This window comes from Paenibacillus sp. GCM10027627 (genome assembly GCF_042675505.1).
Lineage (GTDB): Bacteria > Bacillota > Bacilli > Paenibacillales > Paenibacillaceae > Pristimantibacillus.
Window position 1 is genome coordinate 403,699 of sequence record NZ_JBHTHB010000004.1, and the last position, 57,671, is coordinate 461,369.

Annotated in this window: 40 protein-coding genes (2 of these 40 only partly in view); 7 read left to right on the forward strand and 33 right to left on the reverse strand. The window is 52.2% G+C overall.

The features are described 5' to 3' along the window. Positions 1-255, forward strand: partial view of a GTPase HflX gene (gene hflX, locus ACFQZE_RS16475; protein ID WP_379358915.1) — the 3' end only. The gene continues 1,032 nt to the left of window position 1, outside the view; the window shows 255 of its 1,287 coding nt (coding positions 1,033-1,287); its start codon lies off the left edge, out of view; its stop codon occupies positions 253-255. A 117-nt stretch (positions 256-372) separates the two neighbouring features. Here the strand turns inward: hflX and ACFQZE_RS16480 are convergent, their stop codons facing one another. Further along, positions 373-1,389 (reverse strand): RDD family protein, encoded by a 1,017-nt coding sequence (locus tag ACFQZE_RS16480; protein ID WP_379358917.1) that lies wholly within the window; start codon positions 1,387-1,389, stop codon positions 373-375. A 181-nt stretch (positions 1,390-1,570) separates the two neighbouring features. Between ACFQZE_RS16480 and ACFQZE_RS16485 the strand changes: the two genes are divergently transcribed. Then, positions 1,571-1,711: a hypothetical protein gene (locus ACFQZE_RS16485; protein WP_379358919.1), complete on the forward strand. Its 141-nt coding sequence runs from the start codon at positions 1,571-1,573 to the stop codon at positions 1,709-1,711. 66 nt (positions 1,712-1,777) lie between these two features. Here the strand turns inward: ACFQZE_RS16485 and ACFQZE_RS16490 are convergent, their stop codons facing one another. The 10 genes from ACFQZE_RS16490 to glpK form a co-directional block, all read right to left on the reverse strand. Further along, positions 1,778-1,909: a hypothetical protein gene (locus ACFQZE_RS16490; protein ID WP_379358921.1), complete on the reverse strand. Its 132-nt coding sequence runs from the start codon at positions 1,907-1,909 to the stop codon at positions 1,778-1,780. Between the two features lie 29 nt (positions 1,910-1,938). Continuing rightward, a complete protein-coding gene (locus ACFQZE_RS16495; protein ID WP_379358923.1) occupies positions 1,939-2,931 on the reverse strand; it encodes an ABC transporter permease in 993 nt (330 codons plus the stop codon). Continuing rightward, positions 2,928-4,418, reverse strand: coding sequence for a sugar ABC transporter ATP-binding protein (locus tag ACFQZE_RS16500; protein WP_379359287.1), 1,491 nt, complete (start codon positions 4,416-4,418; stop codon positions 2,928-2,930). Before ACFQZE_RS16500 ends, ACFQZE_RS16495 begins: the two co-directional genes overlap by 4 nt. Before the next feature lie 122 nt (positions 4,419-4,540). Then, positions 4,541-5,650 (reverse strand): sugar ABC transporter substrate-binding protein, encoded by a 1,110-nt coding sequence (locus ACFQZE_RS16505; protein WP_379358925.1) that lies wholly within the window; start codon positions 5,648-5,650, stop codon positions 4,541-4,543. A gap of 91 nt (positions 5,651-5,741) precedes the next feature. Then, the gene (locus ACFQZE_RS16510; protein ID WP_379358927.1) at positions 5,742-7,001 is read right to left on the reverse strand and encodes an ATP-binding protein; all 1,260 of its coding nucleotides are present in this window, start codon (positions 6,999-7,001) and stop codon (positions 5,742-5,744) included. A 280-nt stretch (positions 7,002-7,281) separates the two neighbouring features. Beyond that, positions 7,282-8,199 (reverse strand): aldo/keto reductase, encoded by a 918-nt coding sequence (locus tag ACFQZE_RS16515; RefSeq protein WP_379359289.1) that lies wholly within the window; start codon positions 8,197-8,199, stop codon positions 7,282-7,284. Between the two features lie 178 nt (positions 8,200-8,377). Next, entirely contained in the window at positions 8,378-9,067 is a 690-nt protein-coding gene (locus ACFQZE_RS16520) for an AIM24 family protein (RefSeq protein WP_379358929.1), read from the reverse strand. After that, positions 9,064-9,507, reverse strand: a complete 444-nt coding sequence (locus ACFQZE_RS16525) for a hypothetical protein (protein ID WP_379358931.1) — start codon at positions 9,505-9,507, stop codon at positions 9,064-9,066. The genes ACFQZE_RS16520 and ACFQZE_RS16525 overlap by 4 nt, the downstream gene beginning before the upstream one ends. A gap of 122 nt (positions 9,508-9,629) precedes the next feature. Further along, positions 9,630-11,315: a glycerol-3-phosphate dehydrogenase/oxidase gene (locus ACFQZE_RS16530; RefSeq protein ID WP_379358933.1), complete on the reverse strand. Its 1,686-nt coding sequence runs from the start codon at positions 11,313-11,315 to the stop codon at positions 9,630-9,632. A 146-nt stretch (positions 11,316-11,461) separates the two neighbouring features. Then, positions 11,462-12,946, reverse strand: coding sequence for a glycerol kinase GlpK (gene glpK, locus ACFQZE_RS16535; protein WP_379358935.1), 1,485 nt, complete (start codon positions 12,944-12,946; stop codon positions 11,462-11,464). A 257-nt stretch (positions 12,947-13,203) separates the two neighbouring features. On the opposite strand from glpK, the gene udk reads away from it, so the two are divergent. Further along, complete coding sequence (gene udk, locus ACFQZE_RS16540; RefSeq protein ID WP_379358937.1) at positions 13,204-13,839, forward strand: uridine kinase; 636 nt, start codon at positions 13,204-13,206, stop codon at positions 13,837-13,839. 1,100 nt (positions 13,840-14,939) lie between these two features. Here the strand turns inward: udk and ACFQZE_RS16545 are convergent. The 7 genes from ACFQZE_RS16545 to ACFQZE_RS16575 form a co-directional block, all read right to left on the reverse strand. After that, positions 14,940-15,443 carry a DsrE/DsrF/DrsH-like family protein gene (locus tag ACFQZE_RS16545; protein WP_379358939.1) on the reverse strand — a complete coding sequence of 168 codons (504 nt, stop codon included), beginning with the start codon at positions 15,441-15,443 and terminating at the stop codon, positions 14,940-14,942. A 267-nt stretch (positions 15,444-15,710) separates the two neighbouring features. Further along, complete coding sequence (locus ACFQZE_RS16550; protein WP_379359291.1) at positions 15,711-15,974, reverse strand: metal-sensitive transcriptional regulator; 264 nt, start codon at positions 15,972-15,974, stop codon at positions 15,711-15,713. Positions 15,975-16,062: 88 nt separating this feature from the next. Continuing rightward, the gene (locus ACFQZE_RS16555; protein ID WP_379358941.1) at positions 16,063-16,290 is read right to left on the reverse strand and encodes a sulfurtransferase TusA family protein; all 228 of its coding nucleotides are present in this window, start codon (positions 16,288-16,290) and stop codon (positions 16,063-16,065) included. A 28-nt stretch (positions 16,291-16,318) separates the two neighbouring features. Beyond that, positions 16,319-17,473, reverse strand: coding sequence for an MBL fold metallo-hydrolase (locus ACFQZE_RS16560; RefSeq protein WP_379358943.1), 1,155 nt, complete (start codon positions 17,471-17,473; stop codon positions 16,319-16,321). A 3-nt stretch (positions 17,474-17,476) separates the two neighbouring features. Further along, on the reverse strand, positions 17,477-18,067 hold the full coding sequence (locus ACFQZE_RS16565) for a sulfurtransferase TusA family protein (RefSeq protein WP_379358945.1): 591 nt from the start codon (positions 18,065-18,067) through the stop codon (positions 17,477-17,479). A gap of 339 nt (positions 18,068-18,406) precedes the next feature. Continuing rightward, on the reverse strand, positions 18,407-20,170 hold the full coding sequence (locus tag ACFQZE_RS16570) for a sensor histidine kinase (RefSeq protein WP_379358947.1): 1,764 nt from the start codon (positions 20,168-20,170) through the stop codon (positions 18,407-18,409). Then, positions 20,167-20,859, reverse strand: a complete 693-nt coding sequence (locus ACFQZE_RS16575) for a winged helix-turn-helix domain-containing protein (RefSeq protein ID WP_379359293.1) — start codon at positions 20,857-20,859, stop codon at positions 20,167-20,169. Before ACFQZE_RS16575 ends, ACFQZE_RS16570 begins: the two co-directional genes overlap by 4 nt. Positions 20,860-21,026: 167 nt before the next feature. On the opposite strand from ACFQZE_RS16575, the gene ACFQZE_RS16580 reads away from it, so the two are divergent. Together ACFQZE_RS16580 and ACFQZE_RS16585 are read left to right on the forward strand one after the other, a co-directional pair. Continuing rightward, a complete protein-coding gene (locus tag ACFQZE_RS16580; protein ID WP_379358949.1) occupies positions 21,027-22,235 on the forward strand; it encodes a DUF418 domain-containing protein in 1,209 nt (402 codons plus the stop codon). A gap of 250 nt (positions 22,236-22,485) precedes the next feature. Further along, positions 22,486-23,418 carry a phosphatase PAP2 family protein gene (locus ACFQZE_RS16585; RefSeq protein WP_379358951.1) on the forward strand — a complete coding sequence of 311 codons (933 nt, stop codon included), beginning with the start codon at positions 22,486-22,488 and terminating at the stop codon, positions 23,416-23,418. Between the two features lie 206 nt (positions 23,419-23,624). Here the strand turns inward: ACFQZE_RS16585 and ACFQZE_RS16590 are convergent, their stop codons facing one another. From ACFQZE_RS16590 to ACFQZE_RS16605, 4 genes are all read right to left on the reverse strand, one after another. Next, complete coding sequence (locus ACFQZE_RS16590; RefSeq protein ID WP_379358953.1) at positions 23,625-24,851, reverse strand: RtcB family protein; 1,227 nt, start codon at positions 24,849-24,851, stop codon at positions 23,625-23,627. Positions 24,852-24,914: 63 nt separating this feature from the next. Beyond that, positions 24,915-27,500: a metallophosphoesterase gene (locus ACFQZE_RS16595; RefSeq protein WP_379358955.1), complete on the reverse strand. Its 2,586-nt coding sequence runs from the start codon at positions 27,498-27,500 to the stop codon at positions 24,915-24,917. Between the two features lie 3 nt (positions 27,501-27,503). After that, positions 27,504-28,769, reverse strand: coding sequence for a class I SAM-dependent methyltransferase (locus tag ACFQZE_RS16600; protein ID WP_379358957.1), 1,266 nt, complete (start codon positions 28,767-28,769; stop codon positions 27,504-27,506). Between the two features lie 32 nt (positions 28,770-28,801). Beyond that, positions 28,802-29,593 carry a nucleotidyltransferase domain-containing protein gene (locus tag ACFQZE_RS16605; RefSeq protein ID WP_379358959.1) on the reverse strand — a complete coding sequence of 264 codons (792 nt, stop codon included), beginning with the start codon at positions 29,591-29,593 and terminating at the stop codon, positions 28,802-28,804. A 200-nt stretch (positions 29,594-29,793) separates the two neighbouring features. Between ACFQZE_RS16605 and ACFQZE_RS16610 the strand changes: the two genes are divergently transcribed. Together ACFQZE_RS16610 and ACFQZE_RS16615 are read left to right on the forward strand one after the other, a co-directional pair. Then, the gene (locus ACFQZE_RS16610) at positions 29,794-31,107 is read left to right on the forward strand and encodes a helix-turn-helix transcriptional regulator (RefSeq protein ID WP_379358961.1); all 1,314 of its coding nucleotides are present in this window, start codon (positions 29,794-29,796) and stop codon (positions 31,105-31,107) included. After that, complete coding sequence (locus ACFQZE_RS16615) at positions 31,094-31,948, forward strand: WYL domain-containing protein (RefSeq protein WP_379358963.1); 855 nt, start codon at positions 31,094-31,096, stop codon at positions 31,946-31,948. Before ACFQZE_RS16610 ends, ACFQZE_RS16615 begins: the two co-directional genes overlap by 14 nt. A 116-nt stretch (positions 31,949-32,064) precedes the next feature. Here the strand turns inward: ACFQZE_RS16615 and ACFQZE_RS16620 are convergent, their stop codons facing one another. The 11 genes from ACFQZE_RS16620 to ACFQZE_RS16670 form a co-directional block, all read right to left on the reverse strand. Then, entirely contained in the window at positions 32,065-32,775 is a 711-nt protein-coding gene (locus ACFQZE_RS16620; protein ID WP_379358965.1) for a 4'-phosphopantetheinyl transferase family protein, read from the reverse strand. Positions 32,776-32,834: 59 nt separating this feature from the next. After that, complete coding sequence (locus ACFQZE_RS16625; protein WP_379358967.1) at positions 32,835-34,208, reverse strand: M20/M25/M40 family metallo-hydrolase; 1,374 nt, start codon at positions 34,206-34,208, stop codon at positions 32,835-32,837. Next, positions 34,205-35,476: an ACP S-malonyltransferase gene (fabD, locus tag ACFQZE_RS16630; RefSeq protein WP_379358969.1), complete on the reverse strand. Its 1,272-nt coding sequence runs from the start codon at positions 35,474-35,476 to the stop codon at positions 34,205-34,207. The genes ACFQZE_RS16625 and fabD overlap by 4 nt, the downstream gene beginning before the upstream one ends. Then, complete coding sequence (locus tag ACFQZE_RS16635) at positions 35,469-37,964, reverse strand: non-ribosomal peptide synthetase (RefSeq protein WP_379358971.1); 2,496 nt, start codon at positions 37,962-37,964, stop codon at positions 35,469-35,471. The genes fabD and ACFQZE_RS16635 overlap by 8 nt, the downstream gene beginning before the upstream one ends. A gap of 27 nt (positions 37,965-37,991) precedes the next feature. Beyond that, positions 37,992-38,708 (reverse strand): thioesterase II family protein, encoded by a 717-nt coding sequence (locus ACFQZE_RS16640; protein WP_379358973.1) that lies wholly within the window; start codon positions 38,706-38,708, stop codon positions 37,992-37,994. Between the two features lie 83 nt (positions 38,709-38,791). After that, positions 38,792-39,763, reverse strand: a complete 972-nt coding sequence (locus ACFQZE_RS16645; protein WP_379358975.1) for a cysteine peptidase family C39 domain-containing protein — start codon at positions 39,761-39,763, stop codon at positions 38,792-38,794. A gap of 90 nt (positions 39,764-39,853) precedes the next feature. Further along, the gene (locus ACFQZE_RS16650; protein ID WP_379358977.1) at positions 39,854-49,939 is read right to left on the reverse strand and encodes an amino acid adenylation domain-containing protein; all 10,086 of its coding nucleotides are present in this window, start codon (positions 49,937-49,939) and stop codon (positions 39,854-39,856) included. Between the two features lie 54 nt (positions 49,940-49,993). After that, positions 49,994-50,803 carry a CPBP family intramembrane glutamic endopeptidase gene (locus ACFQZE_RS16655; RefSeq protein ID WP_379358979.1) on the reverse strand — a complete coding sequence of 270 codons (810 nt, stop codon included), beginning with the start codon at positions 50,801-50,803 and terminating at the stop codon, positions 49,994-49,996. Beyond that, positions 50,800-51,609 (reverse strand): CPBP family intramembrane glutamic endopeptidase, encoded by an 810-nt coding sequence (locus ACFQZE_RS16660; RefSeq protein WP_379358981.1) that lies wholly within the window; start codon positions 51,607-51,609, stop codon positions 50,800-50,802. Before ACFQZE_RS16660 ends, ACFQZE_RS16655 begins: the two co-directional genes overlap by 4 nt. Position 51,610: 1 nt before the next feature. After that, the gene (locus ACFQZE_RS16665) at positions 51,611-52,465 is read right to left on the reverse strand and encodes a CPBP family intramembrane glutamic endopeptidase (RefSeq protein ID WP_379358983.1); all 855 of its coding nucleotides are present in this window, start codon (positions 52,463-52,465) and stop codon (positions 51,611-51,613) included. Between the two features lie 34 nt (positions 52,466-52,499). Beyond that, a protein-coding gene (locus ACFQZE_RS16670) for an amino acid adenylation domain-containing protein (protein WP_379358985.1) crosses the window boundary here: on the reverse strand, positions 52,500-57,671 show its final stretch. It continues 6,930 nt past the right edge of the window; only the last 5,172 of its 12,102 coding nucleotides appear in the window; the start codon falls outside the window, past its right edge; its stop codon occupies positions 52,500-52,502.

A 57,671-nucleotide genomic window follows, 5' to 3' on the forward strand; every position in this document is an offset into this window, starting at 1 on the left:
GACAGCAGCATTTATATGTCTGTTAAAGAGCGGAAAGGATTGACCGAGCTGGTCGACTTGATCCGAGGCCGCATTTATGACGATTATGTCGTACGCGAAATTGTCATTCCTTACGATCAAGGACGGCTTGTCTCTTATTTTAACGAGCATGCTCATGTCATCTCCACCAGTTACGAGGAGGAAGGAACCCGGATGAAGCTGGAATGCAGCCTTGCCGTCTATGATCGGCACCGGGGCGACTTTACCGAGCTGTAAGAGCAAGGTACAGTGAGGCGGCGGCACATGCGCAGCCAAATAGTGCAAAAATGAAAAAACCTTCGGAACCGCATTTGTTGCGGAATCGAAGGTTTTTTCAATTGTTATTGTAGCCGTTTAAGGTGCGACTACTTGGAGAGAATTAGCCATATCCTTTAGCTCTTGCCGAGAACTATTTGAATCTGTTAGCGGCGTTAGGGCGTACAACTGGAGGAAATATTTATCCGTTTCAATTATGGTAGACAAATACCAATAGGTATCCCCTTCGGCAGTTGTAACGTTGAATTGATATTGGAAGCCATAGTGCCCGTTTATAGCCACATTTTCAAAGGAGTCCATAGTTACATCTTCATAATGGTCATAAACCGCAGATTCGGCAAAATCGGCAATGTCATTGAGGGTGAACGTTTCATCTTTAGGATGAGCAATAAGCATAGCGTACTCTCCGGTTGTTAAGTTTTCAATGGCAAGCTCAGGCCCTTCATAAATATCCGTTTGGGTCCAATCTGGTCCTGCCGACAATTCGAACTTCCCGCTGGAGCTCACAAAGCTCTCTTGAATATCCGGTCCGATCATGCCGCCTTTTACTTTTGAACCGACAGCAATATTTACGACAGCTCCGGCAAGTGTAACGACCAATAAAGCAACAGCGATCAATGTGTACAAAAGCGGTTTTTGACGTCCTGTATCCGGCAAATCTCTAGAATTGGCCACATAAGTATCCGCAGCCATATCGCCAACCCGTTGCTTTTTACTCGAAATCAATACGCTAATGCCAGCCGGCAAAGCCCCTAATAAAAATGGATTTGTATCAACAATCCTCAAGGAAGAGCGAATTAGCCCCTTTACAAAACCTGGCGCCTTCCCGTCGGCATTGATCGCACGAATTTGGAAAATGCGCTTGCCGACCGTATACCCCGTCAGCCCTTCCAACAGAACATAATAGAGAATTATATATAACAGGAAGATAGCAAGTCCGCCAAAAAACGCGTCTTCTTTTAACAGTAATAAGAAGCTTCCTGAGCAAGCTAGAAAGATAAAATCAATAACGGTTGCTCCCCAACGTTTGAAAAAGAGGGAGCTGCCGTACCTTTTCATCAAACTTTCCGCAAACTTCTCTTCTGTCATATTCATTTCCGCATATCCCTGTCGGGCGGAAAAATGTTGAGCCGCGCTAGGCGGAGCGTTCGGCGGTACATTTGACTGTTGGTATGGCGGCTGGTATGGCTGTTCGAATGGTGAGCCAAATGGCGGTACGCCCGATGTCGCGTTTGACGGTGCAATTGGCAGCACATTAGGTGGTACATTTTGCGATATGCTCAATGGAACATTTGGCGGGCCATACGCTGGTCCGTTTGATGGTACGTTTAGTGGTGCATTTGGCAGCGGTACGTTAACCGGCGCATTCGACGGCTCATTGGAAGATCCATATGAAGGTATTTTTGGCGGACCATAGGAAGGGCCGTTCGATGGTGCATTTGATGAACCATTTGGTGGTACATTCACTAGCCCGTTTGACGGATTATTTGTTGCCGATACATTCGTTGACCCGTTTGACGGCCCATTTGTTGGTACATTCGTTGACCCGTTTGATGGCCCATTTGGTGGTACATTCGGTGGCACATTTGGTGGTTGGTTCATCTCTAGCAGTCATCCTCCAGTTTATGTTTATCTAGTTAGCAGCTAGTGCTTACGCTTGTAATAGGTTATCGCCAGCGCAAGAGCGAGTACGGAGCCTTTTACAATATCCATCGCATAATATGGAACGGACATCATGATGAGGCCATTGGACAACAGCCCGATCAGCACCGCTCCAATAAACGTTCCAAACGCGTTCGGCTTGCCTGCACCGAGAACGGAATAGCCGATAAAAGCGGCCGCTACCGCATCCATTAAGTAAGGGGCACCGGAGCTCACTTCGGCATTCATCACGCGAGCGCCAAGCACAATGCCGCCTAGACAAGCAAACAATGCGGAAAGCACATAAGCGAGAAGTCTATATTTGCTGACCGCGATACCCGACAGCTTCGCCGCTTCGGCATTCCCGCCGATCATGTACATATAGCGGCCATGCTTCGTATAAGTAAGAAATAAATGAACGAGCAATACGGAAACGAGCATGATCACAATAATCCATGGCACTTTTCCGAGTTCGGAGAAAAGAGCAGGAATTTGCCCCGTGGCAAAATCGCCGCTTGGCATAATCATATTTTCCGAGACGGTAGCCCCTTTTGTATAGGTGAGCGCCACTCCCTGAAAAATGAACATCGTCGCCAACGTCATAAGCATATCTTGAATTTTAAAATTAATGACGAGAAAGGCGTTTACTAGTCCCACCGCAAGACAGAATAAAAGAGTGATCGCAATGCCGAGCCCTATATTTTGACCGTGCCAGACGAACATGGAAATGACTAAAGCGTTCGCCAAAGAAGCCGTGGAGCCAACGGACAAGTCAAACCCGCCGACGGACAACGATACGGTAAGGCCAATCGCAATAATAGTAACGATGGATATGGATCTGAGGATGTTAACAATATTAGCGGAAGTCAAAAAATTGTCCGTCATCGTCCCGAAAAAAATAATGAGCAGCAAGATCGTAATCAGCGTTCCATACTTGTACAAAAATTCAAATGCGCCTGTCCCTTTTTTGGTTGCGGCTATGGGGGTGCTATTCATCGTTGTATGCCTCCCGTGCTGTACAGCATCAATTGTTCTTCGTTCGTCCGAGCCGTCTCCAGCTCATGCGTAATCGCTCCGTCGTACATGACGTAGACGCGGTCCGTAATGCCCATCATTTCCGGCAATTCGCTGGATGCGTAAAGGATGCTTTTGCCCCGGCCCGCCAGCTCCGCAATCAACTCGTAAATGTCCCGTTTCGCTCCAACGTCGACGCCTTTGGTCGGCTCGTCGAAAATGTACACTTCCGCATCGGCGAGCAGCCATTTGCCGATGGCGATTTTTTGCTGATTGCCGCCGGACAAATTACCGGCCTTCGCATGTTCGTCCGGCGTTTTGATGCCGAGTCCGTCCACAATGCCCCTCGCCGCCACGCGCTCCTTGCCCCGGTCCAGCCATGCGAACGCGCGGGCATAGCGCTTCAAGCTTGCAGCCGATAAGTTGGCCGCCACCGACTCCTCTACAAAAATGCCTTCCTTCCGGCGTTCTTCAGGGACAAGCGCCAAGCCGCCTTTTACAGCCTGATGCGGGTTGTTCGCCCTCAGCTTGCTCCCGTTTAGCCACAGCTCCCCGGAAGAAAATTCAGAAGCGCCGAACAGCGCCCGGCACAGCTCTGTTTTGCCCGCTCCGACCAGTCCGGCTAGTCCGACGATTTCTCCTTTTTTCACAAAAAGGGACACATCGTTTATTTTGCCGCCATCGCAAATGCGCTTAGCTTCAAAGGCAATTCCGCCAATGGCGCCGATTCTTTTTGGAAACTGTCCTTCCAGCTTTGCGCCAAGCATATGCTCCACAACTTGATGAGGCTCAAGCTCCGCCATCTCATTTCGAGCAACTAATCGCCCGTCGCGCATAATCGTAATATCGTCGCAAATCTCGTAAAGCTCCGGAAGCCGATGAGAGATGAAAATAACGCCTACCCCTTCCGCTTTCAGCAAGCGAACGAGGGCAAAGAGCGCTTCCGTCTCGCTCCGGCTAAGCGGAGCGGTCGGCTCATCCAGCACAAGAAAACGGCATTGCATAGACACGGCTCTAGCAATAAGCACCATCTGCTTTTCGGCAAGTGTAAGCTCCTGCACAAGCTTGCCCGTAGGCACGCTAACCCGCAGCCTCTCCAGCACCCGCTTCGCCTCGCGATGCAGCTCTCCCCACTTGATGATATGTTTGCCGCGCATCCCGTGAACGGTATGCTCCATCATAATGTTTTCCCCAACGCTCAAATTGGGAATAAGCGCAATGTCCACTTCTTGATAGACAATTTGGATGCCAAGCTCTTTGGCATCTCTCGGACTTCGAATATGGACCTGCTTGCCATCCAGCCAAATTTCACCGCTATAGTGGCCGTATGCGCCCGACAGCACTTTCATCAGCGTCGATTTTCCCGCTCCGTTCGCTCCAATGAGCGCATGGCTTCTTCCGCTCTCTGTATGGAAATCTACTTCGGTCAGCGCCTGCACCCCGGGGAAGGCAATCGATATGCCTTTCATCTCCAGTCTGCCGCTACGTCGTTCCGCCAAGAGCCGCACCTTCCTCTCCAAACAGGATAGAGCGCCCCCATCCACTGGACAAGGGCGCTTGCAATTTGAAACTATTATAGCATCAAACGGGATTATTTGGCATTAGCTTCCTTAAGAGCTTTCATCCAATCTTCTTCAAAAGCGGTTGTCGTTCCCCAGCCTGGAACGATGTTCGCCAGCGTTGCCACATTTACAGGCTCGGAAGACTTTTTGAGATCCTCCTGAGTGATCAAAGCCGCATCCAGATCGTAGGTTGCAGGCGTTTCTTCTTGGGCCAGCTTTTTCGCAGCAATTCTTAAATTAACCGCTCCGATCATCTTCGCATCGACGGCCGCTGTAGCCGCCCAAGGGCTGTTCGCTTCTTGCATAGCTTGCAAATCGGCGTTGGAAACGTCAATGCCGTAAATTTTAATTTCCGTACGTCCCGCTTCTACCAAAGCGCGAGTCGCTCCAATAGCAAAGGCGTCCCACGTAGCGAAGATCGCGTCGATCTCCCCTTTTGGATATTTCGTCAGCATCGCCGCTACCGCATTTTGCGTTTCAACCGAAGTGTTTGCCGAAGCAACTCCGAAGCGGTCTACCTCTTTAATGCCAGGATACTTAGCAAGCACATCTTGATAAACATTGTTGCGGCGAACCATCGGCGGGAAGCCGTCTACCCACAAATAAACGATTTTTGCTTCCTGACCGTGCTTTTCTACCAGCTCATCCAAAGCGTATTGCGCCAATGCCTCGTCTTTTTGCGAGGTGAGCGTCACGCCTTCTACTGAAGTAAGCTCGCCTACGGAATCAAATGCGACAACCTCAATGCCTTTTTCCCTCAGTTTGCGAACCGCATTAACCGTTGCCGGATCATCGCCATGCGACAGTACAACCGCATCCGCATCGCTATTCGCCGCCTGCTCGATAGCATCTAGAAACTTGGCCGTATCGTTGTTAGCGGAAAAGGTGTCCACCTTAAAACCAAGCGCCTCTCCTTCTTGCTTGGCTCCCGCCAAAAATTGAGCGGTATGGTCGTCGCCGCCGATTTTGCGAATGACTTTAATGTTAATATCGCCCTTCTCTTTAAGGGCGGCAGGAAGATTTTCGACTTCTTTGAGAGCTCCCCCGGATTTGCCGGGATCCGCTCCACATCCCGTTGCCGCAATTACAATAGCCAGCAGCAGTACAAGCAGCACGCTTGTCCGATTTTTCTGTTTCATTCTGACTTCTCTCCTTATGTATGTAATAAACTGTTAATACAAGTAATCCTATCGGATAAAATTTGAAGCGTCAATACATTTCCAGAATATTTTAAATCTTGTATTGCCGGAAGGCTAGTGTAAAGGTAGTTCCTTTCCCTTCTTCGCTGCGAATATCGATTTTGCCTTCCATCTTCTTAATAATACTGAATGAAATCATAGTGCCAAGGCCCGTTCCCTTCTCCTTGGTTGAATAATAGGGTGTGCCTAGACGTCTGAGCTGCTCTTGCGACATCCCGTGTCCGGTATCTTGGATGCTGACCAATGCTTTGTCGCTTCGCATATCCGTCACAAGCTCCAAAATTCCCCCATCCGGCATCGCCTCTATCGCATTTTTCCCAATGTTGATCAGCGCCTGCCGAAACTTATTGCGGTCACCCATTATGCAAGGCTCAGTCCCTTTGGTCAGCATCACATTCAGCTGCACACGGTTCAAACGCGCGTAAGCCGACAAAATATTGGACAAATACTGGATTTCGGCATTCAAATCGAGCTTATCCATCGTCTCGGGATCGGTTTTGGTCAACGACAAATAGTCCGAAATAATATGCTCCGCACGCTCCAGCTCAGAGAAGCATATTTCTTTGTAAAACTTGCGCTTTTCGGCATTGAGGCCGGAAGTTCCAAGCAAATAGACAAAACCTCTAACCGACGTTAAAGGGTTGCGAATTTCGTGAGCTACTGAGGCGGCCATATCGCTGATCAGCCTCATTTTTTCACTTTTGACCACTTCCTCTTGCATCTCGTAATACCGATTGACGAACTCGATAAAATAGACGCTCAAGCCTATAATGACAGCTTGCATAGCATAGGTTAGCAAGGTTTGCAGCGGCTTGTTCGTAAACAGCTCAAGCTTGCCCTCAAGCGATAAATAAGCGGTAAACGTGATCAGTTTTACGAGTGTGCATGCCGCCATGGCCAGCAAAATTTTTTGACTCAGTGCAGCATGCTTATACCAACGAATAGCTGTCAGCACAATGAAGTAACTCGGCATAAACGACATGGCATAGATAACCGTGGCGGGGTAGCCAAGCCAAAAGCGGCCGGCCATGAGAGTGACAAACAGCATAAAAGAAACGGCTCCACCGCCGTACAACGAACCAAGCACGAGCGGCACGGAACGAAAGTCGTAGGTAAGTCCGTTGAAATAGACGGGAAAACACATCGTCACAATAATTGCGGTGGCACAAAGAAGATAGAGCAATACCCGAAACGGCACGTATTTGTTCTTTACCTTTCGAATATAGGGGTACAGCATAAACGGCGAAGAAATAATAAGCATATTCAGCAAAAAATCTTCCAGAAAGAGCACAGGATAAGCCCCCTTAATCCGTTATGCTTCTGTTCTTTATCGCGATCCAGCACTACAACATTCAATATAGCATAATTTGACTGGGTTTACTGAAAAAAATATAGGGAAACTATCGCCTCAATGCGGTCCCTTCAACAAAAAAACCAAAAATCGGCGAAAGAAACAATCGCAAATTTCTGGTTTAAATTAATCTCTTCTAGGTGATATCGCTCAGCTTAAAAAGCTTAAAGGGGAGCCTGTCGGCCCCCCTTTTTTTCGTTTGCGCTAAAGCACAAGCTGTTTATTGTACATCTTGTGGATGCGGCTCTGTTACCAGTTCAGCCGCTTTCGCGTTGGATTCCACTTGCGCCGGGTCTTTGCAGCCCGGAATAACCGAAGTTACAGCCGGATGCTTAAGGCACCAAGCGAGCGCCCAGCTTGCCATATCGACTCCTTGCGGAACTTCCTCGCGGCCAATGCGCTCTACTTCCGCAAGCTTCAGCTTAGTCGCTTCCGCGTCGTGGCGGTGGCGGACGTCATTGCCGGCGAATACGGCGCCCGGCTTGTACTTTCCGCTCAAATAGCCGCTCGCAAGCGGCACCCGCGCCAGTACGCCGAGGTCTTGCCGCTCGCAGGATGGAAATACGCGCTCTTCCGGCGTACGGTCCAGCCTGTTATAAACGACCTGGATCGTTCTGGAATTGACTTTGGACGAAGCATCCGTCTGATGCAAATTGTCGTTGCTGCCGATGGATGTGCCCAAAAAGCGGATTTTGCCCGCTTCGATTTGTTTATCGAGCGTGGTCCACAGCTCGTCGTTGTCGAAAGAAGCGTCGGGACCGGAATGGAACTGGTAAAGATCGATGTATTCCAATTTGAGCGACTGCAAGGAAGCGTCAAGCTGCTTCACAACACCTTCTGCATCAAAAACATCCGTTCTCGTGAACAGGTTGTGGAAATGATGGCCGAACTTCGTTGCGACGATCCAATCCTCGCGATTTCTGCGGCTGAGGTAATCCCCGATCAGCCTTTCGGACAAATGGTCGCCGTAACATTCTGCCGTATCGATCAAGTTGATGCCGAGCTCATGCCCTTTATCCAAAATGGCGTCCGCTTCCGCTTGAGTATATTCCCGTCCCCATTCTCCGCCAAACTGCCAAGTGCCGATGCCGACGACCGACACGTTCAGATCCGTGCTGCCTAACCGTCTGTACTTCATCATTCCATCTCCTCTCCGTTTATAAGCATTCGTCCTTATTATACTCCCTCTCGCCCTGCAATCAAAACGGCATGTCCGTAAAGCGAATCGTGAGCGGAGAAAGAGGCTTTAAACCCGTCCTCTGAGACGACGGCGAGACATACGGAAATAAAAAAAGAATGCTCCCAAAAGAGCACTCTTACTTAATATAAACGCTGCCGAACGGAAGCACCTCTCTAAGCAGCCGTTTGATCCAGCTTTCATCCATCAGCTTGTCCTGCAAATCTCTGTCGCGGGAGCCGGTTTGGATCAGCACGGGACCCTTGCCCCGCAGCTCCCACTGCACATTCATATGCTGGCTGGCCAGCGAGTTGCCGTAGACGGACAACCCAATGCTCGCGTCCTCGGGATAAGCGACAAGCGCGCTTTTGTCCACAAACAACGGGCGTTCGGGGTGGAGCTGAATCGAAGCGAGTTCTCCCGCCGTCAAAATACCGAGCGTGCCCGGCCCCGAAAATTTGATCCGCATCAATTCTTTCGTAATCCAGGCCGTTTTCCACTTTAATACTTTCGTTTTGAAGGTCATCCCTTCCGAAAATAAAGCTACATGGCGGAAATCGAACAACAGATTGCTTTCACCGGGGATATCGATAACCTCCAGCGAAAAGCCGGCCGGCAAGCCGAGAAGCAGCTCGGACGGGCCTTGCAGCCGGGAACGAATCCACTTCTTCTTGCGGTAGACGCCGCCCAAATCCATAAAACGGTCCTCGCGGCTTCGCGGAGCCCCTTGATAAGCGACGATCGATTGAGGATTGAGCACATGGAGCGCTTCACTATCCTCTAGCCTCACACGCACAAATCCGACTTGGGCGGGAGTCGTTATGTTCATGGCAGCGTTACTCCTTGCCTTTCTCTTCCTTGCTTGCGCCAAACGGCATAGCGCCAAATCCGAACGGACAGCGCATAGGCAGCCGCAAGCCCAATAATAATGCCCGCCGCCCACATCGCCTTGCGGTACAGCGACTTCCGGCTCGCCTCCGCTTGCTCCATCTTGGTGACAAGCGCCTCGTTCTCCGCCATGAGCGCTTCATTTTGCTCGCGGTACGTTTCGTTGCTTTCAATTAAAGCCTGAGTTTGCTGCCGGGACTGCTCAAGCTGAGCCTCCATCTGCTTCGCAGCGGCATCGTACTGCTCCTGCATTTCCTTCAACTTGTCGGGCGTTTCATAAATATCTTTGATGCGGTCGATCACATTCGCTTCGGCCGTATTAGCCGCAAACGGGAACAATAAAAGTAAAACGATGGCTGCCGCATATGCTTTCATTTTCATAGGGAGATCACCCACCTGCTTCTTGCAGAAACGGACACGCCGAATCCGCTAGGCTATTTCCCTTATTCTATCATATTTTTGTCGGTTGCTGTCGTATGAAAGATTGCCAGAAAAATAGATGTCTAAGCTTCAACAGGCTTTACCGCTTCCAGAAGCCGTCTCTCCAGTTCCTCCTCATGCCGAATCCGCTCATCCTTCGACCAGCCGAGCTGCTCCGCCATAATGGCGATCACCGCGCCCTTCCATCGCTTCGCCTCTTCCATCCGAAAAAACAGGCTGCCCGTTCGCCGGATCAAAAAATCGGCAGGAGTCGCAGCCATTTCCCGGTCCATCGCATAACGAAGCTGAACCGCCCAAGGGAGCGGCAAACGATGCCGCTGCACCCATTCCCGCACTTCTGGCTCATAGGCAAATATAGCGTCCACATTCGCTCCGTAACGCCGGGCCAGTTCAAGCGCTGCTTCCCGCCCGAAGCCGAGCTTCTGTCCGTTCTCCGCTTTTTGCACAGCATACGTTTCAAATGAAGCCGCTCCGCCAACTTCCCCGCCCGAAAGAGGAATGGATTCCGTCCGGCATTCCCCAAAGCGGCCTGGATGCCCTTCCTTTTTCAGCAAAGACGCCACTCGGTTCACGACCGATTCCGCCATCTTGCGGTAGCCGGTCAGCTTGCCCCCCGCTATGGAGACAAGTCCGGATGGAGACACAAAAATTTCGTCCCTCCGCGAAACTTCCGACGGTGCCTTTCCTTCCTGCTGAATAAGCGGCCTAAGCCCCGCCCAGCTCGACTCCACATCTTCCGCTTTCAAGCCCAGTCCGGGAAACATGTGGTTGGCCGCTCGAAGCAAATAAGTACGGTCTTCTGCGCTCATCGTTGGGCTCGCCGTATCACCCTTAAAGTTCGTATCGGTTGTGCCAAAATAAGTTTTGCCTTCGCGAGGAATGGCGAAAACCATGCGTCCGTCCGGCGTATCGAAATAAACCGCTTGCCGCAGCGGAAATCTTCTCCCGTCAAACACCAAATGGACTCCTTTTGTGAGCCGCAGCGTCTTGCCTTTTTTCGAGCCGTCCAGCTCTCGCATGTCGTCTACCCATGGCCCGGTGGCATTTACCACCTTAGCCGCATAGATGCGGAACTCCCTGCCGCTTGCGGCATCCTGGATCAACGCCCCTTGAAGCTTGCCGCCGTCGTCCTTCAGCCACTCCCGAACTTCCGCATAATTGACGGCAAGCGCGCCGTATTCCGCCGCTTTTTTCATCGTCTCAATCGTCAGCCTCGCGTCGTCCGTCCGATATTCGACGTAATAGCCGCCTCCTTTGAGCCCATTCCGTTTAAGCAGCGGCTCTTTGGCAAGCGTCTCCGCTCCGCTCAGCATTTTACGGCGCTCTCCCCTCTTCACCCCGGCGAGAAAATCGTAAACGCGCAGTCCAATGGAAGTGGACAGCTTGCCGAAGGTGCCTCCTTTATACAGGGGGAGCAGCATCCATTCCGGCGTCGTAATATGAGGTCCGTTTTCGTAGACGATGGCCCGTTCCTTGCCAACTTCCGCCACTACGCCGATTTCCAGCTGCTTCAAATAACGCAAGCCGCCATGCACAAGCTTAGTTGAGCGGCTGGAGGTGCCCGCCGCGAAGTCCTGCATGTCCACCAAACCGACCTTCATCCCTCTCGACGAGGCGTCAAGCGCGATGCCCGCTCCCGTGATGCCGCCTCCAACAACAAGCAAGTCAAGCCGCTCCGCTTCCATCCTCTCCAAAATGGCAAGTCGGTTCTGGGCGCTGAACATAATCGGCTGCTTTTCTTTTTCCATTGGCATTCCCTCCCGGCAACCCTCCTAGTATCGTATGGTTATCTTAACCGAATTGCCGCCATTTGCCACATCCCTTTACAAAAAAACCGCAAACCCCCATTCTTCTCGAAGAAGAAGTGACGAGTTTGCTGATCGATTTGCCTTTTCTAAAAAGCCATAGCGGCCTTGACCGCTCTCTGCCAGCCGGCGTAGAGGCTTTCCCTACGATCATCCGGCATTTCGGGATGGAATACCCGATCGACTTTGCGCAGTTTCGCCAGTTCTTCGCGACTTCCCCAAAAGCCGATGGCAAGCCCCGCCAAATAAGCGGCGCCAAGCGCTGTCGACTCCAGCTCGGATGGACGCTCCACAGGCACATGCAGCATATCGCTTTGGAATTGCATAAGGAGATCGTTGGACACCGCCCCGCCGTCAACGGACAAGGAACGGAGCGACAAGCCGGATTCCTCTTCCATCACATCAAGCACATCTCTCGTTTGGTATGCGAGCGACTCCAGCACCGCTCTTACAAAATGGGCTTTGGTCGTACCGCGTGTAAGACCGAATACGGAGCCCCTTACGTCGCTATTCCAATAGGGCGTGCCGAGCCCGACAAAGGCGGGAACCACGTATACGCCATCCGTCGACTCCACCGATTCCGCCAACTCCTCCGTCTCAGCAGCGCTGCCGATTAGCCCGAGGCCGTCGCGCAGCCATTGCACCGCTGCTCCGGCGACAAATACGCTGCCTTCGAGCGCATATTCCAGCTTGCCGCCCACTTCCCACGCGATAGTGGTGAGCAGCCCTTTTTGCGACTGGATCGCCCGCTCTCCGGTATTCATCAACATAAAGCAACCTGTACCGTACGTGTTTTTGGTGGCCCCTTCTTCAAAAGCCGTCTGGCCGAACAAAGCCGCCTGCTGATCGCCCGCCGCTCCCGCGATGGGAATCGGACAGCCGAACAGCTCCTGCTCGGTATAGCCGTATATTTCTGAAGATGACTTCACTTCAGGCAGCAAAGATTGTGGAACATTGAGCAGATGGAGCAGCTCTTCATCCCATTGCCTTTTATGAATATTAAACATGAGCGTTCTCGATGCGTTGGACACATCGGTCACGTGACACTTTCCGCCAGTCAAATTCCAAATCAGCCAAGTTTCAATCGTGCCAAATAACAGCTCCCCGTTGGCGGCTCGCTCGCGTGCTCTAGGCACATTTTCCAGCAGCCAAGTCACCTTTGTTCCCGAAAAATAGGCGTCGATAAGCAGGCCCGTTCGCTCGCGCACCGCCGCGTTATGCCCTGCCGCCTTGAGCCGCTCGCATATGCCGGACGACTGCCGGGACTGCCAGACGATTGCGGAATGGATCGGTTTTCCCGTCGATTTGTCCCAGACGACCGTCGTCTCCCGCTGATTCGTAATGCCGATAGCAGCTATGTTTTCTGCTCCAATGCCGCTCGTCGCCAGCACTTCGTTCATCACCCGCTTTGCCGACTCCCAAATGAACAAAGCATCCGCTTCCACGGCTCCCGGCTCGGGATACTGAAGCGGAAGCTCCTCGCGGGCAATCGCGACAATCCCCCCGCTTTGGTCCACAAGCAGCGCGCGCGTACTCGTCGTCCCTTGATCCAGCGACAACATATATCCTTTCATCGAATCCCCTCCCGGCTTTGTCCTCTATATGAACTCTCAATCCTATAAAATAACTCCGAATCGGACATTGTTAATCTAGGCCATACTATTTCCCACAAGCGCTTTCATTGCATTCTGAGCTATCATTATACGTAACTTCACCCCTAAATTATATAACGATTTTTTCCTTAAGACGATCTGGGATGAAAAACGTCGCTCGCTATGCTACAATACTTGAGTTATGTTGGCACTACAATTCAGGAGGGTTATGCAACCGCATGCTTATTATAGGAATCGCAGGAGGAACGGGCTCCGGCAAAACGACCGTGGCACGCTCCGTCATTGACAATATGGGTGAAGAGAATGTCACCTTTATTTCGCAGGACAACTATTACAAAGAACAGTCGCAGCTCAGCATGAGCGAACGCGAGGTCGTCAATTACGACCATCCGCTTGCTTTTGACAATGAGCTGCTTATTCAAGATTTGCTTCTGCTTAGAGGGGGCTCCCTTGCATACGCGCCTGTTTACGATTTTACGGTACACGGCAGATTTTCGGACAAAAAAATTGAGCTGAAGCCGAATCCCATCATCATTTTGGAAGGGCTGCATGTCCTCTCGGATGAAAGGCTTCGCAAGCTGCTTGATATAAAAGTATTCGTGGACACCGATCCCGATGTCCGCATTTTGCGCAGGGTTGTGCGTGATATCGAAGAGCGCGGGCGCTCCATTCAGTCCATTCACGACCAATACTTGAACACGGTCAAGCCTATGCACGAAGCTTTTATCGAGCCGTCGAAAAAATATGCCGATCTCATTATTCCCGAGGGCGGCCACAATCAAGTCGGCATTCAGCTTCTGTCCATCCTGACCGAAAAGTATTTAAACAGCGGCAAAGATTGGGAATCGAAATAAGGGTGCCCCCGTCAGGAAAGGGAGTTGTCCCAAAAGTCATTTTTGATCTCCCTCCCCATGTTTACTATTTTTTTAAACAATAAAGAAGCCTTCAAACCCACTGTAGCGGTGGATTTGAAGGTTTTTTGGCTTTGCATTTGGGACCGGCTCGATTGTCGTTCCCTTTTGGGCAGCTTCTTTACTTTTTTTGCGAAAAAGCACAACCTTGGAAAAGTAGTGCCCGCCGTTGCCCGTGCGGGAAACCGCTGGAGCTCTCGGGGAGCCCCCTTTCGGGACATTTAGTTGTGCCAGAAACCACTGGAGCTCTCGCGGCGTACCCTTTCGGACTTTTTAGTTGTGCCAAAAACCACTAGAGCTCTCACAGCGTGCCCTTTCGGATATTTAGTTGTGCCAAAAACCACTGGAGCTCTCGGGGAGCCCCCTTTCGGACTTTTAGTTGTGCCAGAAACCACTAGAGCGCTCGGGGAGCCCCCTTTCGGACATTTAGTTGTGCCAAAAACCACTAGAGCTCTCACAGCGTGACCTTTCGGATATTTAGTTGTGCCAAAAACCACTGGAGCTCTCTCAGCGCACCCTTTCGGATATTTAGTTGTGCCAGAAACAACTAGAGCTCTCGCGGAGCTCCCTTTCAGACTTTTAGTTGTGCCAGAAACCACTAGAGCTCTCACAGCATGACCTTTCGGACTTTTAGTTGTGCCAGAAACAACTAGAGCGCTCGCGGAGCTCCCTTTCGGACTTTTAGTTGTGCCAAAAACCACTGGAGCTCTCGGGGAGTCCCCTTTCGGATATTTAATTGTGCCAAAAACCACTGGAGCGCTCGTGGAGCTTCCTTTCGGACATTTAGTTGTGCCAGAAACCACTGGAGCTCTCACGACTCGCCCTTTCGGATATTTAGTTGTGCCCAAAAGCCTTGAGGTCGGGTGGCTTTCGTTCTCCCACAATCTGCTATAGAAGACAGCTATAGACCCAAAACAGGAATAGCTGTGAAGGGATGAATTGCGCTCCTCAACATCGCCATTCCTTTAGTTGTGCTGCTTTTGATTCAAACAAGCCATCTCGTTAAGCAAGAAAACTTACTTTTGGGACAGCCCAATCTTTCTTTATATAAACAAATTGACCTTCGCTTCTGACGCATCGCCCAAATAAGCCGCCACGCCGGCATACTGCATGCCGTCAATCAGCTCCTCCTGCTTCAAACCAAGCAGGTCCATTGTCATCGTGCACGCAACCAGCTTGACGCCTTGTTCCTGCGCCAGCTCAATTAATTGCGGCAGCGTAAGCGCGTTATGCTTTTTCATAACATGCTTGATCATTTGGGGGCCCATGCCCGCCATGTTCATTTTAGACAATCCAAGCTTCCGGGCTCCTCTTGGCATCATCCACCCAAACATTCGCTCCAGCAAGCCCTTGTCCGTTTGGACGGGCTCATCCTTCCGCATCGTATTCAGTCCCCAAAACGTAAAGAAAATAGTTACTTCGTGATCGTAAGCCGCCGCCCCGTTCGCAATAATAAAAGCCGCTATCGCCTTATCGAGATCGCCGCTAAACAGAACGATCGTTGTCCTTTCCTTCTCCTGCACAAGAGCCGCAGCTTCCGCACTCATCCGGCACCCTCCTCTAGACTGCAATTATTGTTTAGATTGAAATTATTGTTTAGATTGAAATTATTATTTAGGCTTCAATTATTGTTTAAATTGCGATTAATTAGACTGCAATTATTGTTTATACTGCGCTTTTCTTTTTTCACAAAATACCCTGCAGGGTATTAAAAAACTCAAAATAAAAGGAATGATATTTTGTCTCCTGACTCCACCATCATCCCGTTCTTTGCGAATTGCTCAAATGGCTCTATCGATCCCGCCGCACGCCCTTTATCGGCTTTTGATCAACAGCTCAACAGCCTCTTGAACAAGCTTCCCTGTATCTCCGCCCCGCTCGATTTCTTCCACAATGCATTGCTCCAAATTTTGCGCCACAATATAGGCCATCGCCTTGTCGGCTGCGCTGCGGACGGCGGACAGCTGTGCAACGACATCTTTGCAGTCCTTGCGTTCCTCCATCATTTTCAGCACGCCGCGTACTTGCCCTTCCATTCGCTTCAGCCTGCGAGTCACATTTTCATCATATTGATGCATTTCTTCCGCCGCTCCTTTCAGTTCACGATCTTTCATACCCCTAAGGGTAATATAGCTCGCTAAAGCGGGAATAGCAATAGGGGCTCCATTACTGCTTTCGGACATAGAAAACAAAAACGCCATCCTCTACCTCATGTTTCACCATCTCATGCTTAGTGCCTTTCACCCATGCTCCAAAATCTTGCACCGATCCCCGGTCCGTCGACAGCACCTTCATCACTTCGCCGGCTGCCATGCCATCAAGCGCTTTTTTCGCTTTTACAATCGGCATCGGACAGGCCATTCCTTTTGTATCGACTACTTTATCAGCTTTCATCGTGTATCCTTCCTTTCCTTTTATCGTTTTAGTTACCGTGAACCGCGCATCTATTCGGGCCGAGTTCCATCTCGCTCTGCTCTTCCAGCGACGGTTGCAGCTTTCCCATATTCGTTTCGCGTATAGCGGTAAATGAGTTAGGCTGCGGCGGAAGCTGTTCCGTTACCGTCCTCCTGAAAGCAGCCGGACTGTCCAGCTTAAGACCGGGATTGCTTGCAAACAATTCGCCAAGCTCCGCTGCCACTCTGCCGTCCTCGCCAAGCTCTTCAATGCCGGAATAATGTGCGGGCAAAACCACCAGTCTTTTGGAAAGCAGAGGATATCGCTCGTAAAGCGTCGTCCGCAAATCGCCCGCCCAATCCTCCGCTTGACCAGCCAAATCCGGCCGGCCGATTGAAGAAACAAATAAGATATCACCGGTCAATAGATAGCGACCGTCGATTAGAATCGAAGTACTGCCAATCGTATGGCCCGGCGAGTAAAGAGCACGCAGCTCGGATTTTGAGCCGCCAATCGGGATGACTGCTCCTTCTTCCAGCTTCTCATAGATAAAGGCCACCCCTCCCGCATCCTTTGGAGGCAGCCAGTACACCGCTCCCGTCTTCTCCGCCAGCTTTCGGCCGCCTGAAATATGATCCGCATGGAGATGAGTATCTATCGTGTGCTTAATGACAGCCCCTTGCTCCGCCGCGAACCGTTCATACACATCCGTAGTCCGTATGGCATCAATTACTGCGGCTTCCCCGTCTGATATTGCCATATAAGATAAGCAGCCTTTGCCAAGCCGCACAAACTGGTACAGCGATCCGCCGCCCTCCAGATCCCCGATTTTAACTGGCTCCACATGCTCGCTCCACGCCTTCATACCGCCCTTCAAATAGCGAACGTCTGCCATGCCCGCCTCGACCAACTGATCTGCTACAAAAATAGAAGAGCCCTCCTTCGCGCAGACGACCAAAACCTCCTTGTCGCGCGGCAGTTGCCGAATAGCTTCTTCTACCCCTTCCAGCAATTCAAAATACGGAATATTGACGCTTCGTACTCCTCGCCCTTCAATCGTCCAATTGGCAAAGTCCTCCTCATTGCGGACATCCAATATAACCAGCTCTTTTCCACTTACCACATAGCCTGCGAGCTGCGCTGCATCCATTGCTTTTGCTTGGACTTCACTCTCTTCCGCCATGCTTTATCCCTCCTTTTCCCCATCCCAAGACGCCATACCCGGCAGCACATTCCACACGTTCTTAAAACCGTTGTCCGCAAGCAACTGACAGGCCAAATCGCTCCGCTTCCCCGTTCGGCAAATAACAAATAGATTTTGCTCTTGATGAAGCTCGGATAAACGGTTTTCCAATTCCCCTAAAGGCAGCGACCTAGCTCCTGATATATGACCAAATGCAAACTCCGCCGCTTCCCTTACATCCAGCAAAACAAGCTCTTCACCATCTCGCAGCTTGGCCGCAAACTCCTTGTTGGAAACGGTTTGTGCATAGCTCGGTTCAGCACCGGCTTCGCTCTGCGACAGCTTACGCACATAATGTCTAAGCACTCCGCCCTCTTCCATCGATCCAAGAAAGTCGTGACCGGCCTTTTTCGACCAGGATTGCAAATCCGCGAGCGAGCCTTTGTCCGTCGCCTGTATTTCAATCACTTGGCCCGCAGCCATACCGTCCATTGCTTTTTTCGTACGTACAATCGGCATCGGACATGCAAGACCGATACAATCCAGACTTACATCCACCCGTAGGCTCGTCTGCCGCTTTAGCTCGTTGCTCATCTGTCTGACCCTCCATCGCTATATACTATAGGGGGTATATAAAAGTTTAAAAAAATACTTTCTCTTCGATTTCCTACCCTCATGCACGACTGCCAACTGCCGCAAAAGGAATTCTGAAGGGAAAGCCCTTAATACCCTATGGGGTATATAATATGGCATGCAAGCTCTGCTGTCAACCTTTAAGCTCATATATAATTATGGGATTACCATCTAAACTGTACTTCAAGCTCGTATTCCGACTTTATGCCTTCGTCCCCTCCTCTTCCAATGAAAAAAGGCCGCCAAATCGGCAACCGTCCGCCAATTCAACAACCTTGCCACTCCAAACGCTTCTTTAACTTAAGAAGAGGTCTTATTTCCATCGCCATCCTCAACCGCCGGAAAACGCATCGTAATTAACGTGCCTCGTCCCTTGCCGGAGTCGGCTTGAATGGTGCCGTTATGCGCCATAACAATCGATTTAGCGATATTCATGCCGAGTCCAACGCCATCGCTGCTCTCTTCCGTATTTGTCCCTCTGTAGTATCTATCGAACAAATTGCGCAAAGTTTCTTCATCCATGCCCCCGCCATTGTCTCTAACGAATAAAACCGCTTCTTCTTCCCACTGTTGCAGCGTTACCGTAATGGCTGTACCAGGCGGATTATGCTTGACGGCATTGATTAAAATATTGTCCATCATGCGCGTAAACCATTTATCGTTCGCCATCACATAAACGGGATGATCCTCCCCTCCATAATGGAAGACCACATCGCCGAGTGTAATGTCATTCACGTATTTCAGCACAATCCTTCTGACGAATTCGCCCAGTTCCACCCTCGTAACTTCAAAAGGAACCTGCTTGTTTTTTAACTGGAACGCAAGGGAAAAGTCCTGAATCAAATCGATCATATAATCGCTTTTTTCCCGAATCGTCTCTCCCATATCCCGCAGCTCCTCGTCGCTCCAGCCGAATTGTCCGCTTTCCAGCAGGTGACCGTAGCCTTGAATCGTGCTGAGCGGAGTCCGCAAATCATGCGAAATGCCCGACATCCATTCTTCGCGGGTTTTCTCCAGACGAAGGCGATCCTGCTCCGCTGCATCCAGCTTGGAGGCCATGTCGTGGAAGCCGTCGATCACTTCTTTATAAAGCTTGTAACGGCTGCGCAGCTTTCCGCTTTTCCGATAAATTCTTTTGCGTTCCTTTTCGGAGAGCGTATCCTTGTAGTTGCCTTGTCCCAGCCTCCTGAACCATTCAATAAACAGCAAAAGCGGCCTGCCATACCGATATCCGTGATAAATAGAAAACGCAAGCGTAGCTGCCAGGACAAACGCCCCCACCGCGCAGGACGCTATAATAAGATCCTTCAAAAACGGCTGCTTGACGTAGCTGCCTTGTTTCGCGTCATGGAGCACCCAGAAATAACCGGAATCCATGTCGGCATAAACCGAGACATTGGTGGGATAATAGCCTTTCAGCGTTTCCATCCGCACGAGTTCAAGCGGTTCGTACGATTGAACGGCGGTCGGCATACCGTACGTTTGCACTACCTTTCCGCTGTCGTCCATCACTTCCAGCGACCGTTCCTCAGCTTTAAGTTCTTTCGAAAGCTTCGCCGTATCCTCCGCTCTTGGAAGTCCATTTTGCGAATAGGTACGGAATATCGCCTCCACCGCAACGGCTCCCTCATTGACATGTCCAAGCAGAAACAAAGCGGAATTCGGCACGCTATCGTCCAAACCGGTCATCAAATCATAAGGACCAAACCTTTTCGTTTTTTGAATAGTTAGCAGTTGCCCCGCCGTATAGGAAACGGGAATCTCGTCCGGAGCATTGCTGCTGTACATCACGTTCCCTTTGTAATTGACGACTTGCAGCCAGTACCCCTGCTTTTGAAGCTGTTTTTCCCATCGTTTAGGGACGTCCGCGCTTTTTTCGGTCACGAGCGTTTCCGTAATAATAGCGTCCAAAGAAGCGGTAGGAAACGTTCGCTTTAAATCCTCATTCATGAGGAGCGACACGATCGTGAGAACAATAATAGCCATTATGGCAAGGACAAACACAAACAAAAGCAGCATTTGATATGTAAAATGGAGAGTCAGCCTTCTCCTTATGCTGCTCATAACGTCTTCTCCCTCACCAGCTTGTAGCCAAGTCCTCTCACCGTAAGGAGACATTCGGGTTCGCTCGGGTTTTTTTCGATTTTTTCCCGAATTTTTCGGATATGCACCATGACCGTATTGTCGTCCCCGTCGCCTTCCATCCCCCATACCGATTCATAGAGCTGAGCCTTGGAAAACACCAGGTTTGGATATTTGCATAAAAAATGAAGCAGCTGATATACCATAGCCGGACAAGAGACGGATTTCCCATCTACAATAAGCTCTCCAGCCGCATCATCGAGTACGAATCGGCCGAAATCGTACCGTTGCCGCTTCTCTTCAGGCGGAACCGCAGACAAAGCGCTGCCCCGACGCAGCCTGGCCTTGATCCGTGCAGCAATTTCGAGCGGATTAAACGGCTTCGTGACGTAATCGTCTCCTCCGGTTGCAAAACCAGTAAGCACATCCAAATCGGATGTTCTGGCGGTCAAATATATAATATGAGCACTCGAAATATCTCTTATTTTCGGACAGAGGTCAAATCCGGTCTGATCCGGCAGCATGACGTCCAGCAAAACGATATCAGCTCCGTGACGCTCGATCAGCCTGAGCCCATCGGCGGCCGTCTCCGCGGCATACAGATGACGGAAACCTTCCTTGCGCAGCGTCATCTCGATCATTTTCGTAATGGCCCGCTCATCGTCAATCATGACAATTCTGGCATTCGTATAATCCACTTGAATCCCCTCCGCCTTTATTTTACTATATAAATCTTAATTCCCGTTTAACGGCAGTAGAAATGTTTAGCAAAAAGTAAGCTTTACATAAACGTACGGTAATTACAAGTATTTACAATAGGCTTTAGAGGTGATTAGCGATGATTCAATCAAGCAACAGGCAACAAATCGTGGATACGATCCGCGGCATTAGTTTGCTCGGCATTTTGTTGTCCAATATGCTCATCTTCCAATTCGGAATGCTAGGCAAGGATGAGCTGGAGCTGTTCCAACTGTCGGCTTTTGAAAAAGGAATGCACGTTTTTGTAAAAATTGTTATCGAAAGCAGCTTTATGCCGATCTTTACGTTCCTCTTCGGCTTCGGCCTCTACAAAATGATGGAGAGCCTCGAAAACAAAGGGCTGAAGTTCAGAAGGATTTTATCGAGACGTTATCTTCTGCTGCTCGGGCTGGGTTTCCTTCATTCCCACTTCATTTGGGAAGGCGACATCTTGCTGTTTTATGGATTAATGGGTTTCTTCCTCTTTTTCTTTTTGAGAAGAAAAGCGAAGACCGTGCTCATTTGGGCAATCGTCCTGCTCTCCATACTAGGACTCGCGGGACTTATAGGCGGCAGTGAATTAACCGGTACCACGGGATTAGAAAAGGAAAAAGTCGAGGCTTACATTATTAAATCGAAAGAAGCTTACGGGAATGGGACGTACGGAGAAGTTATTGAATTCCGGAAAGAAGAATCGCCAATGCTTGAAGACGAATGGATGCTTCTCGTTGCTCTGCTCGTTGCGCCTTTGCTTACGGCGCCTTTGTTCCTGCTCGGCATTTACGCCGCCAAAAAGAACTGGTTCAAAAATCCGTTGGAAAATCGGCGCTTCTTTTTCCGAAATGCCTCTATCTTCATCCCGATTGGGCTCATTCTAAAAACGATAAGCAACGTTTGGCCGGAGTCTCTTCTTAGCGGTTTCGGAATTGCGGTTGGCGGAACGATTCTTGCTATCGGCTATATGATGGGTTTTGCATGGCTGCTGGCGGGCAGACAATCCTCCGCGCTCACTAACGGTTTTACGGCAGTAGGAAAGCTGTCGCTGACCAACTACTTGATGCAGTCCGTCATTGCCACTACTATCTTTTACGGCTATGGCCTCGGCTTGTTCGGCAAAGCAGGAGTAACGGCGGGTATCGGCATCGCGCTTGGCATTTACGTTTTGCAGATGATCGCAAGCTCGCTGTATTTAAAACGATTCAGCATCGGCCCGGTAGAATGGCTTCTGCGAATCTGGACCTACTGGAGTTGGAAGGGAAAACCAAAGCAGAAAGCGCCTAAAGCGCCGGATATTGGGGTAACTTCTTAACACATATAAAAAGAGAAGCAACGGCCGCAGCGGCCGGTTCGTCAAGGGTGAAGTCCCTTCCGTTCCGGCAGTTGCGGCCGTTTGCCATTTTTTAATGAGAATCGTATTCCCGGACAATGGCCGCCGATTATGTCGTTCCAATTTTTTCATATGGCTTATCTTTAAGCTCATTAAGCTTTCTTAGAGGCGGTTACAAATGTATAATAGATAGGTTCTAGTCAAAACCGCCATATGTGAAAGGGGCATTTTTTTGTCAGCCAAAAGCTTCAAACTTACGGTCCTACTGTTCTTGGCAGCTTGGATCATGCTTATGTTTTTTGTCGGCTCCAAGGAGCTTGAATGGTCCATTGCTTTATATAACGAGCAACATTCCGCGTTCGGCCGGTTTTTCGAAATATACGGCGAGCATCCCGCTTTCATCGTTTTGTTGGCTGCGGGCAGCCTTCTATATCGTACAAGCTATTACACACTGGGGAAAAAACAAATGCTCATGCGCCTCGCAGGCGGACTCTCTTCTACTGCGGGCGGTTTCGCTGTCGGCTATTTTACGCTCGCCCGCCAATTTGATATAAAAGGGCTCGAAGCTGTTCCCTTCAGTATCCTTATCGGCGCTGCGCTGATTATAGCCGCTCAGCTCCTGCTAAGACGCGTATCCGTCAAGACGATGCAGACCTATACTTTAGCTGCATGGGCGGGCATCGCTATCGTGGTCACGGAAATGATTTTGGTCAATGTGCTCAAAATTTCTTGGGGACGGCTCCGCTTCCGCAACATGAACGGGGATTATTCGCTATACACGAGCTGGTTTTTGCCGCAAGGCTTGCAACAGCACGGAATAGTGTCCCAGCATCACAAATCGTTTCCGTCGGGCCATTCCGCAAACGGCTGGACTATGCTGGCATGGGCGCTTTTTATGCCGATGAAGTCGAGCTGGCGCACCTTCGCGCTTGCAGCCGCCGTCGGCTGGGGATTGTGTACGTCATACAGCCGAATTATCATGGGCGATCATTTTGCGACCGATGTGCTGTTCGGCGCATTCCTAACGATTATCAGCATGATTTTTTGGTGCAAATGGCTGCATGTTCCGCTGTATCCGCTCCAGAACGGCTCTTCCGCCATATGGCATGGAGACGCTAGCTCCGAAGCCGCCGCGTCTGCCGAACAGAATGAGAAATTGTACTAACGCTGGCGCGCCTTTACCGGCGGCAAAGCCAGCTCATCCCTCCATTTAGTTATGCCACACGAACCACCAGAACCAGGTAAACAAGGTCAAGCTAACTCAAAAACTACTAATTAGAAAATGAAGGACCTCCATCACCATGGAGGTCCTTCTCGCGCCTGCACGGCGTCAAAATGAAGTGGCTGAAGCTTCTTATTCCACTCGACGATTCAATCCTTATATGGATCGAACTCGTCGGCACCGGCCATGCACACGCCGATCGGCTTCAGCACATGAAGCACATCGATCGTCTCCGCATGCGCGTCGAGCACCTCTTGCAGCTTCCGGTAGACGAACGGGCTTTCATCCGTCCCCGCCCCTCTTAGCTCTACGCCGAAGCTGGCGACAGCTTCGCGCATCTGCTCCGTCGTAACAGCTCCGCCTGACCGGCTTCGCGTCTTCCAATTCATTTTTCCAGCGGCCTGGGTCCGGCTCATGATGCGGCCAGCTCCGTGCACGGTGCTGTAATAAGACTCCCTGTTTTCTGCGGTATCCTTGCCTCTCACAATAACGGATATATCGCCCATGCTGCCCCCGATAAAACCAAGCTGACCGGGCGCGGAAGGAGTTGCCCCTTTGCGGACGACCATTCTTTCTTTGCCGTCATGCGTCTCCTTCCATGCGTAATTGTGGTGGTTATGCACTTCAAAGTCGGCTTCCGCTCCAACAATAGAAAGCACCTGCTGAATCACGTAATCTCTGCCCGCATAGGCATAGCGACCAGCCAGCTTCATCGCTCTGTAATACATATCGCCAAGCTCGCTATTCATATCGAACAGCACCGGCGGCTGGTCCATGCCCTCCCCTGGCGCCTTTCCGAGAAACTCCCGACCGGCCGCCAAGTTCAGAAATCCGCTGGCCGTCCTATGCCCAAAGCCCCGGCTGCCAAAATGATTGCCGATCCATAGTCTACCCGTCCCCGCTTCCTCAAACAGATCGACGTAATGGTTGCCGCTGCCGACCGTACCAAGCTGTTCGCGAGCCAGCTTCATCAGCTTTCGGTGCACGTCTTGGCCAAACGTCGCATATACGTTCCAATCGGGATCGTCGAACAGCTCATGATCCACCTTTTTATTATTGACCCGGCCTACGCCGAACGACACTTTGCGCGCCAATTCATTCATCAAGCTGCCGAGACGCGGTTTAATATCCGCGGCAAGCAACTGGGTCCGCACAGCTTTATTGCCGCAGCCAATATCGTAGCCCACTCCCGACGGGGAAATTTGTCCGTCATATACGACAACACCGCCGATCGGCTGGCTGTACCCTTTATGATGATCCGCCATCAAAAGCGCTTGTACGACATTGCCGTGTGCAGCGCATGTCGCCGCTTGAGACAGCGCGTTTTCTTCCGGCTTGCCCCAGACGCGGACTCCATTTATCGTTTGATAAGCCATCTGTAAACTCTCCTTAGAACAACCGACCCTACAGGCGAGGGTTGATTTTTTTTCCACCTAACCCTACAGGCGAGGGTCGATCTCTTTTTCTTTTGCCACCTCAAACAAGAGATTAGCTGTTATTTGCTTATACTGCTCGTTGTCCGGTGAGATGTCCCGAAGCTTAACCTCCAGCATGCTTTTCCCAAGACGATGCTCACTGAGCGATGTACGCAGCTTCGAAGCAATCTGTTTTTGTTTGATCAGTTTGCTGTATTTGTGAGGAAAACGGTAATCGTAGCCATATATAATCGACAAGTACCCTTCATTTCTTACCTTCAAAAATGGAACCGCTCCCGGCGATTCGTACTCGGGCTTGATGACGACGCCTTCCATCCCCTGCTCGACCGTTAACGTCCGGAAAAACTGCTCGGCCCGCTTATATGCGTCCCCCTCATGCAAATGAAGAACCAAATATTCATCGTCGGACAAAAATCCGTACATCTCCGATGTGCGCCCCTCAGGAAGCCGCTCCTCGCCATTTTCCAGCACTTCTTTCAAAATAGCAAACGGCTTGTAGGTCGCCTCGCCGTCCCCCGCATACAGCTCCATTTGCTGCTTATACATCCGGTGCGCCTCTTCATGCTGCTCGGTAGGGATGTAAGCACCCTGTATCTCTTTTACATTTTTGTAGTTCTGGTATACGCTCATTCCATATTTATTGCTTAATTCCGCTTTCGGCATCGTATGCTGATCCTTCTCAAAGCCGCTGCTGTCATATTGCTCAAAAAGTGCCGTAAGCGCCCCGTCGAATCCATATTCCTTCAAAAAAGACAGCTCCGTCTCCAGCGCCTTCTCAATCGGCTTAAACTGCCTTTCAATCAGCCCTTCGCCAAGCGCCTTCCACGGCAGCAGCTCGCCATCCAAAATGAGCGTATCAATGCCGCTTTCCTCCATATATCCGCCGAACTTAGCCAGCAGCGTTTCATAAATCGGCGCCATATCGACCGCTTTTATTTTGTAGCCGTTGCGGCTTACCGCGTAACAACGATCCGCATCGCGGCTCAAATAAAGATTGCATCTGGAGCCCATATACTTAGGCTGAAGAACGACATCGAAGATGCCCCGTTCCCGGAAATAGTCAAGCCCCTTCGCCAGCGACTCCAGTTCGCCCCCCTCCATATCCTTATCCGCCGGAGACATCGTCCCCGAAATATAGTTGATTTTGTGGCGAGTGCTGTATCGCAATCTTTTGATTGCGTCTTCATCCAGCTCGCGCAGCGTAACCTTCTTTTCCTCATGAAACAGGACATGAAGCGGCTCTTCGACCGCTGCGGCGAGGGACCGGAACGACTTAATAAACGGTTTGAACGTCACCGTAGCCGCGCTTAACAAGTTTCCATGTACGCAGCCCGTATCGAGGTGAATTTTATTTTTCAGTCGGAAAGCCTTTTTAGCGGCAATATGTCCAAAAAAGTGAAAGGGATGATTGCTCACCGCCTCCTCTTTTAGAAAAGACAGCTGCTGCTCCGCGCTTTCATCGCGGTCGAGGCGGAATCTGCGCTGATGGCGCACGGAATTGGCATCCAGCTTGCCGATATATTTGTTTTTGCATGGAGCATGCGTCACATAGTAGGAAGGACCATACACGCCATTAAACCGATAAAACGGCTTCGCCAGCTCCGCCAGCTCATAAAATTTGCCGCGCAGCTCCGCATCGCCTTCCAGCACTTCTATCGAGTCAAAATAGTTTTGGATGATTTCCGATTCCGCTCCCTTAATGTCCCCATGCAAATATTTATACACAAAGTTTTCGTGATTGCCCGTCACAAATAAAAAATGATCCTTGTTATCGTGCAAAAACTCAATAATCTCACGCGTTCGTTTTCCTTTATCGATCCAATCTCCTGCCAGCACAATCTTCGTATTTTTCAACTGTTCCGATGCGATCAGCTTGCCGCTTTCCACTTTAAAGCCGTATGTAAGCAGCAGCCCTTGCAATTCCGCAACGCATTCATGCACATCGCCAACGATAATATATTTGTAATCCCTTGAAAGATGCGTAGAAAGGTACGCCTCCCAATCCGTGACCTTCACCGAATAATCCGGGTTGCGCAGCCCTGTATCCGCATGGATAAAATCTTTGGCCCGCACCTTATGAATATTTTCGTAGCCTTCTCTTGAGATAACAGGCAAAACATCCTTTTTCATTCTCGTAATATGATTGCTGATCAACTTTTTGGACCGTTCCGAGTGGTAATAATCCTCCCGTCTGCGGTAATCGAACAAGACGACCTCCACGTTATAGTTGTTCATGTGCGCCGCTTCGCGCACTTTGGCGCGGAAGTCTTCCGCCAGCCCCGTCGTATCCAAAATAACAAATTCCGCATTGATCGGAAAAGAGGTCGCCAGCTTCAGCCTGTCGAACAGCAATTGAAAGGCATGAGAGCTCGACTCCAACATCACTTGGTCGTATTTATCGTACGGATAACCAAGCAGTTCCTGACGGATGGCGTCCGATGCCAAATATTGCACGTTTGTTCGGGCATTCGCTCCTTCGTTGTACATTTTTAATTGCGGAAGGAGCACCTCTTGGGCAAAAGTTGACTTGCCGCATTCCGACGGCCCTACCAGCATAAAAATCGTATGTATTTTCGTCTCGATGATCATCGGTTATGCCTCCTTTCCGTATATCGTTACGCCTAGTGTAGTATGCACGCCGTTTACGCTGTCTCCTATAGGGACAAACTCGTACTTCACGTCATAGCGAGCCAAAATATCCGTCATCCATTGCCGGAAAGCTTCGTCGCCCATCTCCCATTTATGATCGTCATGGCGATAGTCTTCCAACTCATAATACGTGTTAAAATCGGCGTTTGGCGTCGTGATGATCAGCCGGGAGAATGACAGCTCCTTAACAATCGTATGCACAAGCTGAGCCGCTTCCTCCTCGTTCATATGCTCCACGACCTCCGTGAGCAAAACGTCGACCCCCTCGCCGTTGTACGATTCCAGAAAATGCGCAAGCGACCGAAACAAAGCGATGTTATCGATTTCTTTGGCCGCTGCTTTTCGTTCCACGACGGGATGCAGCTCTTCATCAATATCGATGGCGTAGTACATGTCCTCTATTTTTTTAGCAAATGGAATGGCATAGAACCCTTCGCCGCAGCCCACATCGACAATCGGCTTATCAAACCGAAGGACGCCCGAAATAAAGCTTCTCCTCTGCTGCGCCGTTCCGCCATATTGCAGCTTAATCTCGTATCTCTCGCTTTGCTCGATAAGAGCCTTGTATTGATTGAATCTTTCTCTTGTCGCCAAAAAGTTTCTCGCAAACAGGCTGCGAATATAGAAGGGAGCGTCGATCACATTTAGGCTGCGGATATATTTGTCCAAAATAGATTCCGAAATATCGATATATTCTTCTCCGAATAGGGAAAGGAACAGGCAAAGCACGCTCGTCATATGGAGAAGATGATATAAGCTTTTTTCCGTCCTAATCGTTAGAGAACTGCTCTTATTTGATTGCGGCTCTACGATAAACGTGTAGTCTTTCATATGCTTTTGAAAAAACGGAATATAATGCGCCCGATCCATATGGATCATATTTATAAAAAAGGTATGCTCATAGCCCGCTGCATCGCTCTCTTCCAGCCCTTTAAACGGAGACGAAAAATATTCGGTAATCGCATTAAGGGGAAACATCGGCGTGTTGTAGCGAGAGACGTTCAAATATTCAAAGTCTTCCTTTGCATGGCGCTTATAGGACACTCCATTGTCCGCATCCTTGAAATAAACGTTGAACGTCGAATCATCCGAATACCAGCCGTAAGACATCCCTTGTCGGACCGTTCTGAGCACCATTCCGGCGCCCGGATTTTTCCGGATTAAAAATGAAAATTGCGGGTTTGTCGATCTCAGTTGCACGATAGCCACAGCCATCTTCCTCTCTCTATATGTAATTCTAATTAGCTCCTAGCGCCCCACACCTCGTTTAAAGCGGAGCGGAACAAAGGGTCCAGCATTTCATCGGCGTTGGTTGCAGCAGCCGGCATACTTGCGGCCGTCTCCGCTAAACTCGTAAGCTTCTCTTCAATAAATTCGTTCAGCAGCGCGATGCGAGGCTCATAATCGAGCTCCTCGCCAGCCCTCTTCCGGGCCAGCATCTCCTTGACGATTCCTCTTAATACGCCATCCTCCGGCATCATTTCATCGGCCAGCTTCTCAAACTCAATCGGCGGTAAAGTACCGAAACGAATGATCCAGTCACAGGCCAATATCGGACGCAGCACGTAAAAATACTTTTTGACCCGCACGCTGTCGCGCTGCAAATAGGTTCGATAGTTTCCGTTTGCCATATGCAAGTAGTGATAAACGCTCGCTTTTGGCGAAAAGGCGACGCTCCTTAACTCCCTCAACCGCTCTGCAACGCTGCTCGTTTCTACATAACCTATAGGGGATTGCAGCCATTCCATGAGCGGCGGGTTCGATTTACGAAACAATCGCAGCGTCTTCTGCAAATCCCAACCGCTTATATCGAGCATATCGTTAATCGGACGCTCAATGACATCTCTTTTGTTGAAGATAGACAAATACCATTCTACCGGACGAATATAGATAAACCGGACATCGTAGTCGCTGTCCTGCGACGGAAAGCCCCAAGCGCGGCTGCCCGATTCGCAGGCGTACAAGATTTGAACGTTCTCCTCTTGCTCCAGCTTCTGCAATTCCTGCTTAATGGTCTCATTTATATTTTTCATTCCTGTCCCTCCTCAGGCAAAACAATGAACCGTTTCCAGACACTTTTTACATTTTGCTCGATTCCAGCAGCCGCGAACAGGGTGAAAGTATGGCAATGCATCGATTACCAAGTAAATTTTTCGTCCCATTTCCACCAGCAAATTCATTTGATAGAATAAAAACCATATTGCCAAAACGGCTTACTAGAGGTGACATTGGGATGGCACGTGAAAGCTTCGACAAAGAGATTCAATTTCTCCGCTTGCTCGCTTTAACAGGGGGCGCTTACAATAGGCAGCAATTCGCCGCAAGGCTCGGCGTCTCGGTCCATACATACGACAAAACGCTGAAATATTTAAAAGATATGATGAACGCCTCGCAATCCGGCTTAACGGCAGAGCAGGACGCCGAGCTGACAGAGGGGCTGCGCTACAACCATTACGAATCGGCCGACCCGCTGCTGTTGTTCCTTTACCGGGCGAAGTCGCTTAAGACATCGGAAAGCGTCCGTTTGGCGCTGCTGATGTCCGCTATGCGGGATAAGGATTGTTCCGCTATGGAGCTGCTGGATCTATGCAGCGGGACTATGCCGGACGACCTGCCGCTTCCCGACGAGAAGACGATTCGCGGCGACCTGAAATATTTGGAGGAGGTCGGTGTCATCCGCAAAATCGGGACCAAACGCCCCTACCGCTACAAGGCGGCAAGCGAGCTTTTGCATGAATGGTCCGACGATGAACTCATCGATCTATACGATTTTGTCGATGTGATGGCCAACACCGGAGTACCTTCCGTTCAAGGCTATTTGCTGCGCGATACGTTAAAAAAGTCGCTGATGCAGCGTGGGTTCGACTCTGGAGCTATGGAGACGCATTTGTACAAATATCACTTTCACTCTCGTATTTTGGACGAGGCGCATCTCTACATCATCTATAAAGCAATCCAAAACCGTCGCAAACTAAAGTTTCTTTATCTCTCGCCCAAACGGAATCAGCGCTACACCTCCCAAAACACGAATCCTCTGTTTGAACGGCCGACAGAAGGTGTATCTATGACCGTAATTCCCCTTCGGGTTATTTATGACCATCAATACGGCAGATGGTATCTGTTCGGGCATCAGGATAAGCGCGGGCTCTCCAAATTCCGGATGGAAGGACTGACTCAAGTCGAGGAAACGGACGAGGTCGACGAAACCTTTTTCGCCAATCAGCTTGCCTATGTCAATGAACGTTTGGAGCAAAGCTGGGTATCCGATACGGGACGTTCGGTGAAGGTGGTCGCACGCTTTTTCAACCCGGAGGGAGTGCCGAATAATTTTGTAAAAGAAAGAGTTCTCTCTCAAGGCCAATGGGGCGTCATTACGGAGGAATCGGAGCAATCGTTTGTATATGAAATTGATATAAACGGCGTGACGGAAATTAAGCCGTGGCTGAGAAGCTTCGGCTCCAGCTGCGAGGTGCTGGGTCCACGGGGACTGCGCAAGGAAATGATTGCGGAATGGAAGGAGATTCAAGGCTACTATGAATCCGTTTGAGAAAATATTTAACTATCAAATTATATCGCGACTCCATCATACCGGGGATTTTGCCCTTACCGCACAAGAGAGATCGTGGCTCAAAACGATGCTGGAGCATGAGACGGCCGAAAACGCCTTTGCCCCGCATACGTTATCCAGGATGAAGCAGCTGCTAAGCGAAGAAGTCGATTTCCGCCTGCAAGATATCATCATCGAAAAAGGGAAAAATCGCCAACGTCACGTCTATCATCCTCTGCTGCGCCAGCTGCGCCGCCATATTTTGGAGGGCATAGGCGTCAAAGTGGACACCCGGCTCAAAAATGGAGAAACGAAAACGGAACAAACCGGAATACCATACAAGCTGGAATATTCCATGGTCAAGCGCGAATGGTCACTGCTCTGGTACAGCACGCGGCGTCATTCGCTTATGTCTACCAAGCTGCACAATATAACGGCACTGCAAGAGTGGGAGCTTTCTCCCGAGAGCGTGGAAGCCGCAAAGTCGCGCATGCAGCAATTGTTAGCCGGGCGCGTACGGAAGGCGGTCGTAGAGGTTATGCCCGCCTATCACGCCGAGCTGTCCCGCATCTTGTCGGCGTTCTCCTGCTTTGACAAAACGGTGCAGTATGACGAGGAAACTTGGCAATACCGCATTCATATTCAATACCTTGCCGACGAGGCCGAATATTTGCTGTCCAAAATCCGCTTCCTCGGCTTGCGGGTGAAAGTGGCGGAAGGCGACTACTTCATCAAGCGAATGCTGGAGGCCTCTACAAAAGCTTTGATGCGTTATGAAATCGAGCCGGAAGGGCAAGCTCCTCAACCGAAGCCCGTGCAGGAAAAAAACGAATCGGCTTGATTAAAACCGATAGATCGCATAGCAAAAAAGCGCCACCGATACGCCGGAGGAATGTTGCTCGCTTCCATCCCGCGTTTCGTAAGGGCGCTTTTTTAGCGTGCCTGTTCTGCCTTGTCTTACATAATGCCAAGAGTCCAATCGCATTCCAAATGGACCCGCAAATCGTCGATATTCCAATGGGTAAGCGCAGTCGGGAACCGGTTATCCGACGAGCAAGCCGCCAGCTTGTATCTTGGCTCCAACTCGTAGGTTTTGAAATAATAAGGCTCCGTAGCCGGATCAAGCACAATAGACCCGTCGTTCCTAATGGAAATGGAAAACGTATGGAGCGGAATGGAAAGTCCCTCGCCTTTCGCTTTAATATAGCTTTCCTTCAGCGTCCATAGATCATAAAAATAAGAGAGCCGTTCTCTCTCATTTTTGTCCATAATGTCCTCGTATTCTGCCGGAGCCATATAGGACTCCGCTATGTTCGTATCAATCGGGCGTATTTCCTCCACGTCGATTCCGATAGGAACGTCGCTTAGAAACACGGCCACCCAATCTCCTGAATGGGAGATATTGAATTGAAATTTTTCAAAGCCGCACAAGGCGGGTTTCCCGAATTCATTTTCAACAAAGCGAATATGCTCGTTTGACAATCCCAGCCGGCTGACGATGGCCGCACGGACAAGCGCCTCTCCAAGAAGCGTGCGATGAGTGTCTTTCAGCAGCCTAAGCCGCTTTACTTTGGTCCGCTTCTCCTCCGAAACAACTTCCAGCAGCCAATTGTAACGATCCGTCTCCATGATGGACGGTATTTTCAGTACGATAATTTCGGCACTCACTTCGCCCACCACTCCTATCCTCTATTTTTTATCTCTATAGACTAACTCAAACCATTTCCTTATTTACGCAGGTCGGTTTCCCCATAACGCGCAAGCACCCGATACAGAGCTTCCGCTCCAAAGAGGATCGACTCCGCCGGAACACGCTCGTCCGCCGCATGAATCAACGATGTGAAATTCAATTGTTCCGGCAGAGGCATAGGCAAGTACCCATATGTCTGAATGCCCAGCTTGTCAAAATGACGTCCGTCCGTACCGCCGGGAAGCAGCATGGGAACGGGGATCGCATCGCGGTCGGCCGCCTTCAGCACTTCCGACAAAAGAGGGAACAGTCCCATATCGGGAGCGGCCGGAATGGGATCATGCAGCAGCAGCTCAAGCTTGATTTTGCGGCTAAGGCCCGATTGATACAGCTCTTCGATAAACTGTTCCGGGGTAAAGCCCGGCACAAGCCGGCCATCCAGCTGCACCTCGATTTCACTCGGGTGGACGTTAATCTTCTCCCCGCCGCGAACGATTGTAGCGCTAATTGTGTTATAAAGCAGCGATTGAAACAGCTTCCCTTTGTCTCCGAGCAGCTTCAGTACGGCGCCTGTCCAGCCGGGACGCAGCAGCTGGCGCAGAAGAAAGCCGCTTGCGGCCGGGAGCGCGTCGGCCATGGCATGGATCATAAGGGACGCCGCCGGAGTCACATGAACGGGCAGCTTTACACGGTTAAGCCATTGCAGCATGTCGCCAAGCTGCGCCATACAGCCGTCGCGATGGCCAAGCGACCCGTGTCCGCCGTCGCCGCGAATCGTCGCTTTCAGCCAGCAAAGCCCCTTCTCTGCTACCATGACCGGATAAAACGTCCTTCCTCCCGATTGGAAAGTAAAGCCGCCAAATTCGCCGATCGCATAGTTGACCCCTTCAAACAGATGAGGGAACTGCTCCACCAAATAACCGGCCCCTAGATCGCCTCCGGCTTCCTCGTCGCTTACAATAGCTAGGATGATATCCCCTTTTAGCGGCACGGCCTCTTGATGAGCCCGGATAAAGGCGGCAAGCATCATCGCTATCCCGCCTTTCATATCCAGAGTCCCCCTTCCCCAAATATAGCCGTCTTCCAGTTCTCCGCCGAACGGATCGCGGCTCCACTCCTGCTTAGTCGTATCTACAACGTCAACATGACCGTACAGGAGCAAAGGGGGAGCCTCTCCGCTGCCCGGCAGGCGGGCAATCAAATTGGGGCGGCCGCTTTCCTTGGCCAAAATGGCCGATGGGATGCCCGCATCTTGGAGCAGCCCCTCAATATAACGAATACACGCTTCTTCATGGCCGGGAGGATTGGTTGTATCAAATCGAATCAGCTGCTGCAAAATGCGAACGGGAGAATTGGAAGTTTCATCTCCAGAGCTGGACCAGACGGTTTCCTCGGCAACGGCACCCGTCATTTTGCAATGGCCTCCTGATTCATCAGCCTAGACGCGAATGGACCATTTACGCCTTCCTTGCCAAACAGTTGATCTAGGCGCAGCTGCCGCTCCTCTTGCGGAACGTTTTTCGTTTGAAAGACGGATAAGAGCATCCCATAGGCCTCTTCAATATGCTCCCATGCGGGCGCCCGACCGGATTGCTGAAGACCGTACAGCCTATTTTGCACGCTGCGGTAAGGCTCCACAACCCCACGCCGATAGGCCTCCGTATCCCAATTCCGATTTCGTGTGCTGGTCGCGATCGCCAAACACTGGATAACAAAATCGAGCGGGAACCGCTCCTCCTGCGTCGCTTTCAGCAGCAGCTCCGCATCGGGAGCATGATCGAACGCCATCACCGTAATGCCTTGCAAAGAATCCGCCAGCTTTTTCAAAATGGCCTTAGGTCCCAGCTCTACCGCTTCCGTTACCCCGCTATTCAGCAAATGCGCCATAACCGCCGTCCACTTGACGGGAGCGGTCAGCTGCTCCTTGAGCGTAGCAGAGATGTCGTCCGCGCTTTCATAGGGCAAGCCGGTGACACTGGATATGACGGGGCAAAGCAGCGGTGAAAAGGAATGGCTCCGAAGCTCTTCCTCGAACTGAAGAGCTGCAGGCGCCATAAGCGGACTATGAAACGGCGCGCTCACTTGAAGCGGAATGACCATTCCTCCGAGTTCGCTCAGCCGCTTCGAAGCCTCCTCAACCGCCCGCTTATGCCCGGAGATGACGATTTGATCATCCGAATTGATATTGGATACGACGACAACCTCAGTACCTCCGAGCAGAGACGATCCGACATAATCGCATACATCGGCCGCTTCCGCAGGTGACAGTCCATTGACGGCAGCCATGGCGCCGCCCCCTTGAGCGGCCGCATCCCGCATGAGCGCTCCTCTGCGGTGGACGATGCGTACAGCGCTGGAGAAAGGAATGGCGCCCGCACAGCTCAAAGCCGTTATTTCGCCTAGGCTATGCCCCGCCATGACATGTGCTGCCGCCCCCGTCTCCTCCCGAAGGACACGGTACATCGCTGCTCCCAAAGTCAAAATAGCGGGCTGGGCGTATTCCGTTTTGGTAAGCTCCTTCATGCTGCCTCCAAACATCAACTCGGACAAATTCATGTTCATAGCATCATTCGCTTCTAGAAAGACGTCTCTAGCGACCAAATAGTTGTCAAATAATTGTTTGCCCATACCAACATATTGCGAGCCTTGTCCAGGAAAGAGGAGTGCGAGCTTATTCATCGACGCCGCCACCTCCTTCTCCAAGCTGTTCAAGCAGAATAGCAAGAGATTGCCTGAACACGTCAAGCCATTCCGCCATCTCTTCTTCCCCCAAGTGCGAGGTGTCGTATTGGCAAATCAACACGATATCGTTTCCATCCGCTTGAAACTCAAGCGCAAGGCCAATATGCGAAATAAAGCCGTCGGCAGCGCTGGAATCCACGAGAGAAAACCAAGGAATAACTCCTCTGCCTGGGGCGCGGAACCGAGCGGCGGTCGCCAAAGTGTCCAGACTGTAATAAAGCGATGAGTTGCGCTGCCGGCGAACCTCCCTGACAAGCTCGTCCCCATCCATAAATTGCGTCATGCTCAGCTCCACAGGCGTCATCCGGTCGCGTTCGCTGCCCTTCACCAAAATGGACAATTCATCCGTCATGCCGAGATCGGACAAGACGTAAAGGTATGCGGACAACAAAATATCCGGCGTCCCCACATCCCATCTCGCCGCAGCACGCTCCAACTGTCCGGCCACAGTCCCATCCAACGTCAAATCGAGACAGCCCGCGGCAAAACGCGTTTTCTCCAGGGCCGCATCCTCCTCCTTGGACGGGAGCACAATCCCCTTCATTCTCGATAAGTCTCTCAAATCGCCTTCTTCCGCTTCAGGCGCGTCAAGCAGCGCAGCCATCCCCCGTACAGTGGCGTTGCTGAACAAATCGGCAACGGTTACCCGGCCCGGGTAAGCCATTTCAATTTTTCCGTACAAAGTCACGAGCAGAATAGAGTTGCCCCCCACTTCAAAAAAGCTGTCCGAAGCGCGGAAGCCGCCCGTATCCAATACTTCTTGCCAGAGAGAAGCGACCGCCTTTTCATGCTCCGTCTCCAGATCGGCCGAATGATCCTCCATGTCCGCACATTGCTCGTGCCCGTCATCTCCTGCATCCGTGTCGATCAGAGCCAGCGCCGGCCGGTCGATTTTGCCATTGGTCGTAAGCGGCATAACGTCGAGCCTAATGTAGCGGTACGGCACCATATATTCCGGCAAGCGGTTTGCCATAAAAGCGCGGAGATCCACCGCAGGAAAAACCTCCTGCGCTGTATAGTAAGCGCATAATTGCTCATTTCCGCTCGTCCTCTCTTTGAGCAGAACGGCAGCCTCTTTCATCCCGTCAAACGAAGACAAAACGGCCTGAACTTCCTCCAGCTCTACCCGATGACCGCGAATTTTCACTTGAAAATCTTTGCGTCCCAAAAACTGAAGATTCCCGTCCGGCAGCAACCGGACTAGGTCGCCCGTTTTATAGATGCGCTCGCCCGGGACAAACGGACTCCTCACAAAGGCTTTATCTGTAAGCTCAGAATTGCCCCAATATCCGACCCCCAGACGATTGCCGCCAATATAAAGCTCCCCAGAGTCTCCGGGCGAGGCGAGGCCCCCCTCTTCGTTCAGCACATATGTCTTCACGCCGGCAAGAGGTTTGCCGATTCCGGGATTGCCGTCCGTCACCCGCTGAACCGTCGACCATACTGTCGTTTCGGTAGGCCCGTATACATTAAAGACGCGAAGGTTAGGAAAGTCCTTTAACTGGTCCCATAGGGTAGGAGGAAACGGCTCTCCTCCCACCATGATATCGGTAAGCCCCGCCATTCCGCTTCGATCCGCCTCTCCAAGCAAGAGCTGGAGCCGAAGCGGAGTGGTCACGATCATTTGAACGCCGTGACGCGCCATGAGCAAGTTCAGTCCTTGCGGATCGCGGCGCTGAATTCCACTCGCAAGCACCACTTTCATGCCGTAGAGAAGAGGCATGACAAGGTCGTGAATGGACACATCAAACGCGGCGCTTGCGAGCGCTGCAATCGTTTTGCCCGGTTCAAACCCGACATGCTCCGCCATTCCCTCCATAAACGAAAGCGCATGATCGTGACGAATCATAACCCCTTTTGGCTTGCCCGTGGAGCCGGATGTATAGATCAAATACGCCAGCCGCTGCGAAGGCTCGTCGTCTTGCAGCCTCCCGTTCTCGCCATTATCGCTCCCGGCGATTTTCGCATCAAGCTCAGCGCCGTTTTCCACTTCCGCGTCCATACAAACCGTTATGCCCGCATACTCTTCAAGTCTATTCAGCAAATGCCGCTGAGTAAGGACAATAGGAGCGCCCGCATCCTTCAACATATAACGGACGCGCTCCGCAGGATAATCGAGCTCAATCGGCACATACGCGCCGCCAGCCTTCCAGACGGCCAGAATGCCGACCACAAGCTCTTTCGTTCTCTCCGTCATTAGACCTACCAGCATGTTCGGGCGGACTCCCATTCTTTTCAAAACGGCAGCCAGCTCATTTGCTTCCTCATTCAGCTGCCCGAAAGTAATCGCGCCGTTATCCCAAATAAGGGCCGTCTCCTGCGGACGGAGCCCGGCTTGCTTTTCGAATGCGGAATGAAGCGTCCGAGCCTCTGCTGCGGTCTCAGCCGTTGCCACATGAGGGGAATGACTTGCCTTATTCATCATTTATGGACCTCCTGTACATTCATTAAATCAATCTGCCGCACCAGCCGGAACGCGTCTTGCCACTCGGGTCATATATCCGGTCAGTTCTCCTACCGGTTCATGCAAATAGAAATGGCCTCCATAAAACTGAGCGGTTTCACAAACACCCGTCGTATGCCGCTGCCAATCCCTCGCTTCGCCAATCAGGCCGGTATCGCTTTCTCCGTTTAAAATAAACAAATCGATCGGCAGCGGAGCACGAGGCGCATACCGATAATCGGCAACCAGCTTAAAGTCAGCGCGCAAAATGGGCAAAAACAGCTGAAGCAGCTCGGGATGCTGGAAAAACTCATCGGGCGTGCCGCCCATCTCCTTCACCTTCGCCACAAACTGCTCATCCGGCAGCAAATGCATGTCTCTCTTGTCATCCAATAGATGAGGAGCTCCTCTTCCCGACATAAAAGCCACTTCAGGCAAAGGAAGCCCTTCTTGCCGTAAACGGTGCATCAGCTCAAAAGCGACCAGGCAGCCCATGCTGTGCCCAAACAAGGCGTATCTCTGCTTGGTATACGGAATAATAGCGGGAAGCAAATCGTCCACCGCTTTATGAACATCATCAATTAAGGGGCCCTCTATCCGGCTTCCTCTCCCAGACATTTCAATCGGAACGGGAGTGAGGAATGGTTGCAGCGGATTGGTCCACCTTTTGTAAAATTGGGCCGATCCTCCGGCATACGGCAAACATAACATTGGCATTGGATTCATCGTATCGCACCTTTCGTAGGTTGCTATAGATTACCGGGATAACAGCAGCAGCAGGGGGAAAAAGGCAAGCTTCCGCTTGCCCTTTATGCCCCGTTTACAAGGCTTGTCCAAAACGCCTTTTCCTTCGCCAGCAATCCTTCAGCCAGCTTCAATTCTCTGCCCCGCTCAAACTTATGATTAACGAACGCCGATTTAATGCCGTTCCAGCCATCCTGAATGTCCCGCAACTGAACCATAAGCGATTCGCTTAATGAATCGCTCATCAGCTTCTGCTCCTGCATGGTGCGGATTAAGCCCTCGTTAGCCGTATGGCGGTTTCCGATAATGTTAATGCCAATCAGCGCGTACGTAATATGGGATTGATATTTGTCGGGACTGGTATCGACGTTCCACATGCCTTCCATCGAAAACTCGCCAAGCTCGCGGGCAAGCCGCTCGGCATTTTCCGCCACTTCCGCCAGCTTCAGCTCATACGGCTCGCAATCGGAATGCAGGTTGTACACGTAGTAGGCAGGACCCGTAAAGCTGCTGCTGATGTTGTACTCCGAATTCATAAATGCCTTCCGAAGCCGGTTTTCCGGCACTTCGTGCTCACTGTAACCGGCAAGGGTATCGTCGATGACAAAAAAGGTGTTGCGCTCGTCATCGTATCCGTTAAACAAGGAGTAATGGTACCAATGGAACTTTTGCCAAGCCATGCTGCCCGGCAGCCAATAGTACAAGTCGACGTTTAAACTTAAATTGCGCCCGCTGCGCAGCACTTCCTTAATTTCTTCCGTAAAGTTTTCCTTGTCGCGGAAATGCCCCGGCTCAATCAGCTTAATCACTTTGGTCAGCGGAAACTTCATCCAATCGTCCAAATAATATAATGTGTCTATCGTCGGATATCGAAAATCGCGATCCGTAGCGGCTTCCCAAGGGTAGTACCGGTAGATGTTCAAATAAGCGGCGCTTTTGTAGCTGGGATGTGCCGAGGCCGCTATAGAGAAGGCCTGATTCAGCATACAATTCATCCAAAACTCGTTAAACGGCTTTCTCTCAAGCGTGACTTTCATAAGCAATGACCTCCTCGTATTGGATCGCTATTAGGCATGAATGCGGAAGGACGGCCGTTCATCCTGCCGGCCCCCGCCTCTTGCCAAACTTTAATCTTCCGTCTGCAGCCGGCCTATCGTCGTTTGCCCGCTGCCCGGTCCCGCCAACTTGGCAAGCAGCCTTAGATACCCGTTCGCCAGTTCCTTTGCCGTTTCATTTCGGAACAAAGCGGTTGAATATTCCAGATTGAAGGAAATTTCACCGGAAGCTGTTTCCACCGCCTCCAGCGTCAGATCGAATTTGCTCACTCCGGGATCGAACGGCTGCGGTCTAAATACCAATTCCCCCGCATGCATATCGGACCGCTCCATGTTTTGAAGAATAAACATCGTATCGAAGAGAGGATGGCGACTTTGGTCCTTGCCCGCATCCGTTCTTTCGACCAAATCCTCGAAAGGATATTCCTGATGCTCCAGCGATTCGATCACTTGACCATGAAGCCGCTTGAAATATTGTCCTGCCGCAAGCTTACGCTCCGGCATGCTTCGAATAGCGACGGTATTAACGAACATCCCAATGAGCCCCTCCGTATCGGCATGGCTTCTTCCCGCAACCGGAGAACCGACGACCACATCCTCCTGCCCGGACAGCCCTCCAAGAAATACGGCATATGCGCCTAGCAGCACGGTGTATAAGGTGGTGTCTTGCTCCCTCGCCAGCCTTCTCACGCCGTCGGCAGCTTCCGCTTCCAGCCGGAACGAATGACTTTCTCCGGCGGTACTGCGCGACGCTGGCCGTGGATAATCGGTAGGCAGCTCCAAAACAGGGATAGTGCTGGAAAATTGCTCCAGCCAATAGCTTTCATGGGCCAAATACGCATCCCCATTAAGACGATTCTCCATCCACGCGGCGTAATCACGGTACTGAATACGGAGCTCCGGCAAGTTCTGGCCGCTGTACAGCTCCGTTACTTCCTTCAGCAACAGGCTTACGGAAACGCCGTCCGTCACAATGTGGTGCATGTCGAGCAGCAGCAAATGACGGTCTTCACCCGTCGGCACGAGCCATGCTCTTAATAAAGGACCTTCTCCCAAGCTGAAAGGACGTATGAAGCGGCGCATCAGCTCATCTACGAGCTTTTGGAAATCCTCCGCCGAAGCCAATCGTTTCGCCACCATACGAGCCCAAGCATTGCTCTCCAGCTTAAAGGCCATTTCATCATGAATCCTCTGCACGAACTGCCCTTTCTCGTAGTGGAAGGTCGTTCGAAGGCTCTCATGCCGCGCAATCAGCTTGTGGAACGATGCCTCCAGCCCCTCCGAATCGAGCTTACCAAGCAGCTCCAGCGCAAATGGAACATGATAAGCCGTAGAATCGCCGGATATGAGCTGAAGAACGTACTGCCGCTTTTGCGCCCGGGACATCGGATAGAAGGACTCCGTATCCAATCGCGGAATCGGTTCATAGCAAGCTCCGTCATGCCCATCGATATGGGCGGCAAGCGACCTCAAATCCGAATATAAGAAAATATCCTTAAGCTGTACGTGAACCCCGAATTGCTCTCCGATTCGGCCTGCCAGCATCGCGGCTTTTAAGGAGTGTCCCCCTAGCTCGAAAAACCGGTCCTCAGCGCCGACCTCGGCCACATTTAGCAGCTCGCTCCAAACGGAGGCCAGCTTACGCTCCGTCTCGGTTGCCGGGGCGACATACAGGCGCGTTTCCCGCTGATCGCGATTCGGTGCCGGCAAAGCTTTCCGATCCACTTTTCCCGTTGGAGTCAACGGAATCGCATCCAGCTCTACAAAGTAGGTCGGAATCATATAGTCCGGCAACCGGGACGCCAGCTTCCTGCGCAGCTCGCCCTGCGGAATGCCGCCCTTCTCCTGCCCTACGATATAAGCGCACAGAGTTTGCTCGCCTTCTCCTTCGACAATAGCAGTGACGAGCGTCTCCCTGACTTCTTCCAGCGCCAGAAGCTGAGATTCGATCTCTCCCGTTTCGATCCGGTGGCCCCGTATCTTCACTTGATGGTCGCGGCGGCCCGCATATTGGAATTCGCCGCTAGCCAGCCTCCGGCCGAGATCGCCCGTCTTGTACATCCGTCCGCCTGTACACAGAGGATCGTCCACAAATACGCCCGTGCCCCTTTCCGGGTGGCTCAGATATCCTCTGCCGACACCTCTGCCGCCGATACAAATTTCTCCGATGACGCCTATTGGCTGAACTTGCATCGCCTCGTTCATAATAACCATCGTTGCGCCTGCAATTGGCGTACCGATCGTAATGGCATTTCCGTCCGTAACCTCGCAAATAGATGTCCATACTGTTGTCTCTGTCGGGCCGTACAAGTTAAACACTCTGGCATCCGTCAGCTCCCTGATTCCGGCGAACAACTCCTTGCTTAGCGGCTCCGCTCCGATCATAAAGATCGACAACGGACGGAAGCTCTCCGTTTGGCCCGTTTGCGCCAGCCACCATTTGAACCGTGACGGCGTAATTTGCAGCACGTCCACTTCATGCTTCGCCATCAGCTCTTGCAATAGGCCCGCATCGTTCCGCTCTTCTTCGCTCGCCAGCACAATGCGCATGCCAAGCATTAGCGGAAGCAAATTTTCTACGATAAAGATATCGAACGAGGCTGTCGCCATCGCCAAAATCGCTTGCCCTTCCCGCATCGGAATTCGCTCTCCGAACCCTTTGAGAAAGCTTGCTAGACCGCGATGCTCGATCATCGCTCCCTTCGGCCGTCCAGTGGAACCGGAGGTGTACAGCACGTAAGCGAGCCCTTCCGGCTTGATGACGATTGGCGGATTGTCGGCGTTGTCGCCGTACATGCCCGGATCGTCCAAATACCATGCCTGTGAAGCCGAAGCGGCCCGATTGGCATAGGCCTTCTCCGTCAGCAAAAGCTGCTCTCCGCAATCTTCAAGCATCCAAGCAACCCGCTCTGGCGGATAGGCGGGATCAATGGCCACATAAGCCCCGCCTGCTTTCATAATGCCGAGAATGCCGATCAGCAAGAGCGGCGATCGATCCGTCATCAGCGCCACGATTCGCTCCGGCCCGACGCCCGCGTCCTTCAACGTATGAGCCAGCCTGTTCGCCCGCTCGTTCAATTGCCGGTAAGACCAAACCTCTGAACCGAACAATAGCGCCGCAGCGTCCGGCGTCTTAGCCACTTGCCGCTCGAACTGCTCCATGAAGCCGATCCAGCCCGTTTCGGCCCCGTCTTCTTCCGCCCTCTCGGCCTTGTCGTTCACCAACCAATTAGACGTATCATGCATTTCCTGCTCCGCTATCACTTCCAACGCTCCGGCACTTTCCAGAAATGCTTCCTGATCGGCGTCCTCTTGAAGAATCGCCATCTCCTCTGAGCTTAACAGCTCCAATTCCCCGATTATGCGATCCCGGCCTCCGCTTGCCGTCATCTCTTCCACCAGCTTTAAGTAATGCTGCGCCAATCTCTCCACCGTTTCCGGGAGGAACAGCGCCGTCGCATACTCCAGATGGAAGGCGATCTCCTCGCCTTCCTCCGCCGCTTCCAGCGTCAAATCGAATTTGCTGACGCCCGGCTCGAAATCAAGCGGCATAAAAGACAAGTCCCCCGCTTCCAGCGGTGCGCGGTCCATATTTTGCAAAATAAACATCGTATCGAAAATCGGATTCCGGCTCTGGTCTCTCTTAACCCCGATCCGCTCGACAAGGTCCTCAAACGGATATTCCTGATGCTCCAGCGCTCCCAGCACCCCGTTGTGCAGCTCCTCGAAATAATCGCCGATCTTCATCGACCTTTGCGGACGGCTGCGCACGGCCACCGTATTGACAAACATGCCGATCAAGCCCGCCGTATCGCCATGGGTCCGGCCCGCCACAGGCGTTCCGACAATAATATCCTCCTGCCCGCTGTATCTCGCAAGCAAAGCCGAGTAAGCGCCAAGCAATACCGAAAAGAGCGTAACGCCCCGCTCCTTGGCGAACTTGCGGGCGGCATCCGTGAGACGGGCATCCATGGCAAAAGCGATCCGGCGCCCGGCATAGCTTTGCACGGCAGGTCGCGGCCAGTCCGTCGGCAGCTCCAGGACGGGAAGCTCGTCTTGGAACAGATCGAGCCAATAATGCTCGCGGGAAGCGGCCGTTTCGTTCGTGAGCCGCTCCTCCTGCCAAGCTGCATAATCACGGTATTGAATCGCGAGTGCGGGCAATTCGGCTCCGCCGTAAAGCGCGGTAAGCTCTCCTACGAAAATGCCCATCGATACGCCATCGGTCACAATATGATGCATATCGAGCAGCAGTAAATGGTAGTCTTCCTCTAGCTGAGCTATACCTGCCCGGAGCAGCGGTCCTTTATCCAGCGAGAAGCTTTTTACAAACCCTTCTATCCTCTCCTGCAGCGCAGAACCGCTCAAACCAGAAGAATGCGCCGTATAATCTACGCCTTTAACCGCCGTATCGAAGCCGCTTAGTCGCTCCAGCTTAAACGAAACCTCATCCGGGCCATGAACCTGCTGCTTAAAGTCCCCATCATTGTAATGGAATGTGGTCCGCAAGCTTTCATGGCGTTCTACGAGTCTAGCAAAAGCCGCCTCCAGCCTGTGCAAATCCAGCTTCCCTCTCAGCTCCAATGCAAAAGGCAGGTTATACATAGTCCCTCCGCTCGATAAAAGCTGCAGAACATATTGCCTTCTCTGCGTGCGGGACATCGGATAGTCGCTTTGATCCGGCTGTTTCGGGATCGGCTTGTAGCCTTCGCCTGATGCTGAATCGATCACCGATGCAAGCTCTGCAAGAGTAGGCTGCTCGAACACGACCCGCAGCGGCACAACCGCTCCAAACTCCTCTTGTATCCGGCTAACTAGTGTAGCCGCCTTCAGCGAATGACCGCCTAAATCGAAAAAGTGGCCGTCGGCTCCAACGCGTTCGAGATGCAGAAGCTCCTCCCAAATTGCGGCAAGCTTTTGTTGCGTTTTGCCGCTTGGCGAGATATAAGGGCGGTCTCCTTCCTCATCGCTGCCAATCCATTGCGGCTCCGGCAGCGCTTTACGGTCGACCTTCCCGTTCGGCGTAAGCGGAATCGCCTCAATGCTCAAGAAATAGGAAGGAATCATCGCATCCGGCAAACTGCGCCTCAAGAAGCTTTTTAGCTCGTGAATGTTCATTTCCCCACTCTGCTGGTTCAAGACGATATAAGCGCAAATCCGCTTGTCGCCAGCTTTGTCCTCTTGAACAAGGACGACAGCCGCTTCAATTTGTTCATGTCTGACAAGCTGCGCTTGAATCTCTCCCAGCTCAATCCGGACACCTCTAATTTTGACCTGATGGTCGATTCTGCCCACATACATGGCGCTGCCGTCCGAACGCCATTTCGCCAAATCTCCAGTGCGGTACATCGTCACGCCGGACTTAAGCGGATGCTCTACAAAACGGCTGGCCGTCATCTCCGGCTTGTTCACATAGCCGAGAGCGAGCCCATTGCCGGATATGCACAATTCTCCGGGCACCCCGGCAGGAGCCAGCTTGTCTCCATAGCCTAAAATATGAATATCGACGCCGTGCATCGGTCCGCCGATGGGCACTACTGCCCCGCTAACCGAACCTGGCTTGTACAAAAACATATTGGAACAAATCGTCGCTTCCGTAGGCCCGTATCCGTTGACGATCCGTATGGCCGGATTAAGCTCCGCGTACAATTCCAGCGTCTCATCCTTGATCGGCTCCACGCCGACCAGCATTTTGCTCAGACGTACTCTGGATTTGTCTTTGCTTAGAGTGCGTGCGACATCACCCAGCAAGGTAGGCGGAAGATAAGCGGATGTAATGCCTTCTTCGACGATCACGCTTGCCATTTGCCTTGGATCGAGATGTTTCGGCTCGGGATACAAGACGACGCATGCCCCAAACATAAGCGGCATAAACAGCTCGTACACGCTGACGTCAAACGAGATGTTCGTCAAACTTAAGCAGCGGTCCCGTTCGTCAAACTTTCCGTCATAGAAAGTCCGAAGCGAATGGCCAAAGTTGAAAAAGCTCCGATGCGGCACCATAACGCCTTTTGGCTCTCCCGTTGAGCCCGACGTATAAATGACGTACATACGGTCATCCGCCGAACGTTCAACCGCTAGAGGTCTTCCGTCCCCCTCATCCGTCAGCGCAAGGCTCAGCCTCATGGAAGGAAGCTCAAGAACCTTCTCCGTCTCGTCAGGAGCCGAGCCGTCCGTCAGCAGCAATTCCGCTCCGCTGTCCGAGAGCATATACCGAATCCGCTCCCCCGGATAATGAGGGTCAATCGGCATATAAGCCCCGCCCGCCTTCATAATGCCAAGCATAGCGGTCATCATGGCGAGCGAGCGCTCAGCCATTACGCCGACGATGGAGTGGCGGCCGATTCCCTTCTCCTGCAGTTTGCGTGCAAGGCGGTTCGCGCGCTCGTTCAGCTCCCTGTAGCTAAGCGAATCCGCTTCGAATTGAACGGCGGCATGATTCGGCACGCGATCTGCTTGATCCTCGAAACATTGTTGAAGCGTAACCGGGGCTGGGAATGACGCGCTTTTGCTGCCAAAACGATTCAACAGCATCTCCTTGTCCTCGTCCGACAGCATTTCGCAATCGCCAAGCGCCGTCCCCGGATTAGCCGCAACGCTATCCAATAGCGTCATATAATGCCGCATCATCGTCCGCACCGTCTCTTCACGGAACAGATCGGTGCAATATTCCACAACGAACCGCAAGCTTCCGTTCGGCTGCTCGACAGCTTGAATCATCAAGTCGTATTTGGCTGTCCCGTGAGGGAAACGCTCATGCCGGTAGCTAAACTCAGGCGTGGAGAAATCCGGAATATTTAAATTTTGCATAATAAACATTGTGTCAAACAACGGGTTGCGGCTGCTGTCCCGCCGATCCCCCCATTGCGCCAGCTCCTCAAAAGGAAACTCGCTATGCTGGAACGCCTTCACGGACATTTCTTTAATTTCCTGCAAAAAGGAGCTGAAGCTTTTGTGAGCTGTAGGATAACCGCGCAAAACGAGCGTGCCGACAAACATGCCGACAACCGACTCCAGCTCGCGGCTCACTCGTCCGGTAATTGGCGTTCCTACCGCAAAGTCATCCGCTCCCGTATATTTGGCAAGCAGCGTGTAGTACGCGGAGAGGAGAACCATGTATGGCGTCGTTTCGGTTTCCGCCGCGAGTTTCCGTACCTTCGCCGCCCGCTCCTCATCCAAATAAAGATCGAAAGTATCGCCGCGGCTGCTCTTCACAGGAGGGCGCGGGTAATCCGTCGGCAGCTCAAGCACCGGCCATTCCCCGCGGAATTGCTCCCGCCAAAACTCCCGGCTTCCCTCCATTCGTTCCGATTGCAGCTGCTCCGCCTGCCAAGCGGAATAATCATGGTATTGCAGCTTGAGGGGTTGAAGCTCCTCGCCCCGGTATAAGCTGATTAGCTCCTTGAGCAAAATGCCCGCCGACATGCCGTCCGATGCGATATGGTGCATATCCAAAACCAAAAGATGATGATCCGGACGCAGCGTCAGAAGGGAAGCTCTGAGAAGCGGAGCCCGGCTTAAATCAAACGGAAGGGAAAGCTCGTTCAACCTTTCCGGCAGCGCTAATTCGTCCACCTCCCCCGTATGAAGCTCAAAAGAGACATGCTCATGAACAATGCCTCTCAGTTCTCCTTCTATAACGGCAAAAGAGGTGCGCAGCGTTTCATGTCTAGCCACCAACTGACGAATGGCCGCCTCCAGCAGGCTTGCGTCAATTCCCCCCTCAATATGGAGCATTTCCGGCAAATTGTAGCTTCTGTCATCCGGCGCTGCCTGCTGCTGCAAGTACATCCGCTGCTGCGGAGATGAAACGGCGTAATGATCGCTTTTCGGCAGGACGGGAATACGAATTGCCGCTTCGGAAGCCTCTTCCGGATCAGCCTGATGTCCCAGACGCTCCTCTATCGCTCCGGCAAATTGTTTCAACACGGGGCGCGCAAGCAAATCAATGACTTCCAGTTTTGCTTCAAACTGCTCGCTTAACCGGTTGACGATGCGCAAGGCAATGATGGAGTCCCCGCCAAGCTCGTAAAAGTTCGCTTCGCTATGCAGTTCCCGATAGCCAAGCAGTTCTCCCCAAACATCGGCTATGGTCCGTGCCGTCTCCGATCCGCTGCATTCGCCAAGCAGAACGGTTCCGTGAAGCTCCGCTTGCTCATTTTCGCGAGAAGATAGGGTTCCCTGGGCCAAAGCGGTCCCTGCCGATTCAAAAGTTCCGCCCCCCGAAGCATTCGCCCCGGACTGTGCCAGCGACTCCAACCGTTTAAAGGCACGTGACGGCTCCACCCAACAGGCATGGCGCTCAAAAGGATACACAGGCAGCGGCAGCCGTTTTCTCCGCTCTCCTTGGTACAAGGCTACAAAATCAACCTCTTCTTCCTTCACATACCGCCTCGCCAGTCGCACCAATTGTTCCCGGCCAAACGCCGCTCCGATTTCGGCATCTCCTGCTAAGGCAAATGACAAATCGTTAGCCAATCCGCCTTCTCCGACAAAAGCCCGGTGGCTCATGCCGCTAAAGAGCCCGTCGTCATGCAAGCTCTGCAAAACGTCGCGCAAATCTGCCGCGTCTTCGGCGACAACCGCGAGTCTATGCCGGTAATGGCTCCGGCCGATAGAGGCGCTGTAGCAAAGGTCTGCGAGAGAGACCCGCTGCGATTCTTCGCCGCTTAGCCATTCCAGATAATCCGCAACATAGTTTTGCAATGCGGCCTTGCTCTGAGCGGAGAGTACAAATAAACGAGGCCCCTCATCGAGGGACAGCGCACTCTCCCTCGTGCGCTCAGGAGCTTCTTCCAGCACGACGTGACAATTCGTGCCGCTCATGCCAAAGGCGCTCACGCCGCATCTGCGGGGGGATGATTCCGATACCCAAGGCATCAAAGTATCGTTTACGTAAACTGGAGAGTCCACAAACGATATTTTGCGGTTGGGAAGCTTGTAGTGCAGCGTAGGAGGCAACATCTGATGCGTAAGCGAAAGAACGCCTTTGAGCAGGCCGACAATTCCGGCGGCATGATCCAGATGGCCGATATTGCTCTTTACGGAGCCAATGGCGCAAAACTGCTTTTTGTCCGTAAAGCGGGCGAACGCCCTCGTCATTCCGTCTATTTCAATGGGATCTCCAAGAGAGGTTCCCGTTCCATGCGCTTCCATATACGTAATCGTCTCGGGGTCGACGTTCGCGTCCTGCCATGCCCGGACAATCGCGTCTTCCTGGGCGAGCGCGTTCGGCGCCGTTATGCCGACTGAGCTTCCATCTTGATTGATGGCGCTCCCTTTAATGACGGCATAAATGTGATCCCCGTCCGATTGCGCTTTGGCAAGGGGCTTGAGCAGCAGGGCCACGACTCCGTCGCCAATCCCTGTGCCGTCCGAAGAATCGTCAAAAGGCTTAGCCCGGTTGTCGCTGGACTCGATGCCAAGCCTGATGCCGATATCGAGAGGCAGCAAATTCAGCTTCACACTGCCCGCGATCGCTAGGTCGCACTCGCCTGTGCGGATAGACTGGCAAGCCAGATGCACCGCTACAAGCGAGGACGAACAAGCGGTATCTACGCTGACAGCCGGCCCCTTGAGGTTCATTAAATACGAGATGCGGCTTGCGATCATGGAGCTCAAATTTCCGGGAGCAGCCATCGATAGCGCCTCCGGGTCCAGCGTTTCGATAATGCGTTTGTAATCGTGCAGAGCGTCCGCATTATGACCGATAAATACGCCGGTGCGCGTACCCCGCATCCCTTCGCCGCCGTAGCCTCCGTCCTCCAGCGCGTTCCAAGCCGTTTGCAGAAACAAGCGCTGGTTCGGACTCATCAGTGAGGCTTCTTTCGGCGATAACCGAAAAAACGAATAATCGAAGGAAGATATGTCTTCTAAATAGGCTCCGTCAAATAAAGACAAATTAGCATAGCTGCGCCGCAGGCTGCCTAAATAAGGCTCAAGCTCGCGCTGCCGTGCCTCTGGAAAGGCAGCGACGCCATCGACGCCGCCGCTCAGCAATTCCCAAAATTCCTTGTGCGTTTTCGACTTCGGAAGCTTGGCCGACATGCCAATTATCGCAATCTCATGGGTGGAGGTCTCCAGAACCGACTCGTTGTCCTTTTCCAAAATACGATCCTCTTCTTCGCTGCTGGATTCCAGCAGATCCAGTTGAAACATAGCAGACGCTCCTTCCTTGTTCTGAGTGCAGTCTCCTGCTTCCCACTCTCTTAGTTAAATGTGGCCGGCCTTGCCTGCTGAACGCTGTTTCGGCAATCCTGAGGCATGCTCGTACCCTCCACGCATCATTCCGTACAAATGTGCAAGCAGCGCCAGTCCGCTGATGACCGCCAAAATCAAATACATGTCCGCCGACCATTCGCTGCTGAACTTCCCAACGATATACAGCGTCCCCGTGCTCAAAACATGAGCCATCAGCGACGACCAAATGGAGCCGGACGATAGGCGAATCACTCCATAAATAACTGCGCCTAAGGCGGCGAACGCCCCTACGGCAACGTTCATGAACACGGCTCCGAACAAAACGGCCTGAATAACGACCGACCACATGACGGAGAAGCGCTGGCGGAGCACATGCAGCATCATTCCTCTAAACAGCCATTCCTCAAGCAAGGAGCCGAGCAGAAGGCTTCCCGCCAAAAATACGAGAATGCCCCCTCCGCCCGTCACAAAACCTACCAAATTCGCTATTGCTGGAAAACCTTCCTTTATCCATGGAAGCTGCGTAAAGGAAGCGATAAAAAGACCGAGCCAAATGCCGCTCCCCGCGGTGATCGTCAAGGAATGCGGACGGACGAAGCCAAGCTCCTTCCAGCCGATCCGCTGCCATTTGAGCAAAGGAAAATAAATAGCGAGAACAATAATGTTAGCGAAAATCATAGTGGCTCCCGAATTGACCGCAAGCCAGTCCTGAAAAGGCTTATGGTCGACCCAGTTGTACAGTGCAAAGCTCGTCAGCATAAGAACGCCTGCATAAATCGCCAAATAGAGCAACGAGATACCGACTACTCTTAACGTTTTCAAGCGTGGACCTCCTTGCCGCCCGCTGTCGCAACGCCCAGCTTGCGACGATGGCGCGCCGCCCAAAACAAGCCCGACGCTATAATGCATGCCGAAACCGCCATCACGATGGAGAGACTCGTAACGTTGTCGCTTTTCGGACCGATATGCCAAAGAATGTACTGCAAGCCTTGACATGCCACTTGAGCGGCAATCGGCGCCCAGATGGAATCAAACCAGACGTAAAGGATGGCAAAGATGACTGCGCCCAAAAAGCCGTACATCGACAAAGGAATATCTCCGAAAAAGAACAACGCTCCGTACAAAAGTCCTTGTATGACGATAGCTACCGCCAAGGGAGAAATCCTTTTAAACTCGTTCAGCAGCACTCCCCGGAACAACGTTTCCTTGTATATATTGCCGAGCAGCAGGAACACAAGAAATACATACCAATCCGCCCGATTCAAGTAATCGAATAGATCGTTGAATTGAGGATGCTCATTCCGAATAAAGGGAAGCTGCGAGAAAGCTGCCGTAAACAAGCCGGCGCCAAGACCTACCCAAAGGGATAGGCCAACCGCGCTTTTGTCCATTTTGCGGTATCTGGCAAGCTCGAACATATTTTTTTTGAAGATCAGCTTGAACGCGAAATACATAAGAGGAAACCCGACGATATCGTTCAAAATAATGACGATAAGCGTATTTTGCTGAAACCATTCGCTGTTCGGAGCGATGTAGTCAAAAATCAGAGTTGTGACCGCAAAAAACCAAGCGAAGTATATACCGACAATGACTGCTACACGCCCAAGCGCAGATCCCCAGTTTTTCATGCTACATCCCTTTCTCCGCCGCTGTCGGCTTCGTGTACTTAGTAATAGTCAGCTCTCCGCCGCCTCTGCGCCACACGGAAAAAGCGATGGCCAGAAATACGAGCAGGCTGAGTATCGTGATGACATAGAGCGCTGGCTCGCCGAGCTTGTCAATCGCATCGTACCAGCCGGCGTCTTTCGCTACGAAAATCAAGCTCATCGCCGTTACCTGGATAATAATCGGAGCCCAAAGCGAAGAGAGACGGACGTACATGATTGCATAAATGAAGCCAGAGCCCAAGCCGATAACCGAAAGAGCAAGGCTCGGCTGGAAATAAGCGTAGACGAGCGCCTGCAAAACGAGCGCCGCATACATCGGCATGACATTGCGGAATTGTCCGTAAATGAGGCCGCGGAACAAAATTTCCTCGTAGATCGGGCCGATAAAGCCCGCTCCGAGAACAACAAGCCAGATGGAATCTCCCCGAATCAAATCGTCCACAAGGTGAGGAATGGATGGGAAGCGTTCCGCTACATAATCGATTTCGATCAGCCCGATGCTGAACAGACAGCCTGCGAGGCCCATCGCGAACATGAGGCCGGCGTCCTTCAGCCCCAGCTTCCGGAATCCGCTAGCCGCAAACAGGGACTGCTTGCGGTTGCGCCAGATGAGGCTTTTGATCCAAAATACGATGACGTAAACGACAAGGATGGACGAAAACAGTACCGCCACAAACATGGACGGGTTCACTTCAAGATACTTGGCGAACTTGAACGTCGCCTCATAGTTGTACGTGGAGCGCAGCAAATACATCAAAGCGTAGAAAATGCCAAGATAAAGCGCTATGTTGCCTACCATCAGCAAAAACTTTTTCAAAGGGATGCTCCTTTGCATGTGGGATGTATTTCTTTTAAGCGCCGCCCGATCCGGCCTTCGCCGCCAGGCGGTACTGCTCGACTGCCATGCGCAGCAGCTTCAAATAGCTCTGTGCCCATTCCTTCACTCTGTCTTTGCCAAGCTTCCGGGCATTGAACTCCATAACCCCCGTCATTTCAAAGTTCTCCTCAGCTCCTCCGGTACGAACGGTCAGAACCAAATCGAACAAATCAAGCCATTCTTCCCCTGCTCCCGGCGAACCGGACGATGCGTCGGCAAACAGCGGCGCCACAGTAAACGTTCCGTCTTCCGAACGGCTGCGGTTAAGCTCAACCTTTCGCCAGTCGTATTCCTGGTCGGACTGCGCAATGGCATGCCCCGCTTGTACGAGCAGCTCGTCAAACCCTTTGACGGCTCCGAAATCGACGGCCAGCGCTGCAAGGCGACCGTTCGGCCGTGCGAGTGGAAGCTCGATGCTTGCGGCTCCGGATTGCTGTTTCCAAAAGAGGGCGAACAGGGCAAGCGGCGCTGTATAGGCCGGTGCGGACAGGGATGCCGCCATATCGCGCAGCCCCTTTGACAATTCCGCATCCATCGCCAATTGATAGGAAGCTTTTCTTTCCGCAACATACGTTTTGGGCGAAGGGTCCCGTGGCAGCGTCACTCCGCTCCATGTCCATACCCGCCCTGAATCCGCGCGAGAATCGATATAAGCCGCTAGCCGAGCGATCGTCGGATAGTTGAACAGGTCCGTGACGCTGAGTACGCCGGGATATTGCTCCTCCAGCCGTTGATGTGCCCGAATAAGGAGCAGCGATTCGCCGCCGACATCAAAGAAGTTATGGTGAACGCCGATATCGTCCCGACCAAGCAATTCCGCCCAAACGGCGGATACGGCCTGTTCTGTCTCGCCGTTTGCCGCTTCGTAGCTAACGCCTGTATCGAGCCTTCTCTCCGGTGCGGGCAGCGCCTTCCGATCCGCTTTGCCGCTAGGCGACAACGGGATATGAGGCACCTCCACATAGACGGCTGGAACCATGTAGTCCGGCAGCGTGAGGGTTAAAAATTCCCGAAGCACGGACGATGTAACAGGCTCGACTGCAACGATATAAGCGCACAGGTACGCGCCTTCACCGCCCGCGTCGCCCTCGCGCTTCATGACGACCGCTTCCTTAATGCCTGCATGCCGCATAAGCGCCTGCTCAATTTCGCCGCATTCGATGCGGTAACCGCGAATTTTGACCTGATGGTCGATCCGTCCCAAGTAATCGATGTTGCCGTCCGGCAGCATTCTCGCCAGATCGCCGGTTCGGTACAACGTCTCGTGCCCGTGAGCGGCGTACGGATTCGGGACAAACTTCTCCGCCGTCAAATCGGGCCGCTTCCAATACCCACGCGCCAAGCCGACGCCGCCGATGCACAGCTCCCCAGCTACACCTACAGGCTGAAGCTTCATGGCATCGCTCATAATATACAGCGAGATATTGTCAATCGGCTTGCCGATCGGAATGGAGGATAGCCCTTCCGGTTCCGAACAATCGAAATACGAAACGTCGACGGTCGCTTCGGTCGGTCCATACAAGTTGATAAGCTTGGCCTCATGCGGCCCGCCGATGACAGCCTTGAATTTAATGGCCATATCCGGCGTCAGCGCTTCGCCGCTGGCGAACACCGTGTTCAGCGAGGCCAGCTTGCCGCCTGCCGATGCAACGCCGGAATGACTGAGAAACAGATGCAGCATGGACGGCACAAAGTGCATCGTCGTCACTCCATGCTCGGCAATGGCCGATACAAGGGCATCCGGGTCCTTTTCCCCTCCCGGCACGAGCAGGCACAGCCTTGCTCCAACGAAGCTCCACCAGAACAGCTCCCAGACGGAGACGTCGAACGTAATCGGCGTTTTTTGCAAAATGACATCGCCTATATCGAGCGGATATTCCCTCTGCATCCAGCCAATCCGGTTGACGACGGAATGATGCTCGATCATAACCCCTTTTGGCTGCCCGGTAGATCCGGACGTGTACAAAATGTAAGCGAGGCTTCTCGCATCGTGAATCTTCTCTAGCGCCGAACCGTCAGGCTCGTTTAGGAGGGCATCCTCTACGCGCAGCACCTTCGCTGCTCCTAGCAGATGAGGAGCCGTCTCGCCTTTTGTCAATATCAGCTCCGCGCCGGAGTCCTCCAGCATGTAGCGGACCCTCTCCGCAGGAAGCGACGGGGATACCGGCACATAGGCCGCACCCGCTTTTAATACGCCGAATATCGCAATCATCATCTCCGGCGAGCGGTCAATCATGACGGCTACGGCCGCTTCCCGCGCCGTACCGCGACCCCGCAGCGTTCTTGCCAATCGGTTCGAAGCCGCGTCAAGCTCCCCGTAGGTCATTTGGCCGCCATCCCAAACGAGAGCCGCCTCATGCGGTATCCACTTGGCCTGCGCTTCCAAATAGTCCTCCACCGTGCGGTGGGCAGCATAAGGTGCAGCCGTATCGTTAAAGGCGGAGACGAGCTGCCCCTCTTCCTCTCTCGACAGCAGACTTACATCCCCAAGGAGCAGGTGCTCATCCGCCGTAACCGTCTCTAAAATACGGAAATAAAAGTCGACGTACCGGCTCACCGTTGCTTCGTCAAACAGCGCCGTCGCGTATTCCGCCGTCAGTTGAAGGTCCCTCCCGCGCTGTGCCAGCTCGAAGGTTAAATCCAGCTTGGCGACGGCATGCGGGAGTGGCTTCGGCTCAAACCTCAAGCCTGCCGCTTCAAGTGCGGGAGCGTCCATATTTTGCAGCACAAACATCGTATCGAAAATCGGATTGCGGCTCAGATCGCGCCGCGTCTCAAGCGCCGTCACGATATGCTCGAACGGCAGCATCCCATGATCCAATGCGTCTACGACGGTCGATTTGACGCTTTCCGCAAATTGCAGGAAGGTTAAACCTCCATGCACATAACCGCGAATGGCGGCCGTGCCGACGAACATTCCGACAAGCGGCTCCGTCTCCGGATGGAATCGGCCTCCGATCGGCGTGCCGACGATGATATCTTCCTGCCCCGTCAGCTTGTGGAGCAGCAAATGGTAGCCCGCGAGCAGCACATGATAAGGGGTCAGGCCCGTTTTGACCGCCAGCGCTTCTACGCCCGCAAGCAGCGGGGCAGGCAGCGATCTGCGCAGCTTGGCTCCCTTAAAGCTTTGCTCAAGCGGACGAGGGCGATCGGACGGCAGTTCGAGAACCGGCAGCGAACCGGCAAGCGCCGATTTCCAATAGTTCTCTTGCTCCTCGCGCTCCTTTCCTTGCATCCACTCTCTTTGCCATACGGCAACGTCCTTATAGTGAATAGAAAGCGGGGCGAGTTGTTCTCCCGCGTATAGATCCGCAAAGTCGGATGCCAGCACCGTCATGGAAATACCGTCGGAAACGATATGATGCATATCCATGAGCAGAAGATGGCCCTCTGCACCGTCTGTTACTAGCGATGCTCTTATGAGCGGCGCTTGACGCAAATCAAAAGGCTGTACGAAAGACGCCATTTCCTCCGCCGCAGCGTCCACTTTCGGCACCATGCGCACTTCAGCGGTTAACGCCACATTCTCTTCAATGACTTGTACAGGCGATCCGTCTCTCCAATGGAAGCTCGTTCGAAGCGGTTCATGACGGTCGACGAGCGCCTGCAAAGCATGCTGCAGTCTTTCTACCTTCAACTCACCATCGATTCGCAGCGCTAAAGGAAGATTGTAAACGGTCCCGCCGGCATTCATCTCGTGCAGGACAAACAGCCGGTTTTGTGCGAGAGATAGTGGGTAATGAGGCCGAATGTCCGCTGGCTTCAATACGATGCTCTCTTTTTTCGCGGCTCGTTCGATAGCCGAAGCCATCTCTCTTAGCACAGGATGAGCGAATACGTCCCTCATCGCAAAGGCGACGCCGAAACGCTGCTCCGCTAGTCCGGCTAGTTGTGCCGCCCGGAGCGAGTGCCCTCCGATTTGGAAGAAATGATCGTCCGCTCCCGGAAGTTCGGTTCCAAGCACGCCTGCCCACAGCTCCGCAAGCTTCTCCTCCGTCTCTGTCGACAATGCCCCTCCTTGCCCGGATTCCGGGAAGTTCGGCAGCGGGAGGCTCGCGCGATCCGTTTTGCCGCTGGCGTTCAGCGGCAACGCGTCCATGAATACAAACCAGGAAGGAATCATATAGTCTGGCAAAGAAAGCTTAAGCGCTTCTTTAACCGCTCCTTCATCGGCAAAGCCGGACGACGCTACATAGGCGCACAGCGAATATTCGCCAAGCCGGTCCTTCACTGCCGTTACAATGGCATCCGTTACGGACGGCAGCGCCAGCAGCGCATGCTCGATTTCTCCGCATTCAATACGAAGACCCCGTATTTTCACCTGAAAGTCGAAACGGCCTAAATATTCGATATTGCCGTCTTCCAGCCAGCGTGCGCGATCTCCCGTCAAGTACATCCGCTCTCCGGGATAGAACGGGTCCGCCACAAACTTCTCCGCAGTCAAGTCTGCTTGGCCTAAATATCCGCGCGCCAGACCGACACCCGCAATGCATAGCTCGCCGGGCACACCGACGGGCTGCAATTCTCTGTTTTCGTTTACGACATAAAGGCGGATATTGTGGATAGGCGCGCCAATCGGCACAGAACCTTCCTTGTATCCCTCGCAATCGTAAGCACTGACGTCGACGGTCGCTTCCGTCGGGCCGTACAGGTTGACAAGCCTTGCAGCGGCCTCGCCGCGCTGCCTGTAAAATTCCACTACATGGGCAGGCTTGAGCGCCTCGCCGCTTGTAAACACATATTTTAAACCGTGGAACGGATTAGTCCGCGACGCTTCTTTGGCATAAGGAAGGAAAACGCCAAGCATGGAAGGCACAAAGTGCATCACCGAAACGCCTTGCTCCTGAATAGCCCGCAAAATAAGTCCAGGCTCCTTCTCTCCGCCCGGTTCCAACAAATAAAGCGACGCCCCTTCGAAGCTCCACCAGAACAGCTCCCATACCGATACGTCGAACGTAATCGGCGTTTTTTGCAAAATGACGTCCCCTTCTCCAATCGGGTAGTCATGCTGCATCCAGTTCAGCCGGTTGATGACGGCATCATGCTCGACCATGACCCCTTTGGGTCTGCCCGTCGAACCCGACGTATAGATAACATAGGCCATATTTCGCGATCCCGTCGTCGGCGCAGGCGGTTCCAAATCCAC

Excerpts from the sequence above, each read along its gene's own strand:
- ACFQZE_RS16650 (WP_379358977.1), bottom strand. The coding sequence starts at position 49,939 with ATGTTTCAACTGGATCTGCTGGAATCCAGCAGCGAAGAAGAGGATCGT.
- ACFQZE_RS16595 (WP_379358955.1), bottom strand. The coding sequence starts at position 27,500 with ATGATCATCGAGACGAAAATACATACGATTTTTATGCTGGTAGGGCCG.
- ACFQZE_RS16645 (WP_379358975.1), bottom strand. The coding sequence starts at position 39,763 with ATGAAAGTCACGCTTGAGAGAAAGCCGTTTAACGAGTTTTGGATGAAT.
- ACFQZE_RS16580 (WP_379358949.1), top strand. The coding sequence starts at position 21,027 with ATGATTCAATCAAGCAACAGGCAACAAATCGTGGATACGATCCGCGGC.
- ACFQZE_RS16565 (WP_379358945.1), bottom strand. The coding sequence starts at position 18,067 with ATGAGCAACGAGCTAAAGCGGCAGACGAGCCTACGGGTGGATGTAAGT.
- ACFQZE_RS16550 (WP_379359291.1), bottom strand. The coding sequence starts at position 15,974 with ATGCATCAATATGATGAAAATGTGACTCGCAGGCTGAAGCGAATGGAA.
- fabD (WP_379358969.1), bottom strand. The coding sequence starts at position 35,476 with ATGAATAAGCTCGCACTCCTCTTTCCTGGACAAGGCTCGCAATATGTT.
- ACFQZE_RS16635 (WP_379358971.1), bottom strand. The coding sequence starts at position 37,964 with ATGATGAATAAGGCAAGTCATTCCCCTCATGTGGCAACGGCTGAGACC.
- ACFQZE_RS16515 (WP_379359289.1), bottom strand. The coding sequence starts at position 8,199 with ATGAAGTACAGACGGTTAGGCAGCACGGATCTGAACGTGTCGGTCGTC.
- ACFQZE_RS16590 (WP_379358953.1), bottom strand. The coding sequence starts at position 24,851 with ATGGCTTATCAAACGATAAATGGAGTCCGCGTCTGGGGCAAGCCGGAA.
- ACFQZE_RS16560 (WP_379358943.1), bottom strand. The coding sequence starts at position 17,473 with ATGGCGGAAGAGAGTGAAGTCCAAGCAAAAGCAATGGATGCAGCGCAG.
- ACFQZE_RS16495 (WP_379358923.1), bottom strand. The coding sequence starts at position 2,931 with ATGAATAGCACCCCCATAGCCGCAACCAAAAAAGGGACAGGCGCATTT.
- ACFQZE_RS16575 (WP_379359293.1), bottom strand. The coding sequence starts at position 20,859 with ATGATTGACGATGAGCGGGCCATTACGAAAATGATCGAGATGACGCTG.
- ACFQZE_RS16605 (WP_379358959.1), bottom strand. The coding sequence starts at position 29,593 with ATGAAAAATATAAATGAGACCATTAAGCAGGAATTGCAGAAGCTGGAG.
- ACFQZE_RS16570 (WP_379358947.1), bottom strand. The coding sequence starts at position 20,170 with ATGAGCAGCATAAGGAGAAGGCTGACTCTCCATTTTACATATCAAATG.
- ACFQZE_RS16615 (WP_379358963.1), top strand. The coding sequence starts at position 31,094 with ATGAATCCGTTTGAGAAAATATTTAACTATCAAATTATATCGCGACTC.
- ACFQZE_RS16505 (WP_379358925.1), bottom strand. The coding sequence starts at position 5,650 with ATGAAACAGAAAAATCGGACAAGCGTGCTGCTTGTACTGCTGCTGGCT.
- ACFQZE_RS16660 (WP_379358981.1), bottom strand. The coding sequence starts at position 51,609 with ATGAAAAACTGGGGATCTGCGCTTGGGCGTGTAGCAGTCATTGTCGGT.
- ACFQZE_RS16485 (WP_379358919.1), top strand. The coding sequence starts at position 1,571 with ATGCTCAATGGAACATTTGGCGGGCCATACGCTGGTCCGTTTGATGGT.
- ACFQZE_RS16610 (WP_379358961.1), top strand. The coding sequence starts at position 29,794 with ATGGCACGTGAAAGCTTCGACAAAGAGATTCAATTTCTCCGCTTGCTC.
- ACFQZE_RS16545 (WP_379358939.1), bottom strand. The coding sequence starts at position 15,443 with ATGAGTGCGGAAGCTGCGGCTCTTGTGCAGGAGAAGGAAAGGACAACG.
- ACFQZE_RS16625 (WP_379358967.1), bottom strand. The coding sequence starts at position 34,208 with ATGACGGGTGCCGTTGCCGAGGAAACCGTCTGGTCCAGCTCTGGAGAT.
- glpK (WP_379358935.1), bottom strand. The coding sequence starts at position 12,946 with ATGAAAGGATATATGTTGTCGCTGGATCAAGGGACGACGAGTACGCGC.
- udk (WP_379358937.1), top strand. The coding sequence starts at position 13,204 with ATGCTTATTATAGGAATCGCAGGAGGAACGGGCTCCGGCAAAACGACC.
- ACFQZE_RS16530 (WP_379358933.1), bottom strand. The coding sequence starts at position 11,315 with ATGGAAAAAGAAAAGCAGCCGATTATGTTCAGCGCCCAGAACCGACTT.
- ACFQZE_RS16500 (WP_379359287.1), bottom strand. The coding sequence starts at position 4,418 with ATGAAAGGCATATCGATTGCCTTCCCCGGGGTGCAGGCGCTGACCGAA.
- ACFQZE_RS16480 (WP_379358917.1), bottom strand. The coding sequence starts at position 1,389 with ATGAATATGACAGAAGAGAAGTTTGCGGAAAGTTTGATGAAAAGGTAC.
- ACFQZE_RS16640 (WP_379358973.1), bottom strand. The coding sequence starts at position 38,708 with ATGAATCCAATGCCAATGTTATGTTTGCCGTATGCCGGAGGATCGGCC.
- ACFQZE_RS16525 (WP_379358931.1), bottom strand. The coding sequence starts at position 9,507 with ATGAAAATGAAAGCATATGCGGCAGCCATCGTTTTACTTTTATTGTTC.
- ACFQZE_RS16490 (WP_379358921.1), bottom strand. The coding sequence starts at position 1,909 with ATGACTGCTAGAGATGAACCAACCACCAAATGTGCCACCGAATGTACC.
- ACFQZE_RS16520 (WP_379358929.1), bottom strand. The coding sequence starts at position 9,067 with ATGAACATAACGACTCCCGCCCAAGTCGGATTTGTGCGTGTGAGGCTA.
- ACFQZE_RS16555 (WP_379358941.1), bottom strand. The coding sequence starts at position 16,290 with ATGAAAGCTGATAAAGTAGTCGATACAAAAGGAATGGCCTGTCCGATG.